52 protein-coding genes (1 of these 52 only partly in view) are annotated in these 57021 nt (G+C 72.4%); 22 read left to right on the top strand and 30 right to left on the bottom strand.

Features of this window, described 5'->3' with window-relative positions; genetic code table 11:
* Window positions 1–57: 57 nt before the first annotated feature.
* The 3 genes from ACIHFD_RS07815 to ACIHFD_RS07805 all read left to right on the top strand — a co-directional run bounded on the left by ACIHFD_RS07815 (window position 58) and on the right by ACIHFD_RS07805 (window position 2907).
* A complete protein-coding gene (locus ACIHFD_RS07815; RefSeq protein ID WP_350726229.1) occupies window positions 58–252 on the top strand; it encodes a hypothetical protein in 195 nt (64 codons plus the stop codon).
* 48 nt (window positions 253–300) lie between these two features.
* Window positions 301–1311, top strand: a complete 1011-nt coding sequence (gene ligD, locus ACIHFD_RS07810; protein ID WP_397366070.1) for a non-homologous end-joining DNA ligase — start codon at window positions 301–303, stop codon at window positions 1309–1311.
* A gap of 114 nt (window positions 1312–1425) precedes the next feature.
* Complete coding sequence (locus ACIHFD_RS07805) at window positions 1426–2907, top strand: trypsin-like serine peptidase (RefSeq protein ID WP_397366069.1); 1482 nt, start codon at window positions 1426–1428, stop codon at window positions 2905–2907.
* A gap of 25 nt (window positions 2908–2932) precedes the next feature.
* On the opposite strand, the gene ACIHFD_RS07800 is transcribed toward ACIHFD_RS07805, so the two are convergent.
* Window positions 2933–4057, bottom strand: coding sequence for an MFS transporter (locus ACIHFD_RS07800; protein ID WP_397366068.1), 1125 nt, complete (start codon window positions 4055–4057; stop codon window positions 2933–2935).
* 53 nt (window positions 4058–4110) lie between these two features.
* Here ACIHFD_RS07800 and ACIHFD_RS07795 point away from each other — a divergent pair, with 53 nt between their 5' ends.
* Together ACIHFD_RS07795 and ybaK are read left to right on the top strand one after the other, a co-directional pair.
* A complete protein-coding gene (locus ACIHFD_RS07795) occupies window positions 4111–4854 on the top strand; it encodes a helix-turn-helix domain-containing protein (protein ID WP_397366067.1) in 744 nt (247 codons plus the stop codon).
* A 59-nt stretch (window positions 4855–4913) separates the two neighbouring features.
* A complete protein-coding gene (gene ybaK / locus ACIHFD_RS07790; protein WP_350729233.1) occupies window positions 4914–5369 on the top strand; it encodes a Cys-tRNA(Pro) deacylase in 456 nt (151 codons plus the stop codon).
* A 6-nt stretch (window positions 5370–5375) separates the two neighbouring features.
* Here the strand turns inward: ybaK and ACIHFD_RS07785 are convergent, their stop codons facing one another.
* Together ACIHFD_RS07785 and murA are read right to left on the bottom strand one after the other, a co-directional pair.
* Window positions 5376–7604 (bottom strand): transglycosylase domain-containing protein, encoded by a 2229-nt coding sequence (locus ACIHFD_RS07785; RefSeq protein WP_397366066.1) that lies wholly within the window; start codon window positions 7602–7604, stop codon window positions 5376–5378.
* Between the two features lie 53 nt (window positions 7605–7657).
* Window positions 7658–8968, bottom strand: coding sequence for a UDP-N-acetylglucosamine 1-carboxyvinyltransferase (murA, locus tag ACIHFD_RS07780; RefSeq protein WP_363963734.1), 1311 nt, complete (start codon window positions 8966–8968; stop codon window positions 7658–7660).
* 63 nt (window positions 8969–9031) lie between these two features.
* Here murA and ACIHFD_RS07775 point away from each other — a divergent pair, with 63 nt between their 5' ends.
* Window positions 9032–9553 (top strand): hypothetical protein, encoded by a 522-nt coding sequence (locus tag ACIHFD_RS07775; RefSeq protein WP_397366064.1) that lies wholly within the window; start codon window positions 9032–9034, stop codon window positions 9551–9553.
* 55 nt (window positions 9554–9608) lie between these two features.
* Here the strand turns inward: ACIHFD_RS07775 and ACIHFD_RS07770 are convergent, their stop codons facing one another.
* Entirely contained in the window at window positions 9609–10979 is a 1371-nt protein-coding gene (locus ACIHFD_RS07770) for an amidase (RefSeq protein WP_363963732.1), read from the bottom strand.
* 85 nt (window positions 10980–11064) lie between these two features.
* Window positions 11065–11877 carry a lysostaphin resistance A-like protein gene (locus tag ACIHFD_RS07765; RefSeq protein WP_397366062.1) on the bottom strand — a complete coding sequence of 271 codons (813 nt, stop codon included), beginning with the start codon at window positions 11875–11877 and terminating at the stop codon, window positions 11065–11067.
* Between the two features lie 124 nt (window positions 11878–12001).
* Here ACIHFD_RS07765 and ACIHFD_RS07760 point away from each other — a divergent pair, with 124 nt between their 5' ends.
* The 4 genes from ACIHFD_RS07760 (at window position 12002) to ACIHFD_RS07745 (ending at window position 16660) form a co-directional block, all read left to right on the top strand.
* On the top strand, window positions 12002–13147 hold the full coding sequence (locus tag ACIHFD_RS07760; RefSeq protein ID WP_397366060.1) for a sensor histidine kinase: 1146 nt from the start codon (window positions 12002–12004) through the stop codon (window positions 13145–13147).
* Window positions 13148–13208: 61 nt separating this feature from the next.
* Window positions 13209–13859 (top strand): response regulator, encoded by a 651-nt coding sequence (locus ACIHFD_RS07755; protein ID WP_397366059.1) that lies wholly within the window; start codon window positions 13209–13211, stop codon window positions 13857–13859.
* Between the two features lie 327 nt (window positions 13860–14186).
* Complete coding sequence (locus tag ACIHFD_RS07750) at window positions 14187–15542, top strand: amino acid permease (protein ID WP_350729210.1); 1356 nt, start codon at window positions 14187–14189, stop codon at window positions 15540–15542.
* A gap of 110 nt (window positions 15543–15652) precedes the next feature.
* Window positions 15653–16660 carry an SGNH/GDSL hydrolase family protein gene (locus ACIHFD_RS07745; RefSeq protein ID WP_397366058.1) on the top strand — a complete coding sequence of 336 codons (1008 nt, stop codon included), beginning with the start codon at window positions 15653–15655 and terminating at the stop codon, window positions 16658–16660.
* A gap of 7 nt (window positions 16661–16667) precedes the next feature.
* On the opposite strand, the gene ACIHFD_RS07740 is transcribed toward ACIHFD_RS07745, so the two are convergent.
* Complete coding sequence (locus ACIHFD_RS07740) at window positions 16668–17657, bottom strand: chorismate mutase (protein ID WP_397366056.1); 990 nt, start codon at window positions 17655–17657, stop codon at window positions 16668–16670.
* Between the two features lie 291 nt (window positions 17658–17948).
* On the opposite strand from ACIHFD_RS07740, the gene ACIHFD_RS07735 reads away from it, so the two are divergent.
* From ACIHFD_RS07735 to ACIHFD_RS07690, 10 genes are all read left to right on the top strand, one after another.
* The gene (locus ACIHFD_RS07735) at window positions 17949–19832 is read left to right on the top strand and encodes a protein kinase (protein WP_397366055.1); all 1884 of its coding nucleotides are present in this window, start codon (window positions 17949–17951) and stop codon (window positions 19830–19832) included.
* A 10-nt stretch (window positions 19833–19842) separates the two neighbouring features.
* Window positions 19843–21399: a protein kinase gene (locus ACIHFD_RS07730; RefSeq protein ID WP_397366054.1), complete on the top strand. Its 1557-nt coding sequence runs from the start codon at window positions 19843–19845 to the stop codon at window positions 21397–21399.
* Window positions 21396–22238, top strand: coding sequence for an AraC family ligand binding domain-containing protein (locus ACIHFD_RS07725; RefSeq protein ID WP_397366053.1), 843 nt, complete (start codon window positions 21396–21398; stop codon window positions 22236–22238). The genes ACIHFD_RS07730 and ACIHFD_RS07725 overlap by 4 nt, the downstream gene beginning before the upstream one ends.
* Before the next feature lie 11 nt (window positions 22239–22249).
* On the top strand, window positions 22250–22912 hold the full coding sequence (locus ACIHFD_RS07720) for an AzlC family ABC transporter permease (protein WP_350729199.1): 663 nt from the start codon (window positions 22250–22252) through the stop codon (window positions 22910–22912).
* Window positions 22909–23220 carry an AzlD domain-containing protein gene (locus tag ACIHFD_RS07715; protein WP_350729198.1) on the top strand — a complete coding sequence of 104 codons (312 nt, stop codon included), beginning with the start codon at window positions 22909–22911 and terminating at the stop codon, window positions 23218–23220. The genes ACIHFD_RS07720 and ACIHFD_RS07715 overlap by 4 nt, the downstream gene beginning before the upstream one ends.
* Window positions 23221–23229: 9 nt before the next feature.
* Window positions 23230–24549 carry a protein kinase gene (locus ACIHFD_RS07710; RefSeq protein ID WP_397366052.1) on the top strand — a complete coding sequence of 440 codons (1320 nt, stop codon included), beginning with the start codon at window positions 23230–23232 and terminating at the stop codon, window positions 24547–24549.
* 39 nt (window positions 24550–24588) lie between these two features.
* Window positions 24589–25299, top strand: a complete 711-nt coding sequence (locus tag ACIHFD_RS07705; RefSeq protein WP_397366050.1) for a dolichyl-phosphate beta-glucosyltransferase — start codon at window positions 24589–24591, stop codon at window positions 25297–25299.
* Window positions 25296–26993 carry a hypothetical protein gene (locus tag ACIHFD_RS07700; protein WP_397366049.1) on the top strand — a complete coding sequence of 566 codons (1698 nt, stop codon included), beginning with the start codon at window positions 25296–25298 and terminating at the stop codon, window positions 26991–26993. The genes ACIHFD_RS07705 and ACIHFD_RS07700 overlap by 4 nt, the downstream gene beginning before the upstream one ends.
* 62 nt (window positions 26994–27055) lie before the next feature.
* Window positions 27056–27601 carry a sigma-70 family RNA polymerase sigma factor gene (locus ACIHFD_RS07695; protein WP_397366048.1) on the top strand — a complete coding sequence of 182 codons (546 nt, stop codon included), beginning with the start codon at window positions 27056–27058 and terminating at the stop codon, window positions 27599–27601.
* Window positions 27588–28583: a hypothetical protein gene (locus tag ACIHFD_RS07690; RefSeq protein WP_397366047.1), complete on the top strand. Its 996-nt coding sequence runs from the start codon at window positions 27588–27590 to the stop codon at window positions 28581–28583. The genes ACIHFD_RS07695 and ACIHFD_RS07690 overlap by 14 nt, the downstream gene beginning before the upstream one ends.
* Window positions 28584–28593: 10 nt before the next feature.
* Here the strand turns inward: ACIHFD_RS07690 and ACIHFD_RS07685 are convergent, their stop codons facing one another.
* From ACIHFD_RS07685 to ACIHFD_RS07675, 3 genes are read right to left on the bottom strand one after another with little or no spacing between them, the layout of a single operon-like run.
* The gene (locus tag ACIHFD_RS07685) at window positions 28594–29523 is read right to left on the bottom strand and encodes an RluA family pseudouridine synthase (RefSeq protein WP_185073022.1); all 930 of its coding nucleotides are present in this window, start codon (window positions 29521–29523) and stop codon (window positions 28594–28596) included.
* The gene (gene lspA, locus ACIHFD_RS07680) at window positions 29516–30043 is read right to left on the bottom strand and encodes a signal peptidase II (RefSeq protein WP_350729231.1); all 528 of its coding nucleotides are present in this window, start codon (window positions 30041–30043) and stop codon (window positions 29516–29518) included. The genes ACIHFD_RS07685 and lspA overlap by 8 nt, the downstream gene beginning before the upstream one ends.
* Window positions 30044–30078: 35 nt before the next feature.
* Complete coding sequence (locus tag ACIHFD_RS07675; protein WP_350729195.1) at window positions 30079–30468, bottom strand: TraR/DksA C4-type zinc finger protein; 390 nt, start codon at window positions 30466–30468, stop codon at window positions 30079–30081.
* 454 nt (window positions 30469–30922) lie between these two features.
* On the opposite strand from ACIHFD_RS07675, the gene ileS reads away from it, so the two are divergent.
* Window positions 30923–34069 carry an isoleucine--tRNA ligase gene (gene ileS, locus ACIHFD_RS07670; protein ID WP_355192694.1) on the top strand — a complete coding sequence of 1049 codons (3147 nt, stop codon included), beginning with the start codon at window positions 30923–30925 and terminating at the stop codon, window positions 34067–34069.
* A gap of 514 nt (window positions 34070–34583) precedes the next feature.
* Here the strand turns inward: ileS and ACIHFD_RS07665 are convergent.
* The 5 genes from ACIHFD_RS07665 to ACIHFD_RS07645 all read right to left on the bottom strand — a co-directional run bounded on the left by ACIHFD_RS07665 (window position 34584) and on the right by ACIHFD_RS07645 (window position 36539).
* Entirely contained in the window at window positions 34584–34910 is a 327-nt protein-coding gene (locus ACIHFD_RS07665) for a DUF1048 domain-containing protein (RefSeq protein ID WP_397366046.1), read from the bottom strand.
* A gap of 1 nt (window position 34911) precedes the next feature.
* Window positions 34912–35268, bottom strand: coding sequence for a DUF1048 domain-containing protein (locus ACIHFD_RS07660; protein ID WP_363963699.1), 357 nt, complete (start codon window positions 35266–35268; stop codon window positions 34912–34914).
* Window positions 35265–35591, bottom strand: a complete 327-nt coding sequence (locus ACIHFD_RS07655) for a PadR family transcriptional regulator (RefSeq protein WP_363963697.1) — start codon at window positions 35589–35591, stop codon at window positions 35265–35267. The genes ACIHFD_RS07660 and ACIHFD_RS07655 overlap by 4 nt, the downstream gene beginning before the upstream one ends.
* Window positions 35592–35725: 134 nt before the next feature.
* Window positions 35726–36184: a hypothetical protein gene (locus ACIHFD_RS07650; protein ID WP_397366045.1), complete on the bottom strand. Its 459-nt coding sequence runs from the start codon at window positions 36182–36184 to the stop codon at window positions 35726–35728.
* A complete protein-coding gene (locus ACIHFD_RS07645) occupies window positions 36156–36539 on the bottom strand; it encodes a hypothetical protein (protein WP_397366044.1) in 384 nt (127 codons plus the stop codon). Before ACIHFD_RS07645 ends, ACIHFD_RS07650 begins: the two co-directional genes overlap by 29 nt.
* Between ACIHFD_RS07645 and ACIHFD_RS07640 the strand changes: the two genes are divergently transcribed.
* A complete protein-coding gene (locus ACIHFD_RS07640; RefSeq protein WP_397366043.1) occupies window positions 36523–36666 on the top strand; it encodes a hypothetical protein in 144 nt (47 codons plus the stop codon). The two genes, ACIHFD_RS07645 and ACIHFD_RS07640, sit on opposite strands and share 17 nt — an antisense overlap.
* Here ACIHFD_RS07640 and ACIHFD_RS07635 read toward each other — a convergent pair.
* From ACIHFD_RS07635 to ACIHFD_RS07560, 16 genes are all read right to left on the bottom strand, one after another.
* Window positions 36659–38704 (bottom strand): hypothetical protein, encoded by a 2046-nt coding sequence (locus tag ACIHFD_RS07635; RefSeq protein WP_397366041.1) that lies wholly within the window; start codon window positions 38702–38704, stop codon window positions 36659–36661. The genes ACIHFD_RS07640 and ACIHFD_RS07635 overlap by 8 nt on opposite strands.
* Window positions 38705–38745: 41 nt before the next feature.
* A complete protein-coding gene (locus tag ACIHFD_RS07630; protein WP_350729183.1) occupies window positions 38746–39615 on the bottom strand; it encodes a DivIVA domain-containing protein in 870 nt (289 codons plus the stop codon).
* 106 nt (window positions 39616–39721) lie between these two features.
* Window positions 39722–40009, bottom strand: coding sequence for a YggT family protein (locus ACIHFD_RS07625; RefSeq protein ID WP_350729181.1), 288 nt, complete (start codon window positions 40007–40009; stop codon window positions 39722–39724).
* Between the two features lie 80 nt (window positions 40010–40089).
* Window positions 40090–40590 carry a cell division protein SepF gene (locus tag ACIHFD_RS07620; RefSeq protein WP_350729179.1) on the bottom strand — a complete coding sequence of 167 codons (501 nt, stop codon included), beginning with the start codon at window positions 40588–40590 and terminating at the stop codon, window positions 40090–40092.
* Between the two features lie 139 nt (window positions 40591–40729).
* Window positions 40730–41422 (bottom strand): YggS family pyridoxal phosphate-dependent enzyme, encoded by a 693-nt coding sequence (locus ACIHFD_RS07615; RefSeq protein ID WP_397366040.1) that lies wholly within the window; start codon window positions 41420–41422, stop codon window positions 40730–40732.
* A gap of 96 nt (window positions 41423–41518) precedes the next feature.
* Window positions 41519–43006 carry a cell division protein FtsZ gene (ftsZ, locus tag ACIHFD_RS07610; protein ID WP_350729175.1) on the bottom strand — a complete coding sequence of 496 codons (1488 nt, stop codon included), beginning with the start codon at window positions 43004–43006 and terminating at the stop codon, window positions 41519–41521.
* Window positions 43007–43330: 324 nt separating this feature from the next.
* Window positions 43331–43996, bottom strand: a complete 666-nt coding sequence (locus tag ACIHFD_RS07605; RefSeq protein WP_350729174.1) for an FtsQ-type POTRA domain-containing protein — start codon at window positions 43994–43996, stop codon at window positions 43331–43333.
* A 159-nt stretch (window positions 43997–44155) separates the two neighbouring features.
* Entirely contained in the window at window positions 44156–45553 is a 1398-nt protein-coding gene (murC, locus tag ACIHFD_RS07600; RefSeq protein WP_397366039.1) for a UDP-N-acetylmuramate--L-alanine ligase, read from the bottom strand.
* Entirely contained in the window at window positions 45550–46626 is a 1077-nt protein-coding gene (gene murG, locus ACIHFD_RS07595; RefSeq protein WP_350729170.1) for an undecaprenyldiphospho-muramoylpentapeptide beta-N-acetylglucosaminyltransferase, read from the bottom strand. Before murG ends, murC begins: the two co-directional genes overlap by 4 nt.
* Window positions 46627–46638: 12 nt before the next feature.
* The gene (ftsW, locus tag ACIHFD_RS07590) at window positions 46639–47913 is read right to left on the bottom strand and encodes a putative lipid II flippase FtsW (RefSeq protein WP_357728717.1); all 1275 of its coding nucleotides are present in this window, start codon (window positions 47911–47913) and stop codon (window positions 46639–46641) included.
* Window positions 47897–49273 carry a UDP-N-acetylmuramoyl-L-alanine--D-glutamate ligase gene (gene murD / locus ACIHFD_RS07585; protein WP_350729167.1) on the bottom strand — a complete coding sequence of 459 codons (1377 nt, stop codon included), beginning with the start codon at window positions 49271–49273 and terminating at the stop codon, window positions 47897–47899. Before murD ends, ftsW begins: the two co-directional genes overlap by 17 nt.
* On the bottom strand, window positions 49270–50328 hold the full coding sequence (gene mraY / locus ACIHFD_RS07580; RefSeq protein ID WP_350729166.1) for a phospho-N-acetylmuramoyl-pentapeptide-transferase: 1059 nt from the start codon (window positions 50326–50328) through the stop codon (window positions 49270–49272). The genes murD and mraY overlap by 4 nt, the downstream gene beginning before the upstream one ends.
* Entirely contained in the window at window positions 50325–52136 is a 1812-nt protein-coding gene (gene murF, locus ACIHFD_RS07575) for a UDP-N-acetylmuramoyl-tripeptide--D-alanyl-D-alanine ligase (RefSeq protein ID WP_397366038.1), read from the bottom strand. The genes mraY and murF overlap by 4 nt, the downstream gene beginning before the upstream one ends.
* Window positions 52136–53674, bottom strand: a complete 1539-nt coding sequence (locus tag ACIHFD_RS07570; protein ID WP_397366037.1) for a UDP-N-acetylmuramoyl-L-alanyl-D-glutamate--2,6-diaminopimelate ligase — start codon at window positions 53672–53674, stop codon at window positions 52136–52138. Before ACIHFD_RS07570 ends, murF begins: the two co-directional genes overlap by 1 nt.
* A 40-nt stretch (window positions 53675–53714) precedes the next feature.
* Window positions 53715–56447 carry a penicillin-binding transpeptidase domain-containing protein gene (locus ACIHFD_RS07565; RefSeq protein WP_397366036.1) on the bottom strand — a complete coding sequence of 911 codons (2733 nt, stop codon included), beginning with the start codon at window positions 56445–56447 and terminating at the stop codon, window positions 53715–53717.
* Window positions 56444–57021: the 3' portion of a hypothetical protein gene (locus tag ACIHFD_RS07560; protein ID WP_397366035.1), read on the bottom strand. 49 nt of this gene lie beyond the right edge of the window; 578 of the gene's 627 nt are visible here — the last part of the coding sequence; the start codon falls outside the window, past its right edge; its stop codon occupies window positions 56444–56446. Before ACIHFD_RS07560 ends, ACIHFD_RS07565 begins: the two co-directional genes overlap by 4 nt.

Here is a 57021-nt window from a genome sequence, read left to right as displayed (position 1 = left end):
CAGGTGCGTACTTTCCCATTACGTGTCCATTCTGTCCGCACCCCTACAGTTACCGGGGTGGGACAGTGGCGAGCCCCCGGCGGCATCCTGGTCGAGGCGATCATCTTGGACGATCGCCCGCTGCTGCGTGTCTCGCACCGGGTCAACGGCACGACGTACCTGCAGGGCTACTGCGCCACCGTCGCCGAGCTCACCGCCCACGGCGTGGACCTGGCCGAGCTCGTCGAGGACACCGCGCTTGACCATCTGTAGACCCCGGCCCGCCACTGTCGATCAGCCGTCCGGGGTACGGCCTGCACCATGGTGCGGCTGCCGGCCTACGCGCCCATGCTGGCGCAGCTCGGCACCCTGACCTCCGTCCAGGGTGCGGACTGGGCCGTGGAGATGAAATGGGACGGCGTGCGCGCCCTCGCCTACCTCCAGGGCGGCGCCGTCCGCCTGATGTCGCGCAACGCCAAGGACATCACCCCCGCCTACCCCGAGCTCCAGCTCATGGCCGGCGCCACCGGCGGACACCCCGCCGTGATCGACGGGGAGATCGTGGCGTTCGACGAGACCGGGCGGCCCAGCTTCGAGGCGCTGCAGCCCCGGATGCACCAGCGCAACCCGGCGGCGGTGGCCGAACTGGCCAGGTCGGTGCCGGTGACGTTCATGGCGTTCGACATCCTGCACCTCGACGAGGACAGCACCGTCTCCCGCCCCTACAGCGCCCGCAGGGAGCTGCTCGAGACCACGTTCACGCCCGGCTACCGCTGGGAGGTGCCCGTGTGGTTCGCCGACCACGCCGGGCTCGCGTTCGACTCCTCCCGGCAGCTCGGGCTCGAAGGGGTCGTGTGCAAGCGGATGGGCTCGCCGTACCGGCCCGGCCGGCGCAGCAGCGACTGGACGAAGGTCAAGAACGTCCGCACCGCCGAGGTCGTGATCGGCGGCTGGAAGCCGGGGGGCGGGCGGCGTTCGGGGATGATCGGGTCGCTGCTGCTGGGCGCCTACGACCAGCGGGGGCGGCTGCGGTTCGTGGGGCACGTCGGGACCGGGTTCACCGAGGTCATGCTGCGCGACCTGGGCGAACGCCTGGCGTCCCTGGAACGCGCCGACCCGCCGTTCGACGAGCCGGTGCCGCGCGAGCACGCCAGGGACGCGCGCTGGGTGGAGCCGCGCCTGGTCGGAGAGGTGCAGTACGCCGAGGTCACCGGTGACAGCCGCCTGCGCCACCCGTCGTGGCGCGGGCTGCGGCCCGATCGCGAGCCGTCCGAGACCAGTACCGCCGAGTTCCTGCCCCCCGGCCGCACCGGCGACGCCGCGGCCGGCTGAAGCCCGGCTGAGCCCCGGGAAGCTATGACGACACGGAGCGCCTAACTACGCTTCGTCTGCATTTCGTAACCTAGAGTGATCGAGACGTTGCCGATTTCACTCAAAGGGGACACCGTGCCGAAGGTCCTGGTCACCACGCTCACCACGCTGGCCGGCGTCGCGCTCGCGGTGCCCGCGGCCGCCGGGCAGCAGCCCCCTTTGACGCCCGTCCAGGACCGCGCCTGGGGCGCCGCGTCGTCCCCGCTGATGCGCCCCGCCCGCGCCGTGCGCTACTGGACCGCGAGCAAGCAGGCCCAGGCCAACGCCACGGAGCTGCCCAAGAGCCTGAAAGCACGGGCCCAGGGCGTCATGGAGCTGCCGAAGAGCCTGGAGGCGCTGGGTCAGCTGCGCAGCGTGCCGGAGGGCAAACGGATCACCCCGGGCGGGGACGCCAACGGCTACGCCCCCATGCCCCGCCCCTACACCGCCGCCACCCAGAGCCGCGTCACCGGCCGGCTGTTCTACGTCAACTCCAGCGGGCTGGACGACTCCTGCAGCGCGTCCGTCGTGCGCTCGGCGGTCGGGCTGCTCATCGTCACCGCCGCCCACTGCGTGTACAGCGTGCCGCTGGGCGCGTCGGCCGGCCAGTGGCACACGAACTTCGCGTTCGTGCCCGCCTACGACGGGCAGGCCGCCGACGTGCGGGGCCGCGAGCCGTACGGGCGGTGGGGCGCCCGGCGGGCGTGGAAGCCCGACCCCTACACCGGCATGAGCGGCGGCGACTGGAACTCGCACTACGACATCGCCCTCATCGAGGTCGGCAGGAAGAGCCGCACGCTCCAGGACGCCGTCGGCGCCTTCACCCCGATCCGCAACCAGGGCGGCGCGTACACCGTCGCCACGACGGGCTACCCCGGCGTGGCCGGCAGGAAGCCATACGACGGCCGGGAACAGCTCTGGTGCCTGGCCAAGACCGAGCCGGCCGGCGGCATCGCCGACACCGGCACCCTCTTCGCCTCCCGCATCACCGCCACGTCGGCCGGCGGACGCATGGAGACGCGCAACTGCCACCTGTTCAAGGGCCACAGCGGCGGCCCGTGGCTGCTCAGAGACACCGACGACCTGATGGGCGTGCTGTCGGCGGGCACGGAGGACGGCGGCGCGGACGGCTACTCCGTCGCGAACGCCCTCAACGCCGAGAGCTACGGCGCGATCATCAAGCAGGCCGACCCGCAGGGGGTGTACGACGCGCTGTCCATCAGCACCGCCGGCCCGCGCCGCGCGGTCAGGCGCGGCGGCGGCACCGCGAACGTCAGGGCCACCGTGACCATGCGCGGGCTGATGGGCGCCGCCCAGGTGCCCGTCACGTTCAACCTCCCGGCCGGTACGAGCCTGTCCTCGGTGAACGGCGCCTCGTGCAAGCGCTCGGGCAGACAGGCCACCTGCACGATCGCCGCCATCCACCCCGAGCGCCCGGTCCAGCTCACGGCCCGCGTCCGCGTGACCCGCCGGGCCGCCCGCTACCCGCGCGTCACCGCGCACGTGGACTCGAGCCGCCTCGACACGAACCAGGTCGACAACACCAGCACCGTCGCCCTCTCCACCTACCGCCGCTGACCGGCGCGTCCCGGGCTGCGGGAGGTCAGGCGGCGGGCTCCAGCACCGGCTCCTTCAGCGTCCTGGCCAGCAGCCAGGCCAGGGCCGGGAAGACGATCAGGCACGCCAGCGCCGTCCGCAACGTGGTGGCCTCGGCGAGCGCGCCCACCAGCGGGCTGGCCAGGCCGCCCACGCTCACCGCGAGCCCCAGGGTCACGCCGCCGGCCGTGCCCACCCGGGTGGGCAGGAAGTCCTGGCCCAGGGTCACATGCAGCGAGAACGGCGCATACAGGGCGATCGACGAGGCCGCGACGAAGACGTACGCGACAGGTCCCGGCGCCAGCACCACCCCCGCTACCGCCGGGACCGCCAGCGCGTAGGCCAGGCGCATCGTCCGCATCCGCCCCCACCGGGCCGCCAGCCTGCCACCCAGCACGGTCCCGACCGCCCCGCCCGCGAAGAGCACGAACAGCGCCACCGCGCCCGCCGCCCCGCCGCCCATGTAGAGGGCCACGAAGGCGCTCAGCCCGACGTACACGACCGAGCGGAAGACGATCACCAGCGTCAGCCTGACGAACGACGGCCAGTCGTCCCGGCCGGACACCGGGGCCGCGGCCCGCGCCGCCGGCCCTCCCCCGGCCAGCGCCCGGACCGCCGGGAGCGTCGCCACCGCCCCCAGCACCGCCGGCGCGGCCAGGAACGGCGAGGCGCCCAGCCCCCACCCCGCCAGCAACGGCGTCACCAGCACGGGAGCCGACGCGAACCCCAGCGTCCCGCCCAGCGAGAACCAGCTCATCCGCACGTGACTGCCCTCGCTCGCGATCCTGGCCAGCCGCGCGGACTCCGGATGGTAGGCCGCCACGCCGAGGCCGGACAGCGCCACGGCCAGCCAGGTCAGCACGTAGGAGTCCGTCACCCCGCCGAGCGCCACCCCGGCGCCCGCGACGAGCGTGCTCACCGGGATCAGCCACGGCATCCGCCACTTGTCCGTCAGCACCCCGAACACCGGCTGCACGACCGACGACAGCAGCGTCGCGGCCAGCACGATGCCGGACACGGCGACGTACCCGTAGCCGCGGCCGGCCACCAGGAAGGGCACGAGCGCGGGGACGGCACCCTGGTAGAAGTCCACGGCCGCGTGGCCGGCGGCGAGCATGGGGGTCCTGTTCACCCCCCGATCCTTTCCCGATGGCGGCTGGCCCGCTTCCGATAAAATGCCAATTCATGACGGCAATCCGCCATCTACCCGAAGCGCCGACGGGGCGACGGCCGTTGGCCCCCGGCGCGGGCATCGACGCGCACCGGCACGACACCCACCAGATCGTCTACGCCTGCCACGGCGTGCTCTCGGTCACCACCGGCGCGGGCACCTGGGTCGCCCCGGCCAACCGCGCCATCTGGATCCCGGCCGGCACCGTCCACGAACACCGCGCCCACGGCGACACCGACCTGCGCCTGGTGGGCCTCGCCGACAACCCCCTCGGCCTCGGCCACCCCACCGTCCTCGTCGTCGGCCCCCTGCTCCGCGAGCTGATCATCACCTACACCTCCGACGAGCGCTCCCCACCGGACGGCGGGGAGCGCGAGAGGTTGTGGGCCGTGCTCGTCGACCAGCTCAAGCGCGCCCCCGAGCAGCGGCTGCACCTGCCCACCGCCCGCGACCCCAGGCTGACCGCCGTCTGCGCGATCCTGCACCGCGACCCCGCCGACAGCAGGACCCTGGCGCAGCTGGCCGTCCAGGCCGGCACCAGCGACCGTACGCTGGCCAGGCTGTGCCGGCGCGAGCTGGGCATGAGCTTCCCGCAGTGGCGCACCCAGCTCCGCCTGCACCACGCGCTGCTCCTGCTGGCCGACGGCGTCGCCGTGACCACCGTCGCCCACCGGTGCGGGTGGGCCTCCGCGAGCGCGTTCATCGACGTGTTCGGGCGGGCGTTCGGGTACACCCCGGGCAAGGCCTTTACATTGTAGATTCGCTACAATGTGATCCTGTGAGCAAATCGAAAGGCAAGGGCGGGACCCCGGCCACCATGGCGCTGACCAAGGCCAAGGCCGAGTTCACGCTCCACCCGTACGAGCACGACGCCTCGGCCCAGGCCTACGGCGAGGAGGCCGCGGACGCGCTCGGCGTCCCCTATGAGCGGATCTTCAAGACGCTGGTGGCCGAGGTGGAGAGCGGGCTGGCGGTGGCGGTCGTGCCCGTGTCGGGCAAGCTCGACCTCAAGGCCCTGGCCGGCGCTCTCAACAGCAAGCGGGCCGCCATGGCCGACGCCGCCAAGGTGGAGCGCGTCACCGGCTACGTCGTGGGTGGCATCAGCCCCCTGGGCCAGCGCAAGCAGCTCCCGACGGTGGTCGACTCCTCGGCGCTCGACTTCGAGACGATCTACTTCTCGGCCGGGAAGCGCGGCCTCCAGATCGAGACCGCGCCCGACAACCTCATCACGCTCACCAGGGCCGTCACCGCCCCCATCGGCAAGTCCTCCTGACCGCGCTCATCGCCGCCGCCCGGGCTCCGACCTCTCCAGGGGCGACTGGCCGACGAGCCATTCGAAGAGCCGCCGGCGCCCCCAGAAGAAGGGGTGGTCGCCGCGTCCCCGGCCGCCCTCCGCCTCGCGCCTCTTCCGCTCCTCCTCGGCGAGCGCCTGCTCCAGCCCCGGCGTGTTGCCGCCGCCGAAGCGGGCCATGTCCGGCCCGGAGAAGCCCTTGGGCTCGACGTCCCGCAGCGCTGAATCCATCGACTCCACCCAGATCGGCCCGGGCAGCGACGCCCCCTGCACCGCTCCGTAGTAATCGTCCCCGATCTGCACCCCCTGCAACGGGAAGCGGTACGACCCGCGGATGTCCCCCACGCTGACCGCCGCCGCCAGCGCGGGCGTGTAACCGGCGAACCAGGCCGAGGTGTAGCCGTTGTTGGTGCCCGTCTTGCCGGCTGCCGGCCGCCCGATGCTCTGGCCCTGCATGGTGCCCTTGGAGAAGACTCCCTCCAGCACGTAGTTGACCGCGTCCGCGACCTCCTCCTCGATGGCACGCTCGCACGCGGGCGGCACGTGGGTGCGCCGCCCGTCCCTGCCGACGATCTCGACGATCGCCAGCGGCCGGCAGTAGATCCCCCTGGCCCCGAACGCCGCGAACGCCGCCGCCACCGTCACCGGGTCCATCTCGTTCACGCCCAGCGTGAACGTGGGCACCTCCTTCAGCGGCTCCCCGTCCGCCCTGGCGATCCCGAGCGCCTTGGCCGTCCGCACCACGTTGCAGAGCCCGACCTTGCGCTCCAGCATCATGTAGAAGATGTTCACCGACTTCCAGGTGCCGGTCTCGATGCTGTGCGGGCCGCCGGAGCCCTCGCCGGTGGCGTTGAGTATGCGGGTGTCCGGGTCGTTCACAGCGTGGCCCGCGCAGTCGCGGTAGCCCTGCCCGGGCACGAGTTCGCCCGGGGTGATGAAGCCGTCGCCGAACCGCCACCCCTGCTGGAGCGCCGTGGCCAGCGTGAACACCTTGAACGTCGACCCGGCCTGGAACCCCTGACCGCCTCCGTGCGCCACGTCCGCGGCCAGGTTGAAGGTGGTCTTGGGGCCGTTCTTCCGGTTGCCGGGGTTGCGGCCGAAGCGTTTGCTGGCCGCTATCGCCCTGATCCGCCCGGTTCGCGGCTCGACCATGGCCTCGGCGGCCACCTCGGTGTCCTCCGGCCAGACGTGGCGGCGGATGGCCTGCTCGGCGGCGCTCTGCGCGATCGGGTCGAGGCTGGTCCTGATCGTCAGGCCGCCCCTGGCCATCCTGGTCCGCCGCTCGGCCTCGGTGTTGCCGAAGACGGGGTTCGACAGCAGTTCGCGCTGGACGTAGAGGCAGTAGAAGGGATAGGCGCTCTGCTCGCACCCGCCGGGCTCGGGCCTGAGCTTGATGGCCAGCGGCGCGGCCTTGGCGCTCGCCGCCTCCTGCGGGCTGATCAGCTTCAGCCCGGCCATGCGGTCGAGCACGAGGTCCCGCCGCGTCTTCAGGCGCTCGCGATGGTCCCGGCCGAGCGAGGGGTCGGTCGAGTACGGCATGCGCACCGCGCCGGCCAGCGTGGCCGCCTGGCCCAGGGTCAGCCGGGAGGCCGACGTGGAGAAGAAGCGCCTGGCCGCCGCCTCCACGCCGTGGGCTCCGGCGCCGAAGTAGGCGATGTTGAGGTAACGCTCCAGGATCTCGTCCTTGCGGTACTTCTTCTCCAGCGCCAGCGCGAGCCGCAGCTCGGTGATCTTGCGGGCCAGGTTCGGGGCGCGGGCGCGGTCGCGCTCGGCCTCGGTGCGGGCGGCCTCGATCAGGATGTTCTTGACGAGCTGCTGCGTCAGGGACGAGCCGCCCTGCTTGATGCCGCCGGCCTGCGTGTTGGTGAGCAGCGCCCGGAACGTGCCCCGGATGTCGAGGCCGCCGTGCTCGTAGAAGCGGGCGTCCTCGATGGCCACGATCGCCTTGCGCATCACCGGGGCGACGGCGCTCAGCTGCACGGCCGTCCGGTTGGCCTCGTAGAACTGGGCGAACGTCCTGCCGTCCTTGTCCAGCAGTCTGGTCACCTGGTCCAGGGGCTCTTCACGCGGGGCGGGCGGCAGGTCGACGAAGGTGCTCGCGACGTTCTTGGCGGCGATGCCGCCCCCGCTCACCACGGGCGCGGCCAGTGCCGCGGTCAGCACCCCTCCGAGCGCCCCCGCCAGCCCGAGCGCGCCGACGGATCTGAGTACGGTCACGTCACATGATCTGCGACGTCCGGATCCGCGCCAAACGCCCGCTTGTCACCTGTTTACCGTTGCCTGCGGATGTGCAGACCGAGCGAGGCGAACTGTTCGAACGGCCGGTGGTAACCGCGTTCGATGTGGTGCACGCCGCGCAGCGTGGACGGCCCGTCGGCGACGGCGGCCGCCAGCACGGCCGAGAACCCCGCCCGGATGTCGGGCAGCGTCACGTCGGCGCCCTTGAGCTTGGACACGCCGCGCACGACGGCCGAGTGCCTGGCGTTGGTGTCGTGGTACCGGCAGGCCGGCCCGCCCAGGCACTGGTCGAACACCTCGATCTCGCAGCCCATCTTCTGCAGCGCGGGCACGTACACCAGGCGGTTCTCGAAGACCGTCTCGTGCAGCACCGACATGCCCTGGCTCTGCGTGAACAGCACCATGAGCGGCGTCTGCCAGTCCGTCATGAACCCGGGGTGGGTGTCGGTCTGCACGGCCGCCGAGCGCAGCCCCTCGGGCGGCGCGGTGGCGCACAGGTACTCGTCGTTGATGTCGAACTGGGCGCCCATCCTGGCCAGCGTGGTGATCGCGGTGACCAGGCGGTCCTGCGGGCAGCCGTGCACCCGCACCTCTCCCCCGGTGACCAGGCCGGCCGCCAGGTACGAGAACGCCTCGATGCGGTCGCCGGTCAGCCAGGTGGAGGCGCCGCGCAGCCGTTCGACGCCCTCGATGACGATCCTGCGGTCGGGGGAGAGCTCGATCCTGGCCCCCATCCGCTGCAGGAACAGCGCCAGCTCCACCACCTCGGGCTCCATCGCGGCGTTCTTCAGCACCGTCTTGCCCTCGGCCAGGACCGCCGACATCAGGACGGTCTCCGTGGCGCCGACGCTCGGGTACGGCAGCTCGATCCGGGTGCCGTGGAGCCGGCCGGCCTTGGCGAAGATGCCGGTGTCGCCCACCTCCACCTCGGCGCCCATCGCGCGCAGGGCCTCCACGTGGAAGTTGACCGGCCGCCGCCCGATCGGGTCGCCGCCCACCAGCGGGACGAACGCCTCCCCCGCCAGGTGCAGGAGCGGGCCGAGCATGAGGATGGGGATGCGGTTCAGGCCGGTGAACGCGTCGGGCACCCTCGGCTCGATGGCCTGTCCCCGCGCGATCCTGATCTCCGTGCGGGAGATCTCGACATGGATGCCCAGCGCCCGCAGCATGGCGGCGGTGATCTCCACCTCGCCCACCTCCGGGGCGTTGTGGATGCTGCTCTCCCCGCCGCCCAGCATGGCGGCGACCATGTGCTTGGAGACTCCGTTCTTGGAGCCGCGTACTTCGACGTCCCCCCGGAGCGGGCCGGAGGGTTCTATCAACCAGACCTCTTCTGCAATCACGAGGCGAGCCTAGCCGGGGGATACCATCGAGCTGATTCGGACACACATGTAAGGGGGAGTGGCGTGACGAGGGAAGTGCGCGCTTTCGCGGTAACTGTCCTCGCACTTGCCACTCTCGGAGCGGCTGCCGGGCTGGTCTGGTCAGGGATCACGCCACGGGCGCCGTACCAGGTCACCGATCAGGGGACGGTGCTGGCCGACCCGTCCACGCAGGCGCTGATCGCGGCCGACGGGTGGTTCGCGGTGATCACCGGCGGGCTGGGGCTGCTGTGCGGCGGGGTCGCGTGGTTCGCGGCGCGGCGGTGGATGCTGCCGGTGCTGCTCGGGCTCTGCGCGGGCGGCGTCCTGGGGGCGATGCTGACGCTGTGGATCGGGTCCACGTTCACGATCGGGGCGGTCGTCATCGAGGCCGCCGCCACGCCCGGGGTGAAGGTCGTCCCGGGCGCGCTGAAGCTGACGGCCTCCGGCGTGCTGGTGTCCTGGCCGCTGCTGGCGGTGGGGCTGTTCGGGTTCCTGGAGGGCATGCACGGGTACCGCGAGTCGCCGCTGCGCCACCCGTACGGCGACCCGCCCGAACCCCTCTAACCTGCCCGCCCGCACGGCGACCCGCCCGAACCTCTCCGACCCGCCCGTGCGGGGGCTACAGCGGTGGGCGGCGCTCGCCGTGGCGGGTGGCCTGCTCGAACGCGCGGGCCACGCGCAGGACCCTGGCGTCCTCGAACGGCCGGCCCACGATCTGCACCCCCACCGGAAGCCCGTCCGCCGTGAACCCGGCCGGCACGGACGCGGCCGGCGCGTGCAGCACGCTGATCCAGTACGCGGAGCGCATCCAGGCGAGGTAGTCGGGCATCGGCTCCCCGTTGATCTCGCTGACGTGAGGCTGCTCGACCGGGAACGGCGGCACCTGGCTGACGGGCGCGATCAGCACGTCGTAGGTGTCGAAGAACGCGGCCATCCGCTGGTAGAGGCGGCTACGGCCTCGCTCGGCCCGGGCCAGGTCGGCGCCGGTGACCTTGCGGCCCTGCTCGACATTCCACGCGGTGTTGGGGCCGAGCCCGGTCAGGTCGCCGAAGGACAGCGCGTAGTTCCACGCCCGGTAGGTCCGGAACGCGTCCTCGGCCTCCGACAGGTCCAGCTCGACCTGCTCGACCAGGGCTCCCAGCCGCTCGAACACCGCCGGCGCCGTCGCGGTGACCGCCGCCGTCCTCGGGTCCACCGGCAGGCCGCCCAGGTCCGGGCTCCACGCCACGCGCAGCCCCCGCACGCCCTCCTCCGGCTCCGGGGCGAAGACCTCCTTGATCGAGTACGGGGAGCGCCGGTCGAACCCGGCGATCGCCCCGAACATCAGCGTCACGTCCTCGACCGTCCTGGCCATCGGCCCCTGCACGGACAGCGTGTACCAGGCGTTGGTGTCGGACGGGTCGGGGACGCGGCCCGGGGTCGGGCGCAGGCCGACGACGTTGCAGAAGGAGGCCGGGTTGCGCAGCGAGCCGCCCATGTCGGACCCGTCGGCCAGCGGGACCATGCCGGTGGCCAGGGCCGCGGCCGCGCCCCCGCTGCTGCCTCCGGCGGACCTGGACAGGTCGTAGGGGTTTCCGGTGGCGCCGAACACCTCGTTGACGGTGTGGGAGCCGGTGCCGAACTCCGGTGTGTTGGTCTTGCCCATGGTGATGGCCCCGGCGGCGCGCAGCCGCCGGACGATCAGGTCGTCCTGGGCCGGGACGTTGTCGGCGAAGAGCGGCGATCCGTACGTGGTGCGGATGCCGGCCGTGTCGACGAGGTCCTTGTGCGCGACGGGCAGGCCGTGCAGCGGACCGGCCGGCTCCCGCGCGTCGGCCGCCTTGGCCGCGTCAAGCGCCTGCTCGGCGACCAGGGTCACGATGGCGTTGACGCGCGGGTTGACCTGCTCGATGCGGTCGAGGTGGGCTTGGACGACCTCGACGGCGCTCACCTGCCTGGTCCTGATCAGGTGCGCCAGCTCGGTCGCGGTCGAGTAGTGCAGTTCGCTCACCCTTGGATCCTCCCCCACGGGCCGCGGCCCGACGACGGCGAGGGTTGCCCACCCCGGCCGCGACCGCTCGTCGGATCACCACCGCTCAGGAACTCTCCCGCACCAGCCCCCGTTCCGGTGGCGCGATGTGGCCGTCCCTCCGTCTGGCCAGGATGAGCAGGCCGGTGACGGCGAGCGCGCAGGCGACGATGACGAGCTGCACGCCGTACTGGATGTCCTGGGTCGGGAGCACGATGTTGCCGGTGTGGAAGCCGGTGTGCACGCCGACCGCCATCCACACCGCTCCGGTGCGCGCCCGCGCCGCCGCGCAGGCGAAGCCGATGCCGATCGCCTGGAGCACGTAGAGCAGGCGCTCGGCGGGCGTGTCCGCCGGGCTCCGGGAGAGGATGTGCAGCGCGCCGAAGCACACGGACACCACGATCAGCACGGCCCTCGGGGACAGCCGGCCCGACAGCGTGTCGAACAGGTGCCCCCGCCACAGCAGCTCCTCGGGGAACGCCTGGCCGAGCAGGACTATGGCGACGTTGAGCAACACCCAGGGCAGCTGGGGGCCCACCACGTCCCACCACGGCGTCAGGGTGGCCACGCCGAGGGCCACCGACAGCCCGTTGGCGGCGATCACCGCGACCGCGCCCGCCATGATGCCCGCCAGCAGGTGCGGCACGGCCCGCCAGGTCCTCGTGAGCCCGACGCCCCGCCACGACTGGCGGCCGAGGAAGCGGCGGATCAGGTAGACGAGCCCGAGCGAGGCCAGCGTGACTCCGATCACGCCCACCGGCTGATAGAGGGGGTCGCCCCGGTCGAAGAGCAGCATCGCGGGAAGGGAGCCGCCGTACACCTGCGCGAACATCGCGACGACGGCGATCAGCACGGCCCAGACAGGATGAGTGGCTTTCATGGACCGTCACGCTAGGCAGCCCTGCGCCGCCGCACATCGGCCCGCGGTCTGAACCCGCCATGACCTTCGTCATGGGTCCTCAAGGAGGATCACAACACGCTCGCGGGAAACTATGGTCGAAGCCATGCAGCGTCCTCTGGCCCGGCTGCGCGTCCCCGACCGGCCCGTCCTGTTCACCGTCGTGTTCTGGGTGGTGCTCGTCGCCACCGGGGCCGTCGCGTACGCGGCCGAGCCCTCGACGCCGCCATGGGCCGTGCCCTTCGGCGTCAACCTGGCGCTCGTGGCCGTGCTCTGGCTGCTGCTGCCCTGGCGGCGCTGCGAAGGGTGGCGGCGGCCTCTGCCGGTGGCGTTCCTGCTGGCGACGTTCGCCCTGGGACTCACGGGTTCGGCCGAGATCCACCAGCTGCTGACGCTCCTGGCGATCGCCAATGTGGCGTTCGTCCACGGCATGCGGACCGCGGCCGTCATCGTCGGCTGCCTGATGGGCGGGCTCTTCGTCACGACCGCGGTGGCCCACGGCATTCCGGAGGCCACCGTGCAGACGGTGGTCACCGTCGTCTTCGCCGCGTTCGTGCTGGGCATGACGTCGGCCGTGCTGGAGGCGCGGCGCAGGCGGGAGGAGGCGCGGCGGCTGCTGGCCCGGGTCAGGGAGCTGACGGTCGCCCAGGAGCGGGCGCGGATGGGCGCCGAGATGCACGACTCCATCGGCCACCACCTGACGGTGATCAAGCTGAGCCTGGAGAACGCCGAGCGGTTCCGCTCACGCCGCCCCGAGGCCGCCTGGGACGAGGTGCGCCAGGCGAAGGGGCTGACCGTGGAGGCGCTGGCCGATGCCCGCCGATGGGTCCGCGCGCTGCGCCCGCTCGCGCTCGAGGGCCGCGTCGGCAGCGCGGCGCTGGAGCGGCTGGCGGCGTCGTTCGACGGCACGGGGCTGGCGGTGTCCTTCGAGGTGGTGGGCGGCGAGGTGCCCCTGGAGCCCGACGTGGAGCTGGTGCTCTACCGCGTGCTGCAGGAAGGGCTCACTAACGCGGTCCGGCACGCCGGAGCCCGCCACGTCGACGGCACGCTCACCTTCTCCGGCGAGGCCGTCGTCCTGGCGGTCGCCGACGACGGCAAGGGCCGCGACCGCGAGGGAGGTGGCGGGTTCGGCCTGAGCTCGCTCGCCGAGCGCGCCCGCGCCGTGGGCGGCACCCTGGTCGCGGGCGACCGGCCGGGCGGCGGCTTCGAGGTGCGGGCGGAGCTGCCCGTCCGGGCGAAGGTGGCGACGTGAGGGCGATCAGAGTGCCGCTGGAGGTGCGGGTGGAGCTGCCCGTCCCTGTGAAGGTGGCGACGTGAGGGCGATCAAGGTGCTGCTGGTCGACGACCAGGAGCTGATGCGGCAGGGCCTGCGCAAGATGCTGGAGATCGAGGACGGCATCGAGGTGGCGGGCGAGGCCGCCGACGGCGAGGAGGCGCTGCTGGTGGCCGCCGAGTGCCGCCCGGACGTGGCGCTGGTGGATGCCAGGATGCCCAGGATGGACGGCGTCGAGCTCATCTCCCGCCTGTCGGCCCGGCAGCCCGGGTTGGCGTCGATCGTGCTCAGCACCTTCGACGAGGACGACTACATCTTCGGCGCGCTGCGCGGCGGCGCCGTCGGCTACCTGCTCAAGGACTGCACGCCGGAGGAGCTGATCGACTCCGTCCGCCGCGCCGGCCGCGGGGAGACGGTGCTCGCCTCACCGGTGGCCGCCCGCCTGGTCGCCGAGCTCCGGCGCACCCCGCCCGCGCCGCCCCCGCCGGCCGCGCTTCGGGACCGGTTGTCGGCCCGGGAGGCGCAGGTGGCCGCGCTGATCGCCGCGGGGGCCTCCAACCGCGAGATCGCGGCCCGGCTGCGCATCGCCGAGGGCACGGTGAAGAACCACGTCTCCAGCCTCCTCCGCAAATACGCCCTCCGCGACCGCACCCGCCTCGCCCTCCACCTCAAGGACCCCCCACCCTCCTGACCCCCGCCACCCCATCACGCACGGGCCCGAACCGCGGACGACCACCGTCCCACCCCAGGCGGATCCCAGCCCCTCCCGGAGACCGCTACGACCGCCGTCACGCCCCCAAGAGGATCGCGCCCCCACCGGGAGACCACGACAACCGCCGGCACGCCCCCAGGCGGATCCCGGCCCCTCTCGAGTGGGGTTGTGCGCTCCGACTCCGGTGGTCCGGACCGAGATCCTGATGCCCGCGCCCGGCCCCCGCCCGGACCGGCGCGCCGGGACCCCCGTGGCCGGCAGCACCGATATCGTCGTATTCACTGTACGTAGTTGAGGAGACACTCGGTGCGCACGCAGACGGACGAAGGCTACCGGCACGCGCTCGGCAACCGCCAGGTCCAGATGATCGCGATCGGCGGGGCGATCGGGGTCGGCCTGTTCCTCGGTTCGGGCGGCCGGCTGGCCGCCGCGGGGCCCGCCCTGGTGATCTCGTACGCCACCGCCGGGGCGGCCGCGTTCTTCGTCATGCGGGCGCTCGGCGAGCTCGTGCTCTACCGCCCGGTGGCGGGGTCGTTCGTCGAGTACGCGGGCGAGTTCATCGGCCCGTGGGCGGCGTTCGCCAGCGGCTGGATGTACTGGATCAACTGGGCGTTCACCGGCATCGCCGAGCTGACCGCCATCGCCGCCTACATCCATTACTGGGCTCCGGCGTTCCCGCAGTGGCTGACGGCGCTCATCGCCCTGGGCTTCGTGCTGTCGGTCAACCTGGTGTCGGTCCGGCTGTTCGGCGAGCTGGAGTTCTGGTTCGCCATGCTGAAGGTGCTGGCGATCACGATCTTCCTGGTGGTCGGCCTGGTCCTGGTGGTCTTCGCGGTCGGCCAGGCGACCCCGCACAACCTCGTCTCCCACGGCGGCTTCTTCCCCAAGGGCTTCCCGATGGTGCTGATGAGCCTGCAGTCGGTGGTGTTCGCGTACGCGTCGATCGAGCTGGTCGGCATCACGGCGGGTGAGACGGCCAGGCCGCACCAGGTCATGCCGAAGGCGATCAACGGCGTGGTGTGGCGCATCGCGATCTTCTACGTGGGCTCGGTGGCGCTGCTGGCGATGGTCCTGCCGTGGACCGCGTACCACGCGGACACCTCGCCGTTCGTGACGGTCTTCGCGGGCCTCGGCGTCCCGTGGGCCGCCGACGCGATGAACCTCGTGGTGATCACCGCCGCGCTCTCGTCCTGCAACTCCGGCCTGTACGCCACGGGCCGCATCCTGCGCTCGATGGCCATGAAGCAGGAGGCGCCCGGGTTCACGGGCACGCTCAGCTCCAGGTTCGTCCCGATGGGCGGCATCCTGTTCACGGCGGCCATGTTCCTGGCCGGGGTGGCGCTGTTCTACTTCCTGCCCGAGCGCGCCTTCAACATCGCCACCGCCGTCGCCTCCCTCGGCGTGATCACGACCTGGGGCGTGCTCGTCTGGTGCCAGATGCGGCTGCGCCGGTCGGGCCACCTGTCGGTGTTCCCGATGCCCGGCGCGCCGTACACGAACTGGCTCACGCTGGCGTTCCTGGTGCTCGTCGTCCTGCTGATGCCCTTCGCCGACCCCGACCAGCGGGTGGCGTTCTTCCTCATCCCGGCGCTGGCCGTGGCCATCGCCCTCGGCTGGCGGGTGGTCAGCCGCCGCCGGATCGTCAACGGCGGCCGCCCCTGACTGAGTACTCTCGATGTGCCGGCACAGAGCCGCCGCACACGGGGGAGGCCGCACTGGACGAGGCGACACGACAGACGCCGAGGTGGACAAAGCGGGCGATAGTCCAGACCGTGGCGGCCGCCGCCGTCGGCGCCGCGCTTCCCGTGGCATGCGCGCCCTTGGGCGTCTTACCGAGGCTGGCCTGCGCCGTGCTCGGCGCGGGCTGCCCGGCCGATCAGGAGCCGAACGGGAGGCTGCCGCAGGCGACCCGCCTGACGCCCGTGCAGGTGGCGCAGGGCGGCATGTACGTCGCGCTGGGCGACTCCTACTCCTCCGGCGAGGGCGTCTGGGACCTGGACCATGAGCCGATCAACGACGGCGCCGACCGCTGCCACCGGGCGACGGGCTCGTACGTGCCGCTGGTGGCGCAGACCTACCGCTTCGGGGGCGGGACCGCCTTCTACGCCTGCAGCGGCGCCACCACCACCCAGATCCTGTCGGGCCAGTACGGCCAGAAGCCCCAGATCACCCGGGTCGGCCCGAACGCCAGCCTGGTGACGCTGAGTATCGGCGGCAACGACGCCGGGTTCACGAAGGTGCTCACGGGCTGCATCGTCAAGCTGCCGTGGTCGTCGGCGTGCGTGGAGCAGGACGCCGCCGTCGCCCGCCGCATCGACGAGCTGCGCCCCAGCCTGACCAAGGTGCTGCGCGAGGTGCGGACGCGGGCGCCGAACGCCCGCATCATCGTCCTCGGTTACCCCAGGCCCTTCCCCAAGGACCCCGTGGCGACCGTCGACAACATGAGCGCCGAGGACCAGACCTGGCTGAACGGGATGACGCGCCGGCTCAACGACACGGTGGCCTCGGTGGTGTCCGACTTCGACCGCACGATCGCGGCGTTCGGCGTGCCGGGGAGCGTGGAGTACGTGGACGCGTACGAGGCGTTCACGGGGCACGAGGTGGGCCGGCCGCAGCCGTACCTGAACGGGTTGAGCGTGAACATGGACGAGCTCAAGGTCAACGCCCGCAGCTACCACCCGACGGGCGACGGCTACCGCCGCTTCGCCGAGCTCATCACCAAGCAGATCGCCGCCGGACCGGGCCGCCCCATGAACAACGTCCGCCTCGACGCACCCTGACGCCCGCTCACTCGGCCGAGCGCTCCTCGGCCAGGTGGAGGCCCGCCTCGATGACGGCGTTCATGATGGGCGCGAGCCGGGCCTCCCCCAGCGACGGGGCGCGCAGCGCCATCCGCGACACGAGCGCGCGCTCCCGGGCCATGTCGCGCCCCGCGAACCCGCCCACCGGCTTGATCCGCTGCACGATGCCCGCCAGCGCCGCGCGCCGTTCGAGCAGCGTGGCCAGCGCCGCGTCCACCCGGTCGATCGCCTCGCGGCACTCCGGCAGCGTGGCGGGCGCCTCGGGCCGCACCAGGGCTCCCACGACCGTCACGGCCTCCTCGGCCGCGCGCAACACCGTCGCCGGGGAGAGCTCCTGACGGGCCTCGGCGAGGCTCCCGGGGCCCACGAACTCCAGCACCCCGCTCCTGGAGGGCTCAGCCGTCCGGGCTCCCACGTAGGTCCCGAGCTTGGCCGGCCCACCAACCGGCGGGGTGCCCCGTTCGGCCGAGTCCACGACGAGCCCGTCGGCGCCCGCCGCCACCGCCGCCGCGGACAGCGCCGCGTCCCGCGAGACGTCGGCGAGCACGGGACGCCCCGAGACCGCCCGGGCCGCCCGCATCATCCCCAGGTCCAGCCGGCCGCCCTCGCACAGGAGCACCCGCCCGTCCCCCTCCCGCGCGCAGTAGTCGGCCAGCTCCAGCCACTCCTCCAGCGAGGCGGCGGGCCGCCGCTCCACGACCACCGGCAGCCCGAGCCCGGCCGCCGAGCGCACCAGCGGGATGTCGCGCGTCCACGACGAACCCACCACGACCGCGTCCGCCCGCTCGGCGATGGCCGGCAGATCGGCGGCCGAGTACGGCTCCACCAGCGTGGCGTGCTCGCCCAGCACCTCGTACGCGTCGGCCTCCCCGCGGTGCGCCCGCAGGTCGACCCGGCCGCCGATCACCACGGCGGGCCCTTCGCCCACGAGCGTTCCGCCCACCGCCACGGCGCGCCGTTCCAAGGTCGATGACATCCTCGACTCCCCCAATTCGGGCCGGCCCCTGCGCAGCCGGCGGGAAAACCAAAAAGGCAGAGACGGGTCGTCTCTGCCTCGTGCCGGCTCCAGGTGGTCGCTAGCTGACGACCGGCTCTCCCGGAGCCGGCTCGATAAAGGCGTAGCGACAAGTCATGTCTGAAACACTACACCCATGGCTTCACCTGCTGGACGGTGCCGCTCACATGACGGACTGTCCTTCAGGCGAGTCGCCGTTGATCCCTCTCTATGGGAGTATTTCTTGGCCTAGAGGAGGGTTTGAGGCCGTTGATGTCGGATCGCAAGCAGGAGGGACGCCGCATCGCCGGCCGCTACCAACTGCAGGAACCCATCGGCAGGGGCGGGATGGGTATCGTCTGGCGCGCGTACGACGAGCTCCTGGACCGCACGGTCGCGGTCAAGGAGGTCAGGTACGCGGCCGCCCTGGGCGAGGAAGTGCAGCTGCTGAACCGGCGCACCATGCGCGAGGCGAGGGCGGCGGCGAGGTTCGAGCATCCCAACGTGATCGTCGTTCACGACGTGATCGAGGAGGATGACCGGCCCTGGATCGTCATGCAGCTCGTCCAGTCGCGCTCGCTGGGCGCCGTGATCAAGCAGGACGGGCCGCTGGCACCCAAGCGGGTGGCCGAGATCGGCCTGGCCGTGCTGGACGCGCTGCACCGCGCCCACGAGGCCGGCGTGCTGCACCGCGACGTCAAACCCGAGAACGTGCTGCTGGCCGACGACGGCCGGGTCGTGCTCACCGACTTCGGCATCGCCACGCTGGAGACCGAGACGCAGCTGACCGTGACCGGGCTGGCCGGGACGCCGGCGTTCATCGCGCCCGAGCGGCTCAAGGGGCTGCCCGCGCGGCGCGAGTCCGACCTGTGGTCGTTAGGGGCTACGCTGTACACGGCCGTGGAGGGCCGCTCCCCGCACGAGCGGGGGATGGCCCTGGCGACCATGCACGCCGTGCTGACCGACGAGCCCGATCCGGCTCCGCACACGGGCCCGCTCACCGACGTGATCCTGGGCCTGCTGAACAAGGAGCCGGTCCAGCGGCTCACGTACGAGGAAGCGCAGCGGATGCTGCGGCAGGTCATCGCCCAGGCGAGCCCGCCGCCGACCGCGCAGTTCCCCGCGGCCCAGACGGTCCGCGTGCCGCGGCCCACCGCGCCGCCGCGCGAGGTGCCCGCCCCGGCCCAGCCGCCGTCGCAGAGCGAGGCCTCGGCGCAGGGCAAGGCCGCCGTCCAGAACAGGTTCCGCGCCCTGGGCAAGCTGCGCCAGGCGCCGCCCGTCGAGGACGACACCCCGACCGACCCCAACCTGATCCGCTCCGCCGCTCCGGTCCCGTCGCCCGCCGTCCCTGAGACCGGGTCGCGGATCACGCCGTCGCCGACCGCGGCCCCGGCCCCCGCCACCGCCGAGTCCACGATGGACGCGACCAGGACGGACCCGCGCCGGGCCGGGCCGGTCATCGCGGCGGCCGTGGCCGTCGTGCTCGTGGCCGTGATCGGCGGCTACCTCGGGCTGAGCTCGGCCCCCGACGAGCGCGACACGAAGAAGGGCTCGTCCCAGGCCACGGTCCCCACGGGCACCGCCTCGCAGGCGTCGCCCAGCGCGTCCACGTCGGGCTCCGCCGAGCCCAGTGCGTCCCAGCCGCCGTCACCGACGGCCACGACCCCGGCTCCCACTCCCGAGAAGGAGAAGGAGAAGGAGAACGTGCTGCCGGCCGGCTGGAAGATGTACAAGGACAAGAAGCTCGGCTTCTCCGTCGGCCTGCCCAAGGGCTGGGACGTGCTGACCCGCGGCGGCAACCAGGTCAAGTTCCGAGGCCCCGGCGCGGCCTCCAACGCGTACCTCATGATCGAGGACGGCGGGAAGAGCAGCAGGGACCCGTACAAGGACTGGAAGAAGCAGGAGCCGAGTCTCAAGAACAATTTCGGCGGCTACAAGAAGCTCGACATCAAGCGGGTCGAGGGCTTCCAGAAGGCCGCCGCGGACTGGGACTTCACCTGGAACACCAACACCGGCAAGACGCGCGTGCGCAACCGGGGCTTCATCACCGACAACGGGCGGGGATACGCGATCTACTGGCACACGCTGAAGAGCCACTGGAAGGCCGACTACGACTTCTTTGAAGGGTTCTGCGCCACCTTCAAACCGGCCAAGTAGGCTTCACGGCGTGGAAAGGCAGGTCGGCAACCGGTATCGCCTCATCGAGCCGCTCGGCGAGGGTGGCATGGGCGTGGTCTGGCGTGCCTACGACGAGCTGCTCGACCGTACGGTGGCGATCAAGGAGGTCCGCTACACGGGCGTCGGCGACGCCAAGCGGGCCGAGCTCAACAGCAGGACCATCAGGGAGGCCAGGGCGGCGGGCCGCCTCGACCACCCGTCGGTGATCGTCATCCACGACGTCGTCGAGGAGGACGGCCGCCCGTGGATCGTGATGCAGCTCGTGCGCTCGCGTTCGCTGGCCGAGGTGGTGCGCGAGCGCGGGCCGCTCACGGTGGGGCAGGTCGCGGTGATCGGCGGGCGGGTGCTCGACGCGCTGCGCGCCGCGCACGCCACCGGGGTGCTCCACCGTGACGTGAAGCCCGAGAACGTGCTGCTGGCCGACGACGGCCGGGTGGTGCTCACCGACTTCGGCATCGCCTCGCTGGAGGCCGAGGCGGGGCTGACGGCGACCGGCGGGCTGGTGGGCACGCCCGCGTACATGCCGCCCGAGCGTCTCAACGGCGAGCCCGCGCGCCCCGAGTCGGACCTGTGGTCGCTGGGGGCGACGCTGTACGCGGCCGTCGAGGGCGAGCCGCCGTTCAAGCGCGACTCGTGGGCCGCGACGGTCGCGGCGGTGCTGCGCGACGCGCCGGAGCCGCCGGCGCGGGCCGGCGCGCTGCAGCCGGTCATCATGGGGCTGCTGCGCAGGAGCCCGGACGAGCGCCTGCCCGCCGCGGAGGCCGCGAGGCTGCTGTACGAGGCCGCCACGGGCCCCTCCCCCCACCCGACGACCCCCGGGGCCTGGCGGCCGGCGGGGGCCGCGAACACGACCGAGGGCCCCACGCTCTCGACGCGGCCCAGGCGCGGCAGGGCGCTGTGGATCGGCCTGCCCGCCGCCGTGGCGGTGCTGGGCGCGGGCGGCTTCCTGGTCTCCAACCACTGGACGAGCACCGCCGCGACCCCGAGCCCCACACCGACGGGTCCCACCCCCACCGCCGAGCCGCCCACGTCGAGCACTCCCACGGCCACGCCCGAGCCCACGCGTACGCCCACCACGACGACGCAGCCGGTGCCCGCAGGATGGCGCGCGTTCAGGAGCGCGCAGGGCCGCTTCGGGGTCGCCGTCCCGGAGGGGTGGCGGGCCGTGAAGCACTCCACCAGGGACAGCATCACCTTCAAGGGCCCCGACAGCCCAGGGGCGATGATCGTGGAGTGGACCGTCCCCGACTTCGCCTGGACGGACCCGGCGAAGCAGTGGGCCAGCCTGGAGAAGGAGATCCGGGCGAAGGGCGAGTTCGAGGGATACAGCCGGATCGGCATCGTCTCGACCACCTACCTCGGCCGCAAGGCCGCCGACTGGGAGTTCACCAGGATCCGCGACGGGCAACGGATCCACGTGATCAACCGCGGCTTCCGCACCGCCGACGGCCGCCCATACGCCCTCTACTGGGAGACCACCGACGCCCGCTGGGCCTCGGACCGGCGCTACTTCGAGACGTTCGCGAAGACCTTCAGACCTCAATGAAAGAGCAGGCGCACTTCTGGCGGCATCCGGCGGTGCCGGGCACCGACCTGCTCAAGGCCCGCTACGTCACCCACCGCTTCACCCGGCACGTGCACGACGGCTACGCCATCGGCGTGATCGTCAGGGGCGTGGAGGAGTTCGACTACCGCGGCACCCTGCACCGGGCGGGCGCGGGCGAGGTGGTGCTGGTCAACCCCGAGTCGGTGCACACCGGCCAGGCGGGCACGCCGGACGGCTGGTCGTACCGCATGCTCTACCCGTCGATCGACACGCTGGCGGGGATCGCCGCCGAGCTGGGCGTGCCGTACGCGACGCCGCACTTCCCCAGGCAGGTGGTGCGTGACGAGGAGGTGGCGCTGCTGCTCGGCCGGGCTCACCAGGCGGCCGAGCGCGGCGACGCGCTGGCCGCCTCCACGTTGAGCCGCACGCTGTTCGCGCGGCTGGTGACCCGCCACGCCACGCCCAGGCCGACGGCGATCCTGCCCGCCGAGGGCCGGCGGGCCGTGCGGGACGCGCTCGACCTGCTGCACGGCAGCCTCGTCGACCCGCCGACGCTGGACGACCTGGCCGACGCGGTGGGCGCGCGGCCGTTCGCGCTGCTGCGGGCGTTCAAGGCCGAGACCGGCCTGCCGCCGCACGCCTACCTCACCTCGCTGCGGGTGCGCCAGGCGCGCCGCCTCCTGCAGTCCGGGGTACGCCCGGCGCAGGTGGCCGCCGAGGTGGGCTTCACGGACCAGGCCCACCTCAACCGGCATTTCAAGCGCATCGTGGGCGTGCCGCCCGCGGCGTACCAGCGTGCTGCAGGAACGTACAAGACCGGCGGTTCCCCCACCTCCTAGCCTCTTGCGGCATGGAACAGACAACTCACCGTTCCGCCGCCGTGCGGGACGGCCTCGGCGTGGGCGTGGCCGTGGGGCTGTCGGGGATCGCCTTCGGCGCCGCCGCGATCACCGCGGGCCTGAGCGTGCCGCAGGCGTGCGTGTTGAGCCTGCTGGCCTTCACCGGCGCCTCGCAGTTCGCGCTGACCGGCGCGGTGGGCGCGGGCGGCGACCTGGTGACCGCCACGCTGGGCGCGCTGCTGCTGGGCGGCCGCAACACGCTCTACGGCCTGCGCCTGGCCGACCTGCTCCGGGTACGCGGGCCCCGTCGGCTGCTGGCCGCGCAAGGGGTGATCGACGAGACGACGGCCGTCACGCTGGCCCAGCCGACCCCGGAGGCGGCCCGTACGGGCTTCGTCACCACGTTCGCCAGCCTCTACCTCACCTGGAACCTGACCACCCTGGCAGGCGCCTACGGCGCGTCGTTCCTGGGCGACCCCGGCGTGCTGGGGCTGGACGTGGTGGGCCCGGCCGCGTTCCTGGCCATCCTGTGGCCGCGCCTGACGGCCAGCGCCGAGCTGCGCCGGCTGGCCGGCGCGGCGGCGGCGATCGCCCTGTGCGCCACCCCGTTCCTGCCGCCCGGCGTGCCCGTGCTGCTGTCGGCGGCCGCCGTGCTGGTGGTGATGGCGCGATGACGCTGTGGTGGGCCATCGCCGCGGTCTGCGCGGGCTGCTACGTGCTCAAGCTGGCCGGGCTGGCGGCGCCGCGCCGGGTGCTGGAGCATCCGGCGATCCGCAGGTTCGCCGAACTGGTGCCGGTGGCGCTGCTGGCGGCCCTGATCGCGGTGCAGGTGTTCACGGAGGAGGGCGGGCTGAGCTTCGACCCGGCGCGCACGGCCGGGCTGGGCGCCGCGGTCGTCGGGCTGCTGCTGCGGGCGCCGTTCCTGGTCATCCTGGCCGCGGCGGCCCTCGTCACCGCGCTTGTCCGGTTCTTTCTTGGGTAGTCGCCGTGCATGTCCGATGCAACAGAGATGGTCGGTGGGCGTTACCGGCTGCTCAGGACGATCGGCCGGGGCGGGATGGGCACGGTGTGGCAGGCTCATGACGAGGTGCTGGGCCGGGACGTGGCGGTCAAGGAGATCCTGCCGCCGCCCGACCTGACGGATCCCGAGCGCGAGGTCTTCGCCGTACGCACGTTCAGGGAGGCCAGGGCCGCCGGCCGGGTGGCGCATCCGGGTGTGGCCACCGTGTACGACGTCCTGGAGGAGAACGGTCACCCGTGGATCGTCATGCAGCTCGTCGACTCCCGCACCTTGGGCGAGCTGATCCGCGAGGACGGCCCCATGTCCCCGCCGGAGGCCGCGGACATCGGGCTGCAGCTCCTCGAGGCGCTGCGCGCGGCGCACGCGGCGGGCGTGCTGCACCGGGACGTCAAACCGGACAACGTGCTGCTGGCCGAGGACGGCCGGGCGGTGCTCACCGACTTCGGCATCGCCACGACGGAGGACGAGGCTCCCGTGACGAGCACGGGCGTGCTGCTCGGCACCCCCGCGTTCATGGCGCCGGAACGCGCGGCGGGCAGCCAGGCCAAGGCCTCCTCCGACCTGTGGTCGCTGGGCGTGACGCTCTACATCGCGGTCGAGGGGCACTCGCCCTTCCAGCGGGACAACCCCCTGGCCACGCTGGGCGCGGTCCTGCACGCCGAGCCGGAGCCGCTGGCCCGCGCGGGCGTGCTCGGTCCCGTACTGCTCGGGCTGCTGCGCAAGAACCCGGCCGAGCGCATGTCGCTGGAGGAGGCCGAGCAGCGGCTGGCCGCGATCCTGACCGGCGGCGCCCCCGAGCGGACGGGCCCCGTCACCGAGCCTGGCCCGGCCGGGCCCGGCGCGATCAAGCCAAGTGCGACCGGGCCGGGCGGGGCTTCCCCGCGGCGGCGCAGGCTTCCGGTGGCCGTGATCGCGGGAGGCGCGCTGGTCGTCGCGGCGGTCACGGGCGGCGCTGCCTGGTGGTCCGGCCGGACGCGGGACCTGCCCCGGAGCCCGGGCCCCGCCCCCGCCGTCGTGACCGCCGGGCCCTCCACCGGCGCTCCGACCACCGGCGCTCCGCAGCTCGCCCCGACGCCCTCCACACCCGAAAGCTCCCCGACGGCCGTCGAGGACCGGCACAGGACGCCTACCGGCGAGCGGAAGGACCCCACCCGGGAGCCCACGCCGACCGGTGAGCGGAAGAACCCCGACCGGACGCCGACGCCGAGCGCGAGCGGCAAGAAGGACCGGGACAACACCACCCCTTCCCGGACCCCGGACTCGGTCGAGCCGTCGGAGCCGGAGGGCTGATCGTGCAACCCCGGTGAGGCCCGGCCCTGTCTCCGGGGCATGAGCGAGATCGACCTGTCGGTGGTGATCCCCGCCTACAACGAGGAGGCCAGGCTCGGCGCCACCCTGGCCGCCGTCCAAGCCCACCTGAGCGCGACGCCGCTGAGCTGGGAGCTGATCGTCGTGGACGACGGCTCGGCGGACCGCACGCTGGCCGTGGCCTCCGCCGCGGCGGGCACCGAGCCGCGGATCCGCGTCATCCGCTGGCCCGCCAACCGGGGCAAGGGCCACGCGGTACGCCGCGGCGTGCTGGTCTCACGCGGTCACCAGGTGCTGTTCACGGACGCGGACCTGGCCACCCCGATCGAGGAGTTCGGCCGGCTGCGGGCGGCGCTGGGCCGGGACGCCGGCGCGGCCATCGGTTCCCGCGCCCGCCCCGGGTCCCGCATCCTGGTGCGCCAGCACCCCGCCAGGCACCTGCTGGGCACCTTGGGCAACCGGCTCATCCGGACGCTGGCCGTGCCGGGGATCGCGGACACGCAGTGCGGGTTCAAGCTGTTCGACGGGGACAAGGCACGGGTGGTGTTCGGCCGGGCGCGGCTGGACGGGTGGGCCTTCGACGTGGAGATCCTGCGGGCTTTCGCCCGGCGGGGATGGCCGGTCAGGGAGGTCCCGGTGCGCTGGTCCCACCGGCCCGGCTCCAAATTACGCGCCCACCACTACCTGCTGACGCTCGGCGACCTGTGCCTGCTGCGGTGCGAGGGCCGATGACGCGCCGCCGGACCGGCCTGGCCGTCGCGTGCGTCTATCTCGCCCTGGCCGTCTTCGTGTACGCCCACCTGTGGGCCGACCCGTCCCACCGCTACCTGATCGACGGAGGCCAGGACCAGCACCAGTGGGAGTGGTTCTTCGCGGTCACCGCCCGCAACCTGGCCTCCTGGGACTTCCCGCTGTTCACGACCCTGCAGAACCACCCGCTCGGCGTGAACCTCATGGCCAACACCGTCATGCTCGGCGTCTCCGCGCCGCTCGCGCCCGTCACGCTGGCCTTCGGCCCCTCGGTGACGTGGGCGATCGTGCTCACCGGCGGCCTGGCGGGCAGCGCCGGCGCCTGGTACCGGCTCCTGTCCGGGCACCTGGTGGGCTCCCCGGCCGCGGCGGCGATCGGGGGCGCGTTCTGCGCGTTCGCGCCGCCGATCATCTCCCACGCCAACGCCCACCCGAACTTCGTCGTGCTGTTCGCCATCCCGCTGATCATCGGCCGGGTGCTGCTGCTGGTCCGGGATTGCCGCGTCCGGCGTGACGGGGCCGTGCTGGGGCTGCTGGTGGCGTACCAGGTCTTCCTGGGCGAGGAGGCGCTGCTGCTGGCCGCGACCGGGCTCGCCGTGCTCGCCGCCGGGTACGTCGCGGTCCGGCCCGGCGTCGCCCTGGCGGCGCTGCGGCCCCTCCTGGCGGGCACGGCGGTGGCGGCGGCGGTGAGCCTGGCGCTGAGCGGGCCCGCGCTGTGGTTCCAGTTCGCCGGGCCGCAGAGCTACTCCTCGCTGATCCACGGGCCCGCGGGCAACGACGTCCAGGCGCTCGTCTCGTACGCGGGAAGGTCGCTGGCCGGGGACGCTAACGTGGCGGCGGCGCTGTCGCTCAACCCCACCGAGCAGAACGCGTTCTTCGGCTGGCCGCTGGCCGTCCTGGTCGCCGGGGTGGCCGTGTGGCTGCGGCGGGTCCCGATGGTGGCGCCGCTGACGCTGGTGGCCGTGGTGTCGGCGGTGCTGTCTCTCGGGCCTGAGATCACCTTTTACGGCGAGAAGACTGGATATTTTGGGCCGTGGTGGTGGATGTCCAAGTTGCCGCTGTTCGAGTCGGTGCTGGAGTCCCGTTTCACGCTGGTGTGCGTCCCCGCCGTCGGGGCCCTCCTGGCGATCGCGGCCGACCGGGTGCTGGAGGTGTCGTGGCGGGGCGCGCCGGCGCGGGTGCTGCTGGGGCTGGCGCTGGCCGAGGCGCTGCTGCCGCTCGCGCCCAAGCCCCTGGTGGCCGCCGACCGCCCGGACACGCCCGCGTTCTTCACGACCGGCATGTGGCGCTCGTACGTGCGCCCCGGGCGTTCTCTCGTGCCCGCGCCGCCGCCCGACGCCGCCGACGCCCGGGCGCTGCGCTGGCAGGTCGACGCGGGGCTCGGCTTCCCCCTCCCCGAGGGGTACTTCGTCGGCCCTGCCGGCCCCGGCCGGGAGGGTGCGTACGGCGCACCGCCCCGCCCCACCGCCTCGCTGCTGCGCGACGTGCGCGACAAGGGCGAGGTCCCGGCCGTCGGGCCGGCGGAACGGGCCCGGGCGCGGGCCGACCTGGCGTACTGGCGGGCCGACGCGGTCGTGCTCGGCCCGTACGAGCACCAGGACGCGCTCCTGCGCACCCTCACCGCGCTCCTGGGGCCGCCCCTGTTCGCGGGCGGCGTGTGGGTGTGGGATGTGTGATGCAACCTTTGCCGCGTCCGGCGCTGTCACAGGGGAGTGAAGGATGACCGAGGAGGTGTCGGGTGCACGCGGCGGAGGAGCGGGACTACGTGGACTACGTGACCGCGCGGCTCCCGGCGCTGCGGCGGCTGGCGCACTACCTGTGCAAGGACGCCCACCGCGCCGACGACGTCGTGCAGATGGCCATCACCAGGCTCTACGTCCACTGGCGGCGCGCCTGCGCGGCCCGCGACCTGGACAGGTACGTGGACGCGATGCTCGTCCGGTGCTTCCTGAACGACCAGCGCCTCGGCTGGTGGACCCGCGTCAGGCTGGCGGGCTCCTCCCACGAGGTCACCGAGGAGCGCGCCGGGCCGCCGCCCGACCTCGAGACCCGGTCGGTGGTGCGCGCGGCGCTGGCCAAGGTGCCGCCGCGACAGCGGGCGGGTCTCGAGGTCGGGCGGCGGTTCCTGTTCGATCTGCCCGTGTCGGAGGTGGCGGAGATCCTGGGGTGTTCGGCGGGCAACGTGAAGAGCCAGTCGGCCCGCGGCCTGGCCACGTTGCGCGAGGTGCTCGGTGACGATCCGACGCTGGTGGTGGAGGGAGCGATGCGGCATGGACGCCCGTGACCGCGGCCCTGGTCCCGCCGTGGACGGCGGGCGGCTGCTCGATCCGCTGCGCGGCATGGAGCCCGATCCGACGGGGCGGGTGAGCGTGGCGTCCGCCGTACGGGCCGGGCGGCGGCGGACGCGCGCCCGCGCGGCGCTCGGGGCGGTGGCGGCCGTCAGCGCCGTGGTCGCGGTGATCGCCCTGACGACCGTGCTCGGCCACCGGGCGGCCCGGCCCCGGCCGCAGCCCGCGGTCGCCCCGCAAGCCGGGTTCGACGTGCTGACCAGGGCCTTCACGGTGGGCTCCGCGGGCGGCTTCACCCCCGACACGTACGTGACGGGCCGCCTCGTCCAGCGGGTCACCCTGCGCCCCGCCGACCCGTCACGGCCGGGGGACGCGGTGATCGAGCTGTACGCCCAGGGCAGCCGGCCCATGACCACCGACGGATCCGCCGCTCCCCCGGTCAACGGCCGGGCCGCGATCTGGCCACGGGAGCCCGTCCTGAGGCCCGGCACGGCCGAGGTGGCCTGGCAGTGGGGGCCGCGGGCGTGGGGCGTGGTGTCGGTCAAGGGCGGCGACCGCGAGCTCGCCCACCGGGTGGCCCAGAGCGTCCTGCCCTCCGCGGGCGAACGGATCGACGTGCCGTTCACCGTCCCGGGACAGCTGGGCGCGCCGGTGGGCGCGGTCACCTCGTACGGCTCCCCGGCCAGGGTGGGGCTCCGCTACGGCGACGCGGGCTCGTGGCTGGAGGTCGGGGTCGTGGAACGGACCCCGGCCCTGAAGCCCGCCACCACCGTGCGCGGCCTGCCCGCCGTGCGGGAGGACCGCCGCGTCACGGTGCTCAGGGACGGCTACGCGGCCTACGCCGAGGCCGGGCGCGGCGACTCGGGGGACCGGCTGGCCGAGCTGGCGGCGGCGGTCACGCTGGACCCGGACACCGGGTGGCCCGGCGAGCCCACGCCCGCCTGCACCGGCCCGTGCGCGACCCGCTCTCCCGGGTAGGCGGGTCCGGTCAGGACTCGGCGCGGACGATGTCCAGCGCCTTCTGCAGGTCCTGCGGATAGTCCGTGCTGAACGACATCCAGTCGCCCGTGGTGGGGTGCTCGAACCCGAGCGCCACCGCGTGCAGCCACTGGCGCGTGACCCCCAGCCGGGCCGCCAGCGTCGGATCCGCCCCGTAGAGCAGGTCCCCGACGCAGGGGTGCCGCAGCGCCGCCATGTGCACCCTGATCTGGTGCGTACGCCCGGTCTCCAGCTTGATGTCCAGCAGCGAGGCCGCGCGGAACGCCTCGACGGTGTCGTAGTGGGTGACCGACGGCTTCCCCCCGGCCACCACCGCGAAACGCCCGTCCCCGGACGGGTGGCGGTCGATGGGCGCGTCCACCGTGCCCCTGAACGGGTCGGGATGCCCTTGCACCAGCGCGTGGTAGCGCTTGTCGACCGTGCGCTCCTTGAAGGCCCGCTTGAGCCGCGAGTACGCGACCTCGCTCTTGGCCACCACCATCGCCCCCGTGGTGTTGGCGTCGAGGCGGTGCACGATGCCCTGGCGCTCGGCGGCCCCGCTGGTGGCGATCGTGTGACCGGCCCCGAGCAGCCCGCCGATCACGGTCGGCCCCGTCCAGCCGACGGTCGGGTGGGCGGCCACGCCGATCGGTTTGTTGATCACGATGACGTCGTCGTCCTCGTACACGACCGTCATGCCCGGCACCGGCTCGGCGACCGGCATCGGCGTGGTGACCGGCGGCGGCATCGTCACGTCGAGCCACGCGCCCGCGTGCACGCGGTCGGACTTGGCCGGCTGCCGGCCGTCCACCAGCACCTCGCCCGCGCCGATCAGCTCGGCCGCGCGGGTGCGGGAGAAGCCGAACAGCCGCGAGAGCGCGGCGTCGAGCCGCTCGCCCTCCAGCCCGTCGGGTACGGGCAGGCTCCGCTGCTCACTCACCCTTCTCGGCCCCCTTGGTCTCCGGGGTCTCCCGGGACCCGTCGATCTGCACGTTGCGCCAGGCCAGCAGCACCGCCAGGATGCCGCCGCAGACGATGGCCGAGTCGGCGATGTTGAACACGGGGAAGTAGTCGATCACGGGGAAATGCCCGGGGAGCACCTCGATGAAGTCGACGACGTGCCCCTGCAGCTGCGTGGAGCGCCCGATCCCCGAGGGATAGCGCAGCAGCCGGTCGGTGAGGTTGCCGAGCGCGCCGCCGAGCAGCAGCCCCAGCGTGACCGCCCAGGCCCGGCTGCCGAGCTTGCGGGCGGTGCGCACGATGGCGACGACCACGCCCGCGGCGATGAAGGTGAAGACGAAGGTCATTCCGGTGCCGAGGCTGAACGCGGCACCGGAATTGAAGATCACCCGGAACTGCAGCACGTCCTGGAGGACGACGAGCGGCGCCTGACCCTCGAGCGTGCGAAGCACCACCGTCTTGGTGATGAGGTCGGCCGCGTAGACCACGGCCGCCAGCACGACGAGGACGGCGACCAGACGCCCGCGGGGGCGGCCTACCGGCGCTCCTCCTTCTGCTTGCAGGCCACGCACAGCGTCGCCCTCGGGAACGCCTGAAGGCGTTCCTTGCCGATCGGCTTGTGGCACGATTCGCACACTCCATAGGTCCCGGCGTCGATCCTGGCGATCGCACGTTCGTTCTGCGCGACCAGATCGCGCGCATTCAGGGTAAGGGCGATCTCGCGTTCGCGCTCGTACGTCTTCGCGCCGGCGTCCGCCTGGTCGTCGCCCGCCCCCTGAGTGACGTCTCCAGAGGCTATCTCCGTCTCGTGGCGGTGAATGTCCGCGTTGAGCTGGTCGATCTCGCTCTGGAGCCTGCCGCGTACCTCGGCCAGCTCCTCTTCCGACCACATCGAAGGTGTAGCGGTCTGCGTGACTGCCGCCATGGCTGCCTCCATTGCTGATCAAGGCCGTAAATGGTGCGGGCAGCTTAGGGATCCACATAACGGAACGGCAAACGACCCGCCGGACGGTTTACCTCCCCCGTACTATCCCGCCTCGCGCATTAAACTCCTCCACAGGGGCGTCCATTCCCGCAACTTTGTCGGTTGCGTACCGACGGCCCCTAAGGCGGCTCGCCCTGAGATACCAGGAAGCCTTCGGCCCCACTCTGCGTTATGGTTTGAGACTGCAAGGCGTTGATGGGGCCCGACTGTGAGGGATATCACCCCGGAGCCGCCGGAAGAACGGCTCGCGAGAGCTCATTAGACCCGGCCGCAGATCAAACGAAGAGGGCCTCGCCCGCGTGCGAGGTCAAGAAGGGTGGTACCGCGGGGCCGCATGGCTTCGTCCCTTCACGCTCGCCCTACCGGCCGATCAAGCGTGGAGGTCACACCCGAAATGTCTTCGCCATCTTTCCGCTCTCTTCCCGCGCAGGTCGACCTGCCCGCGCTCGAGCGCGAGGTCCTCGACCGCTGGCGGGACGGGAAGATCTTCGAGCGCTCCGTGGAGCAGAACTCCGGAAACCCGTCCTGGGTCTTCTACGAGGGCCCGCCCACCGCGAACGGCCTGCCCGGCGTGCACCACGTCGAGGCGCGGGTGTTCAAGGACCTGTTCCCGCGCTACAAGTCCATGCGCGGATTCAGCGTCCCGCGTAAGGCCGGATGGGACTGCCACGGCCTGCCCGTCGAGGTCGGCGTGGAGCGCGAGCTGGGCCTGACCGGCAAGAAGGACATCGAGGAATACGGCATCGCCGAGTTCAACGCCAAGTGCCGCGAGTCGGTGCTGCGCCACGTCGACGCCTTCGAGCAGCTGACCGAGCGCATGGGCTACTGGATCGACCTGTCCCAGGCGTACCGGACCATGGACCCGTCCTACATCGAGTCGGTCTGGTGGTCGCTGAAGGTCATCTGGGACAAGGGGCTGCTGTTCCGCGACTTCCGCATCACGCCGTACTGCCCGCGCTGCGGCACGGGGCTGTCCGACCACGAGCTGGGCCAGCCCGGCGGCTACGAGACCGTCTCCAGCCCGTCGGTCTACGTCCGCATGCCGGTGACCGCCGGGCCGCTGGCCGAGCTGGGCGCCGCGCTCCTGGTGTGGACGACCACGCCGTGGACCCTCGTGTCCAACACGGCCGTCGCCGTGCACCCCGACGTGACGTACGTCGCGGCCCGCACCGCGGACGGCGAGGTCCTGGTGGTCGCAGAGCCGCTGCTGTCGGTCCTCGGCGAGGGCGCGACCGAGGTGGCCCGCTACACGGGCCGCGAGCTGGAGCACACCGCGTACTCCCGCCCGTTCGACCTGGTCGACATCCCCGGCGCCCACTACGTCGTGCTCGGCGAGTACGTCACGGTCGAGGACGGCACCGGCCTGGTCCACCAGGCGCCGGCCTTCGGCGCCGACGACATGGCCGTGATCAGGCAGTACGACATGCCCGTCGTCAACCCGATCGGCCCCGACGGCCGCTTCCTCGACGACGTGCCCATGGTCGGCGGCCGGTTCTTCAAGGACGCCGACGAGGAGCTGACCGAGGACCTGCGCGCCCGCGGGCTGCTCTACCGCGGCGGCCACTTCGAGCACAGCTACCCGCACTGCTGGCGCTGCCACACCCCGCTGCTCTACTACGCGCTCCCGTCCTGGTACATCCGCACCACCGCGGTCAAGGACAAGATGCTGTCCGAGAACGCCGGCACCAACTGGTACCCCGAGACGATCAAGTGGGGCCGGTTCGGCGAGTGGCTGCGCAACAACGTCGACTGGTCGCTGTCGCGCTCGCGCTACTGGGGCACGCCGCTGCCGCTGTGGGTGTGCTCGGCGGACGAGTCCCACGTGACGTGCGTCGGCTCGCTGGAGGAGCTGGGCGGGCTGGCGGGGCAGGACATCTCGGCGCTCGACCCGCACCGCCCGTTCGTGGACGACGTGACCTTCGACTGCCCGTCGTGCGGCGCCCTCGCGCGCCGCGTGCCGGACGTCATCGACGCCTGGTACGACTCCGGCTCCATGCCGTTCGCCCAGTGGGGCGAGCGCGGCAAGCCGGAGGGCGTCTACCCGGCGCAGTTCATCTGCGAGGCCACCGACCAGACGCGCGGCTGGTTCTACTCGCTGATGGCCGTCGGCACGCTGGTCTTCGGCCAGTCCTCCTACGAGAACGTGCTCTGCCTCGGCCTCATCCTGGCCGAGGACGGCCGCAAGATGAGCAAGCACCTGGGCAACATCCTCGAGCCGATCCCGCTCATGGACCAGCACGGGGCCGACGCGCTGCGGTGGTTCATGGCCTGCTCGGGCTCGCCGTGGGCGTCGCGCCGGGTGGGGCACAACACCCTCGAGGAGATCGTCCGCAAGGTCCTGCTGACGCTCTGGAACACCTCGTCGTTCTTCACCCTCTACGCCAACGCCGAGTCCTGGTCGCCGGCCATGCTCGCGCAGGCCACGCCCGCGGCCGAGCGCCCGCTGCTCGACCGCTGGGTGCTGGCCGAGCTGCACAGGACGGTGGCCGACGTCACGGCGTCGCTGGACGAGTACGACACCCAGCGCGCCGGGCGCCGCCTGGCGGACTTCCTCGACGACCTGTCCAACTGGTACGTGCGCCGCTCGCGCCGCCGCTTCTGGCAGGGGTCGCCGGAGGCGTTCGCGACGCTCTACGAGTGCCTGGAGACGGTGACGCGGCTGATGGCCCCCGTCACGCCGTTCATCACCGACTACCTCTGGGACGTCCTTCGCTCCTCCGACGCGCCCTCCTCGGTGCACCTGGCCGACTGGCCGGAGGTGCGCGAGGACCTGCTGGACCCGGTGCTGTCCGACCAGATGGCCCTCGTACGCCGCCTGGTGGAGCTGGGCCGCTCGGCCCGCGCCTCGTCGGGCGTCAAGACCCGCCAGCCGCTCCGCCGCGCCCTGGTGGGGGCACACGGCTGGCCGTCGCTGCCCGGCGAGCTCCGGGGCCTGGTGGCGGACGAGCTGAACGTCCACACCCTCGAAGACATGTCCGGATTTAGCGCCGATCTCGTGACTTACTCGGTCAAGCCCAACTTCCGGGCCCTGGGCAAGCGCTTCGGCTCCCAGACCAAGCTCGTCGCGGCCGCCGTGGCCGCCGCCGACGCCACCCGCGTGGCCCGGGCCCTCCGCTCGGGATCCACGGTCATGGTGGAGGCGGACGAGCTGGGCGAGATCATGCTCGGCCCGGACGACGTGATCGTCAACGAGCAGCCCCGCTCGGGCTGGGCGGTGGAGACGGGCGCCATCGGCACCGGCACGGGCGAGACGGTGGCCCTGGACCTGGAGCTCACCGACGAGCTGCGCCGCGCCGGTCTCCTGCGCGAGGTCATCCGCCTGGTCCAGGACGCCCGCAAGTCGACCGGCCTGTCGATCACGGACCGCATCGACCTGTGGTGGACCACGTCCTCCCCCGAGCTCGCCACGGCCCTGCGCACCGAGGGGCATGTGGTGGCGGAGGAGGTCCTGGCGACGACGGTCACGGAGGGCACGGCGACAGACCTCCCGTCCCACACGGACGAGGACCTGTCCCTGACCTTCCACCTCCGCCGCGCCTGACACGCACTACGGCGGTGGGGCGCACCCTCACAACCCGCCCCACCGCCACCCACCCCTGTGCTGGAACGCCCCTCACGCCCCGCCCCCTGCCCCCCACCCCCTGACCCCCACCCCCGATGGGCCGCCTCCTCACGGCCCACCGCCCTCCCCCGAAGCACACCCCCGGCGCCGTCCGCGCGGGACCCGCAGCCGGGGCGTCGTTGCGCAGGATTGCACCGTGGTCGCCGGGGATCTTCGCGTGATCTTGATGTTCGGATTGCGCTCGACCACCTGAGTGAGGCTGGTCGACGACGATGTCGCCGCTGGGCGAGTTCACCCGGCAGGTCGCCGGCGGCCTCGCCGATTCGGGGTATCCGCCGGAGTTCATTGATGGCCCCGCAGGCGCCGGTGGAGATATCGACGGGCCGCGCCGATGAGCGGGCCGATGAAGGGCCGGCGTTCAGATCGAAGATGATCGAGGCCGCGCTGGAGACACCGACCGAGCAGCTCGTGTTCAAGGCCGGGTCGACGGGTGCTACTTCTCGGCCGTGCCGGATTCCCCGCTGATGGACTCCTGATAGATGTCCGCGAAGGTGCGCGAGTCCTTGATCAGGTCGTCGCAGAAGGCGGCGACGTCGTTGCCGATGAGTTCCAGGACTCCCTTACCGGCCGCGACGCCCTCCTCGAAGAAATCGACGATCCCTGAGAGCAGGGGACCCTCAAGCAAGTCGATCGGTCCAACCTTGAAGAAGTACCTCTGCATCTCCTTGTAGACGATCTGGTAGTCCGGCGGGAGTGCCTTGACCCGCGCCATGTGCGCCCGCCACTGCTTCTTGCCCTCGATGATGTCCTGGATGCCCACGTCAGCCTCCTAGCCGGCCCAATTTCCTTGCGACGTTCCTGTTCAACTGCTCACGCCACCTGTCGCGATAGCTCCGGGCCCCTTTCCCGCCTGCCAGCGCCGCGCAGAAGCCCCCGATGTCGTCCCCCAGCACCTCGTGAATGCTCCGCCCATCGGCCGCCGTCTCTTCGAGCAGCCCCAGAGCACCGTCGAGAATCGGCATCAGGTTTCGACCCGTGAAGTCCCCGTAGGGAAAAAGATGACCCTTGATCTCTTCCCACGCCGCCCGGTAGTCGGCCGGCAATGCCTCGGCCCGAGCTTCGAACGCCTTCCATTCCCTGGTGAGATCGCTGCCTGTCATGGTCTCCCAGAAGTTCATCTCCCGCCCTCCTTGAGCTTGTCGATCCGCGATGTGATGTACTCCCATTTCGCCCAGAACGTCGCGAGTTCTTCGCGCCCTGCCTCGTTGAGCTCATAGAACTTGCGCGGCGGGCCCAGCCCGGACGGTCGTTTCGTCACCTGGACGAGCCCGTTCTTCTCCAGTCGCAACAGGATGGTGTAAACCGTCCCCTCGACGACGTCGGCGAAGCCCAGTTCGTTCAGCCGACGCGTGATGGCGTACCCGTAGGTCTCCTCGCTGCCGATGATTTCCAGCACGCAGCCTTCAAGCGTGCCCTTCAGCATCTCTGTCAGGCCGTCCATCGTGGGTCCTCTTCCGCCTTCCCTTGGTACTCGGTGCTACCGAGTACCAGTACACGGTACCACGGAGTAGCGGACCATGCCGCGCACGCGGCGAGCACGAACCACGGAGGCGATTCGAATCATCGGCGCCGCACTTACACGAGTGCTCGACCCCGCCGATGACCTTCCGGGAGCGCCTTGCAGGAGGAGGCGTCGGCGCAGGTGAGGGCGGTTTGCGCCGAAGGCGGTACGGGCCGGCCAAGGTTCGCGAAGGCGTCAGTGCGGCCGCACCACGCCGAGGAGGAACTCCAACATCCGACACGCCGCCCGGGGATGATCGGATGGGCTGCCGCCGGCAGCGGCGTCAAGAAGACCGCGCCGCCAGTGCCGCCAGTGCCGCCGAGGACGGATACACCGAGGTCGGCCGCGCCCCGGAGGAAGCCCATCGCCCGGCGCGGGTTGTCGATGATGACGCCGTCCGGCCTGGGCCGCAGTGCCAGCACCTGCCGCGCCGCGAGATAGCCGCCCCACTCGGTGGCCTCGACGTGGATCAGCATCTGCGGGTCGTCCCCGTCGATGCCGCGTTCACCGAGCGCGCGCGTGACCCCGAGCACGCGCTGCTGGATGAAGGAGTATCGCGGCGCACCCCGACACACGAGTGATTCTCCGGCGGCCATGCCCGGCCAGGTGGAAGGCGGGCGCCGCGCCTTCCACGACGGTGAAGGGACGGCCCAGCACCAGCACGGGCACCCCGACCGCTGCGGCCCAGGAGGAATCCTGGAACGGCTCCACGCTGAGCAGGATCACACCGCTTACCCGTCGTCGCGCAAGCTCGGCGACGTGCTCCCGCTCGACCTCCACATCGCCGTTGGACGTCGCCACGGTCACGCTCAGCTGGTGCCGGCGAGCCGCGTCGGTGATGTGCTGGGTCAGTCCCGCGAAGGAGGACGGCGTGATCTCAGGCAACACCAGCCCGACCGAGTCGGTGCTGCCCGTCTTCCTGGCTCGCGCCGGTAACCGAGACCACGTCGAGCACCCGTTGCCGAGTAGCCGGCGCGACCTGATCAGGAACGTCGTTCAGCGGGATCTCAGCTGACCGTCTCGCGGTCGTGCTGGCACACCGAGCAGCTCGTCAGCCCGGCCGCCTCCGCCGCGGCGAGCGTCATCGTCTCCACGCCCGACTCCCCCGCGCCCCTGATCAACGGGCAGGCGGTGCTGTGGTAGCGGCGGGTGCCGATGATGACCTTCACCATGCCGGAACGCTCGTCCTTGCCCTCAGCGCCGCCCGAGGGGCCGGTGGACTTGTCAGCGGCCTTGGCCGAGCCGGAGGCCTCAGGCTTGGTGGGCTTGGTCGGGGTGCCGGGCTTGGGCGTCGAGCCGCTCCCCTCGCCCTTGAACACATCTGGCTTGGTGGAAGTGGCGTCGTCCTTGGAGCCCGTGCCGGTCGTGCCGGACTTCGCCCCCGAGCCGGCAGGCCCGCCGGTGCCGGAGGTCCCGGGCTTCGGGCTGGCGCCGCCGGACGTGCCCGCCTTGGCCGGGCCACTCGCCGCAGAGGGCCGCCCGGATGCGGACGGGCGGTCAGAGGCAGACGGCCGATCCGAGGCCGACGGGCGGTCGGAGGCGGACGGCCGATCCGAGGCCGACGGGCGGTCGGAGGCGGACGGCCGATCCGAGGCTGACGGGCGGTCGGGGCCGGACTTTTCCGTTGTCGAAGGCTTGGTGGCCGGGCTCGGGCCGGAAGGGCGTCCGGCGCTCGCGCCGGGGCCCGGGGGCAGCGGGCCCTTGGGCTTGGCCTCCGACTCGGCGGAGGACGCGGGCCGCTCCGGCACCGTCGCACTCTCCCCCGCCGTGGCAGGCGTCTTGGCGGCCCCAGAAGGACGCTGTGACGACCCGGAGGCCCCACCCGAGGGTCCAGGGCGGACCGGCGTCCCGGAAGAGGTCACGCGCGGCTGCGGTGCCGTGGCGGGCCCCGCGGAATCGTCGTCGTCGGTCGCCTTCGAAGAGGGCCCACCGGCGGGCTGTCCCGGCTTCGCGCCGGACGCCGGACCATCGGTCGATCCCGGCTTCGACGACGGGCCGCCGGTCTGCACAGGCTTGTCGCCAGGCCGGCCGGGCTTGGTGCCGGACTGCTCGGGCGAGCCGGTGGACTGGCCGGGCTGGCCGGGCTTGGTGCCGGACGGACGGGGTGCGTCCGTGGGACGGCCGGCCTTGGGGCCGGGCTGTTCCGGCGAGCCGGTGCGCTGCGAAGGCTTGGCCGCGGGTGCTCCGGCCTTGCCGGGGGCTCCCGTGGCGGGACCTTCCGGAGCGGCGGAGGGCGAGCCGGGCCTGCGCGCGGAAGGCGGCGGCCGGAAATATGAAGTCTCCGCGTCCGCCTGATCGTCATCCGATTCGGCGGCGGAGGAGGTGGACGGGCGGCCGAACCACGCGGTGGCGCCTTCCTCGCGGGAGGCGGGCTCCGGGTCGGGGGTGGAAGCCTTCGCGGCAGGCTTCGGCGGGGCGACCGGCGGACGTACGTCGCGGGTCTCCGCGGCGTCTTCCGCCCGGCTCGCCGCCGTGACGGCGGTGCCGGGGGCGACGACGGGCTCGGGGTCGGCGGCAGGCGGCAGCTGCCGTCCGCCGAGCGCGGCGTCAGGCAGGCACGCCGTGCAGGGCGTGAAGCCCTCCTCGCGTGCCTCCTCGTACGTGAGCTCCTCGGTGTCCCGGCCGCTCAGCTGTCGGCAGCCGGACACGTGGTAGCGCTTGCGTCCGGGGATCACCAACACGATCGCATCCGGCGAGATGCCGCTCGCCGCGGGGCGGCGGGGTGCGGCGGCGGGAACGGTAGCCGTCCGCTGCGGCGTCTGCGGATGCGGATGGGGTCGCGGTGGGGGCTGGTGACCCATGGGGCCGGTCTGACTGTACGGCGAGCCGGGGCCCGGCGGCATGAGCCCTTTCGGGGGGGTGGCCGGCGCAGCGGCCTGCCCACCACCGGGAAAAAGCTCGTTTCGCCGCAGGAACGCCCCGATCACGAGGAACAGCGCGGACAGCACGCTGACCACGATGGACCACATGATCAGGAACGGCTTAGCCAGTACGAAGCCCGCGATCAGCAACACGACCGCCGCGAGCACCAAACCAGCACTGATAAGGATCACAGGGGGCTCTTTCGAGTGACAGGTCCTAGTGACCCGCTACTTTACCGGCGGTCGTTGTGGGGACCGTCACCGCCGGGGAAGACACCCTGGGGAGCCTCGCCGCCGAACGGGCTGGGACCACCGGGAAGCGGCGGCTGACCCTGCGACACGGCGTGCGACATCGCGGGAGCCTGACCCGCCGGACCACCGGACATCACCGGGAACCCACCGCTGCCCTCAGCGGAGACGTTGAGCTCGGCGAGCTGGTTTTCCAGGTAGAGCTTGAGCCTGCTGCGGTATTCGCGCTCGAAGCTGCGCAGCTCCTCGACCTTGCGCTCGAGCTCGTCGCGGGTCTGCACCAGCGAGCCCATCGCCTGGCGGTGGCGCTCCTGCGCGTCGCGCTCGAGCGTCTCGGCGCGGGCGCGGGCGTCGCCGATGACCTGCTCGGCCTGGCGGCGTGCCTTGGTGAGGATCTCGTCGGCCTCGCGGCGGGCGCGGGTGACCGTCTCGTCCGCCTCCCGGCGGGCGTCGGAGATCGCCTGGTCGGCGGTCTGCTGGGCGAGGGCGAGCACGCGGGCCGCCGTGTCCATGTTGTCCTCGGCGGGAGGCATGTTCATGACGGGGACCGGCTGCTGCACAGGCGGCGGCTCGGGGGCGCGCATGGGCTCCGGCTGGGGCGGCGGAGCCATCATCTCAGGCTTGGGCTGCTCCTGGACCGGGGCGGAGGCCATGGGCATGTTCATGCCGCCCGGCACCTTCCCCCGCAGGCACTCGGCCAGCTTGGCGCGGAGCTCTTCGTTCTCTTGGATCAGACGGTCGAGCTCAGCCTCCACCTCGTCGAGGAAGGCGTCGACCTCTTCCTCGTCGTAGCCCGGCCGCAGCCGGGTGGTACTGAACTGCTTGTTCCGCACATCAGCGGGCGTCAGCGGCATTTTTTGGTCTCCTTGGCGCGCTTTGGAGTCTGTCCGGAGGGACGGTAACCCGAATCACTTCAGCGCGGACACGAGTTGGATCACGACCTGCGCCACACCGCCCCCGTCATCGCAGCATCCCCACGATCTGGATCAGCAGCAGCACGGCGATGAACAGGACAGTGAAGCTTAGGTCAAAGGCCACCGTACCCAACCGGAGCGGGGGAATGAAACGGCGGAGGAACTTGAGAGGTGGGTCGGTTGCGGTGTAAGTGGCTTCGGCCAGCACCAGGACGATGCCGGAGGGGCGCCACTGACGGGCGAAAGCCTGCACCGTCTCGAAGATCATTCTGCCGATGAGCAGCACCAGGTAGAGAGACAGGACTACGACCAAGATCTGGCTTACGATCCCCACGGCCCGGCCGCGCCTCCACTCCCGATGTGCCCTCCCGGTCTCGGCGAGACCCGGTTGGGTGCGATAGACATACAGAGACTCTAACTCTGATTGAAGAACCCGCGTTCCGCGATTCGGGCCTTGTCCTCGGCGGTCACCTCGACATTGGCAGGGGACAACAGGAACACCTTGTTGGTAACACGTTCAATGCTGCCATGTAGGCCAAAGACCAGACCTGCCGCGAAATCGACAAGACGCTTGGCGTCGCTGTCAACCATCTCCGTCAGGTTCATGATGACCGGGGTGCCGTCTCGGAAGTGCTCTCCGATGGTACGCGCCTCGTTGTACGTCCGGGGGTGGAGTGTCGTGATGCGGGCCAGATCGGTCGTGCGGCGCTCCAGGATCGTCGTGGCGGGCCTGGGCGCGGGCACCCCCGCCTCGGGCTCCTCGTCGCGTTCCTGGACCGCTACGGGCCGCTCGTCGCCGGGCCGCTGTACCTCGTCCTCGTAGGCGTAGTCGTCCGGGTAGGTTTCGTACCTCTCGTAGCGGTCGTCCTCCACGAGACCGAGGTAGACCGCCATCTTGCGCATCGCGCCGGCCATCGCTACGTCGTCCTCCTGCTCACGGTCGCACTCGCTCGAGCCCGACACCGGATCCCGAGGCGGTAGCCGTACCCCCTTGGAGCTCACCGCTGATCGACCTCTACTTGGTCATGGGCCTGAAGACCCACTTGAGGGGACATTACCTGACGAAGGGCTTGCGACGACCGAGCAACGCCGTACCGACCCGCACGTGTGTCGCGCCGTACGCGATGGCTTCGGCGAGGTCCTCGCTCATACCGGCCGAAATCATCGTGGCGCGCGGGTGCTGCTCCTCCAGGCGCGTGGCCACGTCACGCAACCTGGCGAACGCCTTGGCGGGCTCCTCCCCCAGCGGCGCCACGGCCATGATGCCGCCCAGCCACAGCCCTTCGGCCAGCGCCACCTCGTCGGCCAGCTCCAGCACGTCCGCGGCGCGGGCGCCGCCCCTTTCGGGGTCGTCGTCGAGCGCGACCTGGATGAGGCAGCCGACCCTGCGGCCCTGGCGGACCGCCTCCTTGCTGATCGCCTCCACCAGCCGGAGCCGGTCGACGGAGTGGATCACGTCGGCGTACGCGACGACCGAGCGGACCTTGTTCGTCTGGAGCTGGCCGACGAAATGCCAGGTCAGCGGCAGGTCCGCAAGCTCGTGCGCCTTGGGCGCGGCCTCCTGGTCCCGGTTCTCGCCGACGTCGCGCACGCCCAGCTCGGCCAGAATGCGCACGTCCTCGGCCGGGCGGGTCTTGGTGACGGCGACCAGCGTGACCTCGCCCCGGTCACGACCCACCGCGCGGCAGGCCGCCGCGATGCGCGTGTCGACCTCGGCGAGCCCGGCCGCGATCTCGTCCCTTCTCACGTGGCCCTCCCTTTCACTACACGCCCGTGCGGTACGCCTCGCGCACGACGGCGCCGCTCCCGGATCCCTGCCGGGGAGCGGCGTCAGGCTACCGGGCTATTTGAGGAAGTCGGGGACGTCGAGCTCCTCTTCCTGTTCCTCGAAGATCACCCGAGGACGTTTGGCGGGCTCCGACATGCGGGAGGTGATGGGCGTGGGCGGGTTGGCGGGCTCGGGCGTGGGCCGGGGGATGGAGACGGGGCCGGACGGCTCGTCGGCCAGCGGCTCGTCGTCGACGGACCCGGGGATCTGCGCCGACTCCACCGGGCGCACCGGCTCCGGGCGCGGCGGCTCGGGACGGGGCTCCGGGCGGGGATCCGCCCTGAACTCCGCGCGCGGCTCCGGCCGGGGGTCGGCCCTGAACTCGGCCCGCGGCTCCGGACGGGGCTCAGGACGGAACTCGGCACGCGGCTCGGGCCGGAAGTCCGTACGCGGCTCCGGACGTGCCTCAGCGCGCGGCTCAGGGCGCAGCCCGGGCTGCTCCGACTTCACGCTGGGGGACGCGACGCTCGGCCGCACAGGGGACGACACGGGCGGCGCGGCCGGCGGGGCGGCGGGACGGCTCGCCGGGCGGGGCAGCGGCTTCTCCACCGGAGGCGGCACGTCGTCGAACCCGGCCGCGATCACCGTCACGCGGACCTCGTCGCCGAGCGCGTCGTCGATGACCGTACCGAAGATGATGTTGGCGTCCGGCGCGGCCGCCATGGACACGAGCTGCGCGGCCTCGTTGATCTCGAACAGACCGAGGTCGGAGCCGCCCGCGATCGACAGCAGCACGCCGTGGGCGCCGTCGATGCTGGCCTCCAGCAGCGGGCTGGAGACCGCCATCTCGGCCGCGGCCACCGAACGGTCGTCGCCGCGGGCGTGGCCGATGCCCATGAGGGCGGAACCGGCGCCCGACATGACCGACTTGACGTCGGCGAAGTCGAGGTTGATCAGACCGGGGGTGGTGATCAGGTCGGTGATGCCCTGGACACCGGACAGCAGCACCTGGTCCGCCGCCTTGAACGCGTCGAGCACGCTCACCTGCCGGTCGGAGATCGACAGCAGACGGTCGTTGGGGATCACGATCAGCGTGTCGACCTCGTCGCGCAGCGTCTCGATGCCGGCCTCGGCCTGCATGGCCCTGCGCCGTCCCTCGAAGCTGAACGGCCTGGTCACGACACCGATGGTGAGCGCGCCGAGCGACCGGGCGATGTTGGCCACGACGGGCGCGCCGCCCGTGCCGGTGCCACCACCCTCGCCGGCCGTGACGAAGACCATGTCGGCCCCCTTGAGGACCTCCTCGATCTCCTCGCGGTGGTCCTCGGCCGCCTTGCGCCCCACGTCGGGGTTGGCGCCCGCGCCCAGTCCGCGCGTGAGCTCACGGCCCACGTCGAGTTTCACATCGGCGTCACTCATCAGCAGCGCCTGGGCGTCGGTGTTTATCGCGATGAACTCGACGCCCTTGAGTCCCTCCTCGATCATCCGGTTGACGGCGTTGACTCCGCCGCCGCCGATGCCGACGACCTTGATGACCGCGAGGTAGTTCTGCGGTGCTGCCACGACGAGGGGCCTTTCCGCTCGTTGACTTGCCATTTCGGTGCGGATTGTCTCCGCTTTTTGTCACTTCGGGTAACTCTCAACCTCAGGTTGAGATTTAGATTTATGTCAACCTGAGGATTGATACGGACAGTAGGAGTCCCCTACCTGGCGGGTCAACTAACCGCGCCGCAAGCACGTCCGGCGTGTCGCGGGCTGTCCGTTTCGCTCCGAAGTCGCGCCTGGTCGGGGGCTCCTGGCCCGACGTACGACTTAAGGCTCTCACGCCGCGACCCCCACCTCGCACAAGCTGGGCGATGCCGTTGCCGCGCACTTGCCCAGTCTTGATCACTTCAGCGTCACCACGTCCGGGGAGCTGACGTCGTACACCGTGGCTTTTTCTCGTTTGAGCAGTGACGTAAGAATGCGCGCCTTCTCCTTGGGACGGTCGGCGCCGCCCCAGATGACGGTGCGCCCGTCGGAAAGCAGCAGGGTCACGCCCTCGGCCGTGCCCGCGCGGACCTCCCGGACCTTGGGCGCCAGCACGCCCGGGACCGCCTGGATGACCTGCAGCGCCGCCATCATGGCCGGGTCGCCGACGGCGGGGTTGTCGACCTTGAGCACCGGCAGCATGGGCGGCGCCGCGGACTTGACCTCGATCACCACGCCCTGCTTGTCGACGATCGCCACCTTGCCGCCCGCGGGGATCGCGGCGACGGGCTCGCGCTCGACCACTTCGATCTTGAGCGTGCCCGGCCAGATCCGGTCCACCTTCGCCTTGGCGAGCTGTCTGATGCCGAGCACGCGGGTCTCGACGTCGGCGAGGTTGACGGTGGCGAGGGGATGGAGGTCCGGCACGCCGGCCTGCTGTTTGATGCGCTCGCTCGGCACTGTGAGATTTCCCACGATCTCGATCGAGCGCACGCCCAGCACGGGTGAGAAGAACACCAGCCAGGCGGCCGTGCCCACCACTCCCGCCGTCAGCAGCCCCAGGAACGCGGTCCTCGCCTTCATCGCCCTCCCCATGTCGGCCCCCGGGGTTCCGGCCCCCGAGCGTCGGCACAGAACCTACGCCGACGCGCCCCACGGCACCGCGCGCCACGCCCAAACGCCCCCCAACGGGACGCACCGCGCTCCCGTCGGTGCTCGCGCGCCGTCAGTCCGCAGGGGGTGTCAGGAGAGGCGGGCCACGATCTGGGGGCCGAGCTCCGTGACGTCGCCCGCGCCCATGGTGAGCACGATGTCGCCGGGCCGCGCCCGCTCGGCCACCATCGCGGGCACCAGGGCCCGGTCGGGCGCGTACGCGACCCGCTCCGGAGGCAGCGGCACCTTCCCGGCCACCATCGCGCCCGAGACGCCCGGCTCGGGATCCTCGCGGGCCCCGTAGACGTCGAGCACGATGGCCTCGTCGGCCAGCGCGAGCGCCGCGCCGAACTCGTCGGCGAAGAACCGGGTGCGCGAGTAGAGGTGCGGCTGGAAGATCGCGATGACCCGGCCGTGGCCGGAGTAGGAGGCGACCACGTCGCGGGCGGCCTTCAGGTCGGCGGTGAGCTCGGTCGGGTGGTGCGCGTAGCTGTCGAAGACCGCGATGCCGCCGGCCTCGCCCTTGGCCTCGAAGCGCCGCTTGGCCCCCGTGAAGGCCCCCAGCCCCTCTCTGGTCTCCTCGAAGGGCAGCCCCAGCTCGTCGGCCACGGCGATCACCGCGGTGGCGTTGAGCGCGTTGTGCGCCCCGGGGACGGCCAGCCGGACCTCGCCCCTGCCCTCGATGGCGAAGACCGTGCCGAACCCGTCGGGCCTGATCCCGCTCACGCGGTAGTCCTCGCCCTCGGCCCCGTACGTCTTGACCCGCAGCCCCCGCTCGCGCGCCCGCTGCGCCAGCTCGGCGGCGCCCGGGTCGTCGGCGCACGCGATCAGCAGCGAGCCCACCCGCTCGGCGAAGCGGGCGAAGCTGGCGTGCACGGCCCCCGGGTCGCCGTAGTTGTCGAGGTGGTCGGCCTCGACGTTGGTCACCACGGCGATGTCGGGCGCGAGCATGAGGAAGGAGCCGTCGCTCTCGTCGGCCTCGGCCACGAACACCTGGCCCTGCCCCTCGTCGGCGCCGAGCCCGGTGGTGACGAGCTGCCCGCCCACGCAGTAGGACGGGTCGGCGCCGCACTTCTGCAGGGCCACGGTCAGCATCGAGCTGGTGGTGGTCTTGCCGTGGGTGCCCGCGATGGCCACGGCGGTGCGCCCGGCCATGACGGAGGCCAGCGCGGCGGCCCGCGGGATGATCCGCAGCCCCTGCTTGAGCGCCTCGCCCAGCTCGGGGTTGGAGTCGCGGATGGCGGTGGAGACGACCACGGTGTCGACGTCCTTGATGTGCGAGGCGGCGTGGCCGATGTGGACCGTGGCGCCCAGCTCGCGCAGCTCGGTGATCAGCTCGGAGCTGCGCGCGTCGCTGCCGGACACCCGCACGCCGCGCTTGAGGAGGATGCGGGCGATGCCCGACATGCCCGCGCCGCCGATGCCGATGAAGTGCACCCGCCCCAGATCCGCTACGGCAATGGGATCGACCAGCTTGACGAGACTCATCGGGCTATCTCCAACACTTTCCGGGCAAGCATGATATCGGCGTCCTTCCGGCCAAGTCTGGAGGCGGCCTCCGACATGGCCGCGACCCGCTCGGGGTCACGGAGGATGGGCAGCACGTTGTGGATGATCCATTCGGGTGTCAGTTGGGCGTCGTCGACCATCAGGCCGCCGCCGCCCCGGGCGATGCGCCCGGCGTTGATGGCCTGCTCGCCGTTGCCGTGCGGCAGCGGCACGTACGCGGCCGGCAGCCCCACCGCGGTCAGCTCCGCGCACGACAGCGCGCCGGCGCGGCACAGCGCGAAGTCGGCGGCCGCGTAGGCGACGTCCATGCGGTCGACGTAGGGCAGCAGCACGTACTGCGGGTCGCCCGGCGGCGGCTCGCGGTCGACGGTGTTGTTCGGGCCGAGCACGTGGAGCACCTGCACGCCCGCGCTGCGCAGCACGGGCGCGGCGGCGAGCGCGGCCTGGTTGAGCGACCTGGCGCCCTGCGAGCCGCCGAAGACCAGCAGCGTCGGCCGGTCGTTCTCCAGCCCGAACCAGGAGCGCGCCTTGTCGCCCGCCGACAGCCGGTCGAGCGTGACGATCTCGCGGCGCAGCGGGGTGCCGATGTATTCGGCCTTGGGCATCGCGGCCTCGGGGAAGCCGGTGAAGACGTGCTCGGTGAGCCGGGCACCCAGCCGGTTGGCCAGGCCGGGGCGCGGATTGGCCTCGTGCACGACGATCGGCACGCCGCGCCGCTTGGCCGCCAGGTAGGCGGGGGTCGCGACGTAGCCGCCGAAGCCCACGAGGACGTCGGCCTGGACCCGGTCGAGTATGCCGGCCGCGGCGTTGATCGCCCCGGCCAGCCGGCCCGGCACGGTGAGCAGGCTCGGAGTGATCGCCCTTGGCAGCGGCACGGCCGGCACCAGCGCCAGCTCGTAGCCCCTGGCGGGCACCAGCCTCGTCTCCAAACCGCGCTCGGTGCCCATGCAGGTGATGCCGACGCTCCGGTCAAGATGGCGCAGCGCGTCCGCAAGGGCGAGCGCGGGCTCGATGTGCCCGGCCGTCCCACCACCGGCGAGGACCACCCTCATCTCGGTCACTCCCTAACGTGTCGCTCGGCCTCTGGTCATACCCCCCAGGCCAAGCCAGCTTAGGGCCCGGGCGGCCGGTCCGGGGCCACGAGCCTTCAAGGCCTCCCTCGCGCCAGGCTCGCGTTTGGCGAACGACAGCAGCATGCCGAGCGCGGCGAGCGTGGGCAGCAACGAGGAGCCGCCGTACGAGACCAGCGGCAGGGGGATGCCGGTGATCGGCAGGACGCCGAGCACGGCGCCCATGTTGACGGTCGCCTGCCCGACGATCCAGGCCACCATGGCGGCGGCGGCGAGCCTGGTGAAGGCGTCGTTGACGCGGACGGCGACGCGCAGCCCGGCGTACCCGAGCAGCCCGAACAGCGCCACCACCATCAGCGTGCCCATCAGCCCGAGCTCCTCGCCGAGGATGGCGAAGATGAAGTCGCTCTCGCCGTGCGGCAGCCAGTTCCACTTCTGCCGGCTGCTGCCGAGCCCGAGCCCGAACCAGCTGCCCGAGCCCATCGCGATCTGACCCTGCACGGCCTGGTATCCGTCGCCCTGCGCGTCGGCCCACGGGTTGAGATAGGCCCCGATGCGAGCCATCCGGTACGGCTCCACCTTGATCATGATGACCGCGGCGAGCACCGCCAGCGACAGGATGCCGCCGAACAGCTTGATCGGCGCCCCCACCACCCACAGCAGCGCCAGGAAGATCATGAACAGCACCAGCGTGGTGCCCAGGTCGCGGCCGAGCATGACCATGACGGCCAGGATCGCGGTGCCGGGCATGAGCGGGATCAGCAGCTGCCGCCACTCGATGCGGCCCTGCCGCGCCCGCCTGGACAGCAGGTCGGCCCCCCACAGCACGAGCCCGAGCTTGGCCGGTTCGGACGGCTGGAGGGTGAACGGGCCGATGTAGATCCACCGCTGCGCGCCCAGCTCGGACGAGCCGATGAACAGCACCATGACCAGCGCCAGGATCGACAGCGCCATCATGGGATAGCCCGCCCAGCGGAAGAACTTGGCCGGCAGGCGTGAGCAGGCCCACATCACCGGCAGGCCCACCGCGGCCGAGAGCGACTGCTTGAAGAACCACGAGAACGGGCTGCCGGTCTTCTGCAGCGCCTCGACGCTGGAGGCCGACAGCACCATCATCAGGCCGAGCGCGAGCAGCAGCGCGCTGCACATGATGATCAGGTAGTACGTCGTCAGCGGCTTGTCGAGCAGCTCCTTCAGCGACCCGAGCTGCTCCCGCGCCCAGCCGCCCGGCCCCTCGACGGCGCGCGGCTCCTCAGCGCTCGCGCTCACGTCGCAGCCTCAGCTCGCGTACGGCGCGCGCGAAGGCCTCCCCCCTCGCCGGGTAGTTGGCGAACATGTCGAGCGAGGCCCCCGCCGGGGAGAGCAGCACGGTGTCCCCGGGCGAGGCCAGCCGGGCGGCTTCGGTGACGACTCTTTCCATCGCACCAGTGTCCCGATCAGCGATGTCCACGACGGGGACATTCGGCGCGTGTCGCGCGATGGCTTCGGCGATCCTGTCCCGATCTGCCCCGAGCAGCACCGCTCCGCGCAGTCTGGGGGCCGCCTGGCGCACCAGGTCGTCGACGTCCGCGCCCTTGAGCTGCCCGCCCGCGACCCACACGATCGACGGGTACGAGGCCAGCGCCGCGGCGGCGGCGTGCGGGTTGGTCGCCTTGGAGTCGTCGATGTAGTCGACCTCGCCGACCCGGTCGACGTGGGCGAGGCGGTGGGGGTCGGGCACGAAGTCGCGCAGCCCCTGGCGCACCGCCTCCGACGGCACGCCGAGCGAGCGGGCCAGGGCGGCGGCGGCCAGCGCGTTGGCCACGTTGTGCGGCGCGAAGGGCCGTACGTCCTCCAGCGTCGCCAGCTCCTCGGCCGCCTCCACGGGATCGGCCACGAAGGCCCGGTCGACCAGCAGGTCCTCCACGACGCCGATCTCGCCGCGCCTGGGCACCCGCAGCGTGAACCCGACCGCTCCCGGATAGGGCGCGGCCAGCCTCGTGGCCTCGGGATCGTCGGCGTTGTAGATCACGTGCGCGGCCCGCTCGAAGATGCGGCCCTTGGCGGCGGCGTACTCCTCCATGGAGCCGTGCCAGTCGAGGTGGTCGGGGGCCACGTTGAGGATGGCCGCGGCGTGCGGGGCCAGCGTGCTGGACCAGTGGAGCTGGAAGCTGGACAGCTCGACGGCCAGCGCGTCGTACGGCTCGGCGACGGCCCGCACCACGGGGACGCCCACGTTCCCGACGGCCAGGGCCTTGTGCCCGGCGGCCAGCAGGATCGAGGTCAGCATGCGTACGGCGGTGGTCTTGCCGTTGGTGCCGGTCAGCGCGAGCCACGGGGCCGCCTGCGCCGGGCGCAGCCGCCAGGCCAGCTCCACCTCCCCCACGACCTCGACGCCCGCCTCGAGCGCGGCGGCGATCAGCGGGTGGTGCGGCGCCCAGCCGGTGGTGACCAGGCGGGTCACGCCCTCCGGGATCTCCATCGCGCCGAAGCGGGTCTCCACGCCGGCCGCGGCCAGCTCGGCGGCGGCGGCGAGCTGGCGCTCGCCCTCCACCGCCTCCACGACCACGACGCGCTCGCCGCGCTCGGCCAGCACCCGCGCCACGGCGGTGCCGGACACGCCGAGCCCGGCCACGCACGTGACACTCATGGCTTGGGCATCCACTCGACGTAGAACAGCCCGAGCCCGAGGGCCGAGCAGAGCATCGCGACCAGCCAGAACCTGACCACGATCGTGGTCTCGGCCCAGCCCTTCAGCTCGAAGTGGTGCTGCAACGGCGCCATCCTGAACACCCGTTTCCCGGTCATCTTGAAGAACCCGACCTGGATGATGACCGACAGGGTGATGATCACGCACAGGCCGGCCAGGATGATCAGCAGGAGCTGGGTGCGGGTGGCGATGGCCAGGCCGGCCAGCACGCCGCCCAGGGCCAGCGAGCCGGTGTCGCCCATGAAGATGCGGGCGGGCGGCGCGTTCCACCACAGGAACCCGATCAGCGCCCCGAGCACGGCCGCGGCCACCACGGCCAGGTCGAGCGGGTCGCGCACCCAGTAGCAGTTGGGGCCGAGCTGGTCGATGCAGTTGTTGCGCAGCTGCCAGTTGCCGATCAGCACGTACGCGGCCAGCACGACGCCGGTCGCGCCGCTGGCCAGGCCGTCGAGGCCGTCGGTGAGGTTCACCGCGTTGGAGAACCCGACGATCATGAAGAGCACCCAGATGGTGAACCCGACGATGCCGATCGACGGGCCGATGTCCCGCAGGAACGACACCCGGGTCTCGGCGGGGGTGATGCCGTAGATGTTCGGCTGGCGGACCACCAGGAACGCGAAGACCGCGCCGACGACGAGCTGGCCGAGCGCCTTGGCGCCGCTGCGGAGGCCGAGGCTGCGCTGCTTGTAGATCTTGATGAAGTCGTCGAGGAACCCGACCGCGCCGAGCCCCGTCATCAGGAACAGCACCAGCATGCCCGACACGGTGGGCGCGGCGAAGGTGGCCAGGTGGGAGGCGCCGTAGGCGAGCAGCGAGGCCAGCACGAACACGATGCCGCCCATCGTGGGGGTGCCCCGCTTGCCGAGGTGGGCCTGCACGCCGTCCTCGCGGATCTCCTGGCCGTAGCCGCGCCGCGACAACAGCCGGATCGCCAGCGGGGTGCCCAGCATCGAGAGGATCAGGCCCACCGCACCGGCGATGATGATTTCGGTCACTGAGCGGCACCTCCGAGCACGAGCTCGGCCGTCCGTTCCAGACCCATGGCTCTCGGTCCCTTCACCAGCACCGCGTCACCCGGCCGCAGCCATCCGGCCAGCTCGGCCGCGGCCGCCTCGGCATCGGGCACGTGCACAATTCGCATCGCCTGCGCAGGATACGCGGCCCCGCCACCGGGTGGCGCCCCGGCCACCGGCCCGCCCAGGTGCGGCCCGCCCGCGTGCGGCCCGGCGGGAACGCCGCCCATGGGAGGCCCGCCCACCGGCGGCTGTCCGGGCACAGGTCCACCCGCCGGAGGCGCCTGCCATCCCTGCGGCGGCACGCCACCGGCGTCCGGCGCCTGCCAGCCGGGCTGCGGGGCCCCCTGCTCGGGGGACGGCCCGTGCCAGCCCTGGTCCTGAGCGGGTCCATGCCAGCCCTGGTCCTGAGCGGGTCCGTGCCAGCCCTGGTCGGGGGAAGGCCCGTGCCAACCCTGAGGCGCCTCCTGATGGGGGACGGGCGCCTGCGGGACCCCGGCCGCGGCCTGGGCCGCCGCCTGGGCGTCCAGGGCCGCCTGAGCGGCCGCCTGGGCCTCCGCCGCGGCGGAAGAGGCCCCTTCCAGCACCGGGCCCGCGTCGGGGCCGGCCACGATGAGCCCGGCCAGGCCGGAGCCGCCGGCCAGCCGGCCCAGCTCCGCGTTGAGCACGGGGCCCTCCTCGCCCAGCTCGCGCAGCGCCGCGATGACGGCGAAGCGCCGCCGTCCCCGGCCCAGCACCTCGAACGCCGCGAACGCCGCCCGCATCGAGTCGGGATTGGCGTTGTAGGCGTCGTTGACGACCGTCACCCCGTCGGCCCGGTCCGTGACCTCCATCCGCCACCGGCTGAGCGGCGTGGCCTGCGACAGCTCGGCGGCGATGGTCGCCACCGGCAGGCCCAGCTCGTAACCGGCCGCGGCGGCGGCCAGCGCGTTCTCGACGGCGTGCTCCCCGAACAGCTGGAGCGACACGGGCGCGGACCCCGAGGGCGTGCGCAGCGTGAAGGAGGCCCGCCCGCGGGCGTCGACCGTGACGCCCTCGGCCCGGATGGAGGCGGACTCGCCCCGGCCGAAGAACGTGACCCGCGCGTCCGTGCGCGAGGCCATGGCCCGCACCAGCGGGTCGTCGGCGTTCAGGACGGCCACGCCGGTGCGCGGCAGCGCCTCGACCAGCTCGCCCTTGGCCTTGGCGATGGCCTCCTTGCCGCCGAAGACGCCGAGGTGCGCGGTGCCGACGTTGAGCACCACGCCGATCTCCGGCGGCGCGATGCGGGTCAGGTCCTTGATGTGGCCGATGTTGCGCGCGGCCAGCTCCAGCACCATGAAGCGGGTGCCGAGGTCGGCCCGCAGCACGGTCAGCGGGTGTCCGAGCTCGTTGTTGAAGCTGCCGACGGGGGCGATCGTGGGCCCGACGCGGGCGGTGAGCCGCGCCAGCAGGTCCTTGGTGCTGGTCTTGCCCGCCGAGCCGGTCACGCCGATCACGGTGACCTTGGGCAGCGCGGCCGCCTGGGCGGTGGCCAGCTCGGCCAGCGCGGCGGCGGCGTCGGGCACGATCACCGCGGGTCCCTCGACCGGCCTGGTGGCCAGCACGGCGACGGCTCCGGCCCTGATCGCCTGCGCGGCGTAGTCGTGGCCGTCGACGCGCGCGCCCTTGATGGCCACGAACAGCGATCCCGGTTCTACGGCCCGCGAGTCGATCACGACGGGCCCGCGGACGACCGCGCGGGGATCGGCCATGCCCGTCAGGGCGCCCGAGGTTATCTCGGCGATCCTGGCCAGAGGCAAGGGGATCATCAGTGCTTCCTGCTTTCCGTGCTTTCCTCGCGTGCGGCGATCGCCTCCGCGACCACCTCACGGTCGTCGAAGGGGATCACTTCGCCTGAAATGTACTGACCCTGCTCATGACCCTTGCCGGCCACGACGATCACGTCGCCTTGCCCGGCCCGGGCGATCGCCAGGCCGATGGCGGCCGCGCGGTCGGGCTCAATGATCACATGAGCGCGGTCGTGCTGCGGAACGCGGAGCGCTCCCTCCATCATCGTCACGAGAATGGCCAGCGGATCCTCCGAGCGCGGATTGTCGCTCGTGAAAATGGCCACATCCGCCAGCTGGGCGGCGAGCTCGCCCATGACGGGCCGTTTGCCTTTGTCTCGGTCGCCGCCGCAGCCGAGCACGATCGTCAGCGTGCCCGCCGTGACGGACCGCAGCGAGCGCAGCACCGACTCCACGGCGCCGGGCTTGTGGGAGTAGTCCACGACGGCCTGGAACTCGTCTCCCGCGGCCGTGATCCGCTGCATGCGCCCCGGAACCCCGGTGAGCGTGCCCACGCCGTGCACGGCGGTGTGCAGCGGCACCCCGGCCTCGACGAGCGTGACGATGGAGCCGAGCGCGTTGGCGACGTTGAACGGCCCCGGCAGCGCGATCTGCGCGTCCGCCTCGACCCCGCCGGGCCCCACGACCCTGAACGCGCTGCCGTCGGCGCCCAGCCGGGCGTCCAGCGCCCGCCACTCGGCCTCCGGGTCGCCCAGCGCCGAGTACGTGGTCATCGGCACCTTCGCCAGGTCGAGCAGCTCCCGCCCGTAGCGGTCGTCGATGTTGGTCACGCCGACCCGGCTCAGCTCCGGCTGGAACAGCCGCACCTTGGTCGCGAAGTAGTCCTCGAAGTCCTTGTGGAAGTCGAGGTGGTCCTGGGAGAGGTTGGTGAACAGGGCGACGTCGTAGAAGATCCCGTCGACCCGGCCGAGCGCCAGGGCGTGGCTGGAGACCTCCATGACGGCCGCGCTGACGCCTTCCTCGCGCATCAGGGCGAACAGGCCGTGCAGCTGCGGCGCCTCGGGCGTGGTGAGCGTGGGCTGGAAGCGCGCCTCGCCGGCGCGGATCTCGACGCCGCCCACCAGGCCGGCCCGGTGCCCGGCCGCCCGCAGGCCGGCCTCGATCATGAACGTGGTGGTGGACTTGCCGCTGGTGCCGGTGACTCCGAGGATCTGGATGTCGTGGGCCGGCTGCCCGTACACCCAGGAGGAGATCTGCCCGAGCAGGGCGCGCGGGTCGGGCACGATCAGCACCGGCAGCCCGGTCGCGACGGCCTCGTCGCGGCCGGCGCGGTCGGTGAGCACCGCCACCGCTCCCTTCGCCATCGCCTCGGCGGCGAAGGCGGCTCCGTGGGCCTGTCTGCCGGGCAACGCCACGTAGAGATCTCCGCGACTGACGTCGCGGGAGTCGATGGTGACGCCGGTCAGGGCGGCATGAGGCGACCGCGACGTGCCTGAGTCGGCGTCGAGCATGGTCGCGAGCCCGGTCAGCGGGCGGGGCGGGCTGGTCGTAGGACGCATAGACGACGGGGGACGCACGGCGAGAGCGTACCTTCCCTGGTCACTGTCCCGCGCGCATCCGCACCGGCGGCGCGGCGGAGCCTGTGGGAGGAATCTTCTTGCTCTTGATGGCGAACGTCATCACATCCTTGAACACGGGGGCCGCCAACTGCCCGCCGAAGTGGCCGTTCTTCGGGTTCTGCAGCACCGACAGCACCACCAGCCGGGGCTTGTCGGCGGGCGCGAACCCGACGAACGAGGCAGTGTAGCCCTCGTACCGGCCGAGCTTCGCATCGTAGCGGTTGGCCGTGCCCGTCTTGCCCGCCACCCGGTAGCCGGGAATGGCCGCGAGCTCTCCCGTGCCCTCCGCGCTCACCGCGGTCTCCAGCATCGTCGTGATCTCCTTCGCCGTCGTCGCGCTCACCACTCTGGTCTGCTTACCTGCGGGAGCGGGAACGAACCTGCCGGACGTGTCCGTCGTGCCGGCCACGATCCGCGGCTCGATCTTGACGCCGCCGTTGGCGATGGTCTGGTAGACGCTGGCCATCTGCAGCGCGGTCACCGAAACGCCCTGCCCGTAGGCGACGGTGCAGCTCTGGCTGCCCGACCAGTTCTTGTAGTCAGGCAGCAGCCCGGCCTCCGCGCTCGGCACGCCGCCACCCGGCCGCGTGCCGAACCCGAACGCCTTCAGCATCCGGAAGAGGCGCTCGCTGCCGACCTTGCGCGCGGCCATGATCGTGGCCACGTTGCTGGACTCGGCCACGGCCTGGCGGAACGTCATCGACTCGGCCTTGTGCGGGTGCGCGTCGCGCAGCACCTGGTCGGCGCACTTGATCCGGTCGGGGACCTGGAACACCGTGTCGGGCGTCACCGCGCCGGCCTCGATCGCGGCGGCGGCCGTGATCACCTTGTTGGTGCTGCCGGGCTCGAACACGTCGGCGGCGGCCTTGTTGACGTACGCGGACGCGGGGGCCTTGCGCCAGTTGTTCAGGTCGAGCTCGGGGGCGTTGGCCATGGCGATGATCTGGGCGCTCTGCACGTCCATGACGATCACGGTGCCGCTGTCGGCGCCGGCCTTCTCGACCTGCTCGGCGATCGACTCCTGGGCGGCCCACTGGATGTCGCGGTCGATCGTCAGCCGCACGTCCTGGCCGTTGACGGGGGCGGTGTGCTGGCTGCTGGTCATCGGGATGCGCAGGCCGTCGCGGCCCGTCTCGACGCGCTGCTCGCCGTCCTGGCCGGCCAGCAGGGTGTTCCTGGCCTGCTCGATGCCGCCCAGCCCGGCGCCCTCGTCGCCGACGAACCCGATGAGGCTGCCCGCCAGGTCGCCCGCCGGGTAGAGCCTGCGGTAGGTCTTCTTCGCCGCCAGCGCAGGCACCCCGGCCTGCTGCAGGCGGGTGGCCACGACCGGGTCGACGTCCGTGGCCAGGCGCTGGTAGCGGGTGTTGGTCCTGGCCAGCTTGGCGGAGATCTCCTGCTCGCTCTTGCCGAGCTGCTGGGCCAGGAGGGCGGCCCACTTGGCCCGGGTCTGGGGGGTGACCTTGGACGGGTCGATGGACAGCTCGCGCGCCTCGACGGTGATGGCCAGGCCGTGGCCGTTGACGTCGGTGATCGAGCCGCGCTCGGCGGGGATCTGCTCGGTGTGCGTGCGCTGGCCCACCGCCGCGGCCTCGTACACCTTGGAGTCGAGGCCCTGCATCTGGATCAGCCGCCCGGCGAAGATCGACAGCACGAACGTCATGCCGATCAGGCCGATGTTGATGCGCCTGCGCGGGTTGCCCAGCCGCAGCACCAGCGGCGGCCTGGGCGGGCGCGGCGGCGGTCGGCGCGGCCCTCTGGGCGGAGGCACCTCCCCGCCGCGGCGCGCCGCCACCCGCTCGCTGCCCCGGGCCGCCTCCGGCCTGGCGGCCTGCGGCCTCGGGCCGCCCGCCTGGGGACGCCGCAGCGCGCCGTCCTCCCTGGCCCGGCTCCGGAGGTCGTCCTCCTGCCGGCCGCGGCGCGGCGCGTCGTCCTCCTGCCGGCCGCGGGCTCGCTCGTCGCCTCCCTGGACGCGCCCGCGGAGCCGGTCGGCCTCGTCGCGGCCCTGGGGAGCGCGCCCTCTGGGCCGGTCGCCCTCGTCACGGCCCCGCCCCGCGCTGTTCCTCGGGCGGTCGTCGTCATCGCGGCCGCGCCCGGCACCGCCCCTGGGGCGGTCGTCCTCGTCACGGCCTCGTCCCGCGCCACCCCTCGGCCGGTCGTCGTCATCGCGACTCCGTCCCGTGCCGCTCCGGGGGCGGTCGTCCTCGTCGCGCGGGCGCCTGCGGGTGCCGTCCGCGGCGTCGCCGCGCGAGCGGCCGCGCCCCGAGCCGCCCGAGCCGCCTGAACGGCCGCGGTCCGGGCCGCTCTGGCGGGTGCCGTCGCGGCGGGCACGGTCGGGGCCGCTCTGGCGGCTGCCGCCGGAGCGGGGACGGCCGGTCTCACCCGGGTCGGCGCTGTCGGCGTCGTCGCGGCGGGAACGGCCGCGCGGTTCGTCGCCGGACTCGCGCGGCGGACGGCCCCGTGGCGGGTCGCCCGGGCCGAACGGCAGGTCGAGCGGGTCCGGCGGGCGCTTGCGCGGCTGGCGTGGCGGGTTCTCCGGCGACGCCGGGCGGCCCGACCCGTCGGAACGGCCCCCGTCAGAACGGGCGGAGCCGCCCTGCCGCCCCGCCCGTCCCGGACCTCCCGGCGTACGACGAGCGGCGCCGGGCCCTCCTTGAGAGCCGGCGCCGCCAGCGCCGCGGCCGGGTCCCTGCCCCCTGCCGCCTGAGTTGCTCACCGTTCCCTGTCCGCCTGACCGCTCTGGCCGTCGGTGCCCGCGCCGCTCCAGCTGTCGACGTTGTCCCAGTTGCGGTGCTCGCCCTGGTTCTCGGCCATCGTGGCGAGGACGTCGGGCTGCGTCTTGAGCTGGTATTCCAGCTCGATCTTCTCCTTCTCCTGACGCGCCACCGCGATCTCGTCGCGCAGGTCGGCGTCGGTGATGGCGTCCTTGGCCAGCATGGTGTTGAGCAGCAGCAGGCTCACCAGGCCGCCGCAGAGCAGCCCGACGACGAGCAGCACGAACGGCGCGCGCTGGCTGCGCGCGGGCCGGCGCCGCGCCATCGGCCGCCTGATCTGCGCGCTCACCGAGGCGATCCGCTTGCCGGCGGTGCCGGTGCCGGTGCGGGTGCCCGTACGGGTGCCCGGACGCACGCGGGTGGCGCCGTCGGCGCGCTCCCGCTCGGCGCCGGGCCGCTTGCCATCGAGGTCGAGGCGTGCCCGCTCGGCCGCCGACAGCTTGCTCTCGACGTCAGGACGGGGCCGCGGCTTGGACTGGTGCGGCGCCCCGAGCCGGCGCGTGCCCGTCTTGGGGG

Source organism: Nonomuraea sp. NPDC051941 (assembly GCF_044593615.1).
Note: the sequence above shows the minus strand (reverse complement) of the source record. Positions and strands in the feature narration are given on the sequence as shown.

What these genes read in the sequence shown, in the direction of transcription:
- ACIHFD_RS07605 (WP_350729174.1), bottom strand. Translation starts at nt 43,996, where the DNA reads ATGAAGGCGAGGACCGCGTTCCTGGGGCTGCTGACGGCGGGAGTGGTG.
- murG (WP_350729170.1), bottom strand. Translation starts at nt 46,626, where the DNA reads ATGAGGGTGGTCCTCGCCGGTGGTGGGACGGCCGGGCACATCGAGCCC.
- ACIHFD_RS07690 (WP_397366047.1), top strand. Translation starts at nt 27,588, where the DNA reads ATGGACGCCCGTGACCGCGGCCCTGGTCCCGCCGTGGACGGCGGGCGG.
- murD (WP_350729167.1), bottom strand. Translation starts at nt 49,273, where the DNA reads ATGAGTGTCACGTGCGTGGCCGGGCTCGGCGTGTCCGGCACCGCCGTG.
- ACIHFD_RS07570 (WP_397366037.1), bottom strand. Translation starts at nt 53,674, where the DNA reads ATGCGTCCTACGACCAGCCCGCCCCGCCCGCTGACCGGGCTCGCGACC.
- ACIHFD_RS07630 (WP_350729183.1), bottom strand. Translation starts at nt 39,615, where the DNA reads ATGCCGCTGACGCCCGCTGATGTGCGGAACAAGCAGTTCAGTACCACC.
- ACIHFD_RS07725 (WP_397366053.1), top strand. Translation starts at nt 21,396, where the DNA reads ATGAAAGAGCAGGCGCACTTCTGGCGGCATCCGGCGGTGCCGGGCACC.
- ybaK (WP_350729233.1), top strand. Translation starts at nt 4,914, where the DNA reads ATGGCGCTGACCAAGGCCAAGGCCGAGTTCACGCTCCACCCGTACGAG.
- ACIHFD_RS07660 (WP_363963699.1), bottom strand. Translation starts at nt 35,268, where the DNA reads ATGAACTTCTGGGAGACCATGACAGGCAGCGATCTCACCAGGGAATGG.
- ACIHFD_RS07620 (WP_350729179.1), bottom strand. Translation starts at nt 40,590, where the DNA reads ATGGCCGGCGCGATGCGCAAGATGGCGGTCTACCTCGGTCTCGTGGAG.
- ACIHFD_RS07740 (WP_397366056.1), bottom strand. Translation starts at nt 17,657, where the DNA reads ATGTCATCGACCTTGGAACGGCGCGCCGTGGCGGTGGGCGGAACGCTC.
- ACIHFD_RS07735 (WP_397366055.1), top strand. Translation starts at nt 17,949, where the DNA reads ATGTCGGATCGCAAGCAGGAGGGACGCCGCATCGCCGGCCGCTACCAA.
- ileS (WP_355192694.1), top strand. Translation starts at nt 30,923, where the DNA reads ATGTCTTCGCCATCTTTCCGCTCTCTTCCCGCGCAGGTCGACCTGCCC.
- ACIHFD_RS07700 (WP_397366049.1), top strand. Translation starts at nt 25,296, where the DNA reads ATGACGCGCCGCCGGACCGGCCTGGCCGTCGCGTGCGTCTATCTCGCC.
- murC (WP_397366039.1), bottom strand. Translation starts at nt 45,553, where the DNA reads ATGAGTCTCGTCAAGCTGGTCGATCCCATTGCCGTAGCGGATCTGGGG.
- murF (WP_397366038.1), bottom strand. Translation starts at nt 52,136, where the DNA reads ATGATCCCCTTGCCTCTGGCCAGGATCGCCGAGATAACCTCGGGCGCC.
- ligD (WP_397366070.1), top strand. Translation starts at nt 301, where the DNA reads ATGGTGCGGCTGCCGGCCTACGCGCCCATGCTGGCGCAGCTCGGCACC.
- ACIHFD_RS07720 (WP_350729199.1), top strand. Translation starts at nt 22,250, where the DNA reads ATGGAACAGACAACTCACCGTTCCGCCGCCGTGCGGGACGGCCTCGGC.
- ACIHFD_RS07715 (WP_350729198.1), top strand. Translation starts at nt 22,909, where the DNA reads ATGACGCTGTGGTGGGCCATCGCCGCGGTCTGCGCGGGCTGCTACGTG.
- ACIHFD_RS07710 (WP_397366052.1), top strand. Translation starts at nt 23,230, where the DNA reads ATGTCCGATGCAACAGAGATGGTCGGTGGGCGTTACCGGCTGCTCAGG.
- ACIHFD_RS07760 (WP_397366060.1), top strand. Translation starts at nt 12,002, where the DNA reads ATGCAGCGTCCTCTGGCCCGGCTGCGCGTCCCCGACCGGCCCGTCCTG.
- ACIHFD_RS07675 (WP_350729195.1), bottom strand. Translation starts at nt 30,468, where the DNA reads ATGGCGGCAGTCACGCAGACCGCTACACCTTCGATGTGGTCGGAAGAG.
- ACIHFD_RS07795 (WP_397366067.1), top strand. Translation starts at nt 4,111, where the DNA reads ATGACGGCAATCCGCCATCTACCCGAAGCGCCGACGGGGCGACGGCCG.
- ACIHFD_RS07655 (WP_363963697.1), bottom strand. Translation starts at nt 35,591, where the DNA reads ATGGACGGCCTGACAGAGATGCTGAAGGGCACGCTTGAAGGCTGCGTG.
- ACIHFD_RS07705 (WP_397366050.1), top strand. Translation starts at nt 24,589, where the DNA reads ATGAGCGAGATCGACCTGTCGGTGGTGATCCCCGCCTACAACGAGGAG.
- ACIHFD_RS07765 (WP_397366062.1), bottom strand. Translation starts at nt 11,877, where the DNA reads ATGAAAGCCACTCATCCTGTCTGGGCCGTGCTGATCGCCGTCGTCGCG.